The sequence below is a fragment of the Streptomyces sp. NPDC029014 genome, assembly GCF_055564695.1.
In genome coordinates this window covers 1-56,506 of the sequence record NZ_JBVHVT010000057.1, presented here as the reverse complement: position 1 = coordinate 56,506, position 56,506 = coordinate 1, and the positions used below count along the sequence as shown (strand labels likewise).

Here is a 56,506-nt window from a genome sequence, read left to right as displayed (position 1 = left end):
CGGCGCCGACGTTCACTGACAGGGGCCCGCGTGGGCCCCGGCGCTCGCCTCGGCGGGGCCCCTGATGCGGCACCGGCCGGAGTCCTGGCCCAGCACCGCCAACGGCACCGTCCCGGCGCCGCCAGCCGGACCACCGTCGCCCCGAACGCCCCTGCCGTCAGGGTGGCCAGCTCGTCGGCGTCCGCATCGGTGAACCAGCCGGACAACCGGTCCTCCCCCTCGGCCTCGTCGGCGAGGACCAGGTGCGGGTCATCGAGCCGGAACCGGAACGTACGACACTCAGCTCCGACCACGACCAGCGAGGCCGCCGGCGCGGCCACAGGCACCTCGATCTTGTCGTGGGCAAGCGACCACTCGACCACCGCCAGCCGGTCGAACTGCGGATGCACGTCCGTACCGCCGAACGGGGCGGGGAAGTCCAGGTGCCGGCGGCGCCAGCACGCCACCGCGGCCCGGCCCACCCGAGCCATCCGCGCCACCTCCGCCAACAGCACCCAGCCCCGGCCCGGAACAACCGGGTTCAGGGCCGCGAGCGGCGACCGGCTTCCCGGACGGGCCGCGCCCACCGCCCGCCAGTCCACCGAGGGCCGGACGACGGGGAGCAGGGCGACGTCCTCGGCGCTGTTCAGCGGGACGGTCGTGACGCCGCCTTGCCGCTTGTAGTCGATCTCCACTGATCCGACGGGGGACAGCCATCCGAGGCGGCCGGCGATCTGGTCGAAGTCGACTCGGCGGACGCCGAGGCGGCGGGCGGCCTGGTCGCAGACCTCGATCTCGTGGTCGTGGTGGGGCATGTGCCGGATGCGAACATGGCGGCCTGATTGGCCTGCCATCCAGGCGCCCAGGTAGTCCCTTCCGCGCCAGCGCACCCCGTGGCTGCTCAGCTTTCCTCGGGCAGGCGCACTCGTGCGTGCTGGTCCTACTCGGGGTGCGGCTGGACGGCACCAAGGAGTTGATCGCGCTGGCTGAGGAGCTGCGGGAGAGCACCGCGTCGTGGGCCGACCTGCTGCGTGAATGCCGCCGTCGGAGGATGCGCGACCCGGAGCTGGTCGTGGGTGACGGCTCGCGATGGGCCTGTGGAAGGCGCTCGCCGAGATCTTCCCCGGCGCCCGCCACCAACGGTGCTGGGTTCACAAAGCCCGCAATGTCTCGAACGTCCTGCCGAAGTCCAGCACAGCCGGGCGCCACGAAGGCGATGCAGGAGATCTACAACGCTGAGGACCGCGAACACGCCGAGCAGGCGATCGAGGCGTTCGCCAAGACCCCCGGCGCGAAGTTCCCCAAGGCCATTGTGAAGATCACCGAAGACCAGGAAGAACTGCTGGCGTTCTACGACTTCCCGGCCGAGCACTGGATCCACCTGCAGACCACGAACCCGATCAAGTCGACCTTCTCCACCGTCTCTCCGCACGAAGGTCACCCGCGGCGCCGGCAGTCCGGCCGCCGCCCTCGCGATGGTGTTCAAGCCCGCCGAGTCCGCCCAGGCCCGCTGGCGCGCGATCACCGGCGCCCACCTCGTCCCGCTGGTCCGCGCCGAGGCCCGCTTCGGACGCGGTCAGCTCGTAGAACGCCCCCGAAAACCCCGCAGCATGCACGTGTTCAGCTGACACACTGAGGCGAGGCCGAACCGCAGAACCGCACAGAGGACCCAGACGCCCCATGGTGAACCCACTCGACGCTCCCGACGCGGTGGAAGCCGCAGCTGAAGCGCTCGAGGAGCTGCTCGACGACTGCAACCATGTGTCGTCCATAGAGCTGCTCCATGTAGTCCCAGTGGCTGGGACGGCACCCGGTCATGACTGGATGAAGGGTGTCGCTCAAGCCGTGTACGACGCGGGGGCCAGTGGACACCAGGTAGGAACGGGGGTCCACCCGTTCGAGTCACCGTACGCCTGGCGGGACATCCTCCGCCGAGAGGTGACCGACGGGTACATGCAGCCCGCCAAGAAGTGGCCAGACGCCAACGTGCGCACGCCGGTTGAGATCCGGCAGGCAGGCGAACTCGCCGATGGCGTCGCCGACCTCATCGAAGCACATCTGGGGCCCGTCCGAGCCTGCGCCGACGTCTACGGCCCGACGGGCTACATATGGTGGCGGGACTTGCTGCTGGTCACCAGCGACTGGGCCACCATCCTGCATCTCGAGATCTACGACTGACCGAACACGCCCCCGTCCACTGCGCCGCCGCCTCAGCGACCTTCGTCTTCCCCGCCCCCGTCCGCGACGCCGTCAACGCCGCCTTGATCGACGCCCTGCACCTGGCGCTACGGCAGCGCCGCCCTGGTGTCGGCGTACGAGCCGAAGTGGATAGTCGCGTACGGATCCACGTGCAGAGGTGTCAGGTACCCGGTGTTCATGGCCAGGGCCCGATCATGTGCAGGAAGCCTCTTGCGCCTTCGGTCAGCTTCGACACATGCAGAAAGGATGACCAGCCGGATCGGTGAGAACCCGCGCCCTGGTTGCCTCATGAGGTTGGTGGTCAGGCTTGCCCGCGCCCAGGTCCAGCAGCCGCGCCTCGGCGTCGTCCAGATCCACAACGTCAAAGCAGAGGTGCAGTTGCTGGGAACGGTCTGGTCAGGCCAGCACGGAGCCCGGTAGCCATCGAGCCGTTGAAAGCCGAGGAAGAGGCCATCCTCACGGTAAGGGCCGCGAAGTCAGCGTCCGACTGCGGGTGGGGTTCGAGGCCGGTGGCCTGCTGATAGAACGCCGCCAGGGCCAACGGATCAGGGCAGTCGAGTGTGATCGCGGGCCACGCGCCGGCCGCGGGTGACCGCGGCGGCGGGTGGTCACTACCCCTCCGACGTGGCGGCCGGCGCGTTGATGGGCGGCGCGGCCGCGGCCCGGTCGGTACGGCGCCGCGTCTCATGGTGCGCTGCTGGCGATGACCACGCGCGCCGGGGACTGACCGGGGACGTGCCCGGCACGGAGGCGGGGAGCGGGCATTCCTCGTCGGCCCGATCGTGTCCGGGACGTGGGTGGACAGGGAGTCGACGGCCCGGAGAAGGGTGACCCGGCGCTCTCCCGCTCTCCTGAGCACCTACTGGTGCCCGAGGGCGAAGGCCGCCAGGAACCCGGCGACGGTGACCAGACCGGTCAGCAGGTGCACTCGGCTGTAGGCCTCGGGAATCATCGTGTCCGCAATCATCGCGAGGATCGCCCCGCCCGCCACCGCCGTGATCACTGCCATCACCGTCTCGGACGTCCCACCGAGCAGTGCGTAGCCGGCCAACGCCGCCAGTCCGCTGATGACGGCGATGCCGGCCCCCAGGGCGAAGACATAGGTGCGGCTGCGGCCGGCGGCGCGCATGCCGGCGGCGCTGGCCAGCCCCTCGGGCAGGTTGCTGATGAACACCGCCCCCACCGTGGCCGCTCCCAGGTGCCCTCCGCCCAGAAGGCTGGTGCCGATCACCACGGATTCCGGCACCCCGTCCAACAGGGCCCCCAAGGCGATGGCGTTGCCCGATCCGGGCTCCCGGGACTCGGACGGCTGGTGCCGGCCGGAGCGCTTGCGGTGTTGGGCACCGCGCCGCGCAAGGAGGGCGTTCGCCGCCGAGTACGCCCCGGCTCCGCCGATGGCGCCGGCCGCCACCGCTCCCAACCCGGACCGCTCGTACGCCTCGGCGATCAACTCGAATGACACCGCGGCCATCAGCACACCGCTGCCGAACGCCATGACCAGCGCGATCCACCGCGGCGGGACCCGCATGAACGAGCCGACCGCGGCCCCCACCAGCAACGCCGCCCCCGCGAACAGCCCCCACCCACCCGCAACCAGCGCTCCCACCCCGAACCGCCCCTTCCTCACACTGCCGACCGATGCCGCCGCATGTACCCCGTCGAAGGACGTCGACGCCGGCGGCGTGCCGACGGTCAGGAGCCGCCGCACTGTGGTGCGTCCCGTGCCCGAGCGTTCGGACGGATCGGAGCCCACCCGACATCTCGCAATGGTGACGCGGTACGGACCCCTCTCGGACGTGGCGGCCGGCGCGCTGATCGGCGGCGCGGCCGCGCCCCTGGTCTGTACCCGCCCCGTCTCATGGGGCGCTGTCGGTGATGACCATGCCTGCCCGAGGGTGACCGGCAGGTTGCGGGGTATGCGCGCCCCGAGGAGCCCCTGACATGCGGAGGAAGGTGGAGGGTCGATGAGTGTGGTGGGAAGCCGTCCCGGCCACGGCAGTGACGAGTCGGTGGGCGAGCTCGTGAGACGGGCGTCGCAGCAGATCTCGGAACTGGTGCGGGAGGAGATGCAGCTGGCCCGGGCCGAGATGACGCAGAAGGGCAAGCGGTACGGGGTCGGCGGCGGCCTGTTCGGCGGCGCCGTCCTCCTCGGGGTCCTGGCCGCCCAGGCCCTCGTCGCGGCCGCGATCGCGGCGCTCTGGCTGGTCCTGCCCGTGTGGGCGGCGGCCCTGATCATTGGCGCCGTACTGGCGGCCGTGGCCGCGCTGCTGGCCGTGGCCAGCAAGAAACAGGTCGTCCAGGCCGGCAGTCCCGCACCGGACAAGACCATCGACAGCGTCAAGGCCGACATGGCCGAGATCAAGGAGAGGGCACACCGATGAGCCACCAGTCCCAGGACGACGAATCCGCCTCTGTGCCGGCCGCGGAGCAGCTCCGCAACCAGGTCGAGCACACCCGCGTCGAGCTCGGCCAGACCGTGGAGGCGCTGGCGGCCAAGGCCGACGTCAAGGCCCAGGCAAAGGAGAAGACGGCCGAGATCAAGGAGCAGGCCGCCGAACAGATTCGGCACAAGGCGGCCCAGGCAGCGGAGATGATCAAGGACAAGACCCCGGACCCCGTGCTCGACAAGGCGTCCCACGCCGCCGCACAGGTCCGCGACGGCATGACCCACGTCGGCCACCTGGCAGCGGCCAAGGCCCCGGAGCCTGTGCGCGAGAAGGCCGAGGCGGCCGCGAAGACGGCGCGGGCCAACCGCACGCCGCTGTTGGCCGCCGTCGCGGCGCTGGTGGTGTTCCTGCTCGTGCGACGTGGGCGGAGGCGCACATGAAGGCCTCCAAAATCGCGTACCGGCCCGTTGGGCTGGCTCTCGGCGCCCTCAGCGGCCTGCTCGCGGGCGCGGCTTTCAAGCAGGCCTGGAAGGTGTTGGGCCACGACGACGACGCGCCCGATGCCATCGACGAGGACCGCACCTGGCGGGAGGTCCTGATCGCCGCAGCCCTGCAAGGCGCGATCTTCGCCGTCGTCAAGGCCGCCGTCGACAGGGCCGGAGCCGCCACCACCCGACGCCTGACCGGCACCTGGCCAGGCTGACCACCCCGCAGGCAGGTGGTCGTGTGGCAGGACGAGCGCGGGCTTCCCCGTCGGGGAGAGGCGGGATCGGGGTGCCTGTGTGGGACACCAGGTCGGGCGGAGGTGGGGAGGGGGTGGCGTGGCGTCGGCGGATGAGGGCGGAGGCGATCTCTTCGAGGTCGGGGTGGGTGGCGGCGACGGCGCGCAGGACCGCCTCCGCGCCGCCGCGTGGAGCCCACCGGGCACGCCGCCCTCAATCCACCTCGCGGCCGACAGCCGCTGCTGGCCAAACGACACCGGCTGCGGCATGTTGGACCGCCACTCACGATGTCGCAATGCGTGCAACGTCCATGGGCAGCACCGTACGGAGTCCACCGGTTGGGCCTTGAGCGCCTCGCACGGTCCGGGCACAGGGTCCGGAGCCTTCCGCTTCCGCCCCCTGACGTTTCACCCGGCCGGTGGTCCGCCTTGGCCGACCACAGGCGCCAGGCACGCTCGTCGAGGACGTTGCCACGTCGCGGTGCGTCAATGCTCGCAGGACGGCCGGACGCGGAGCAGCTCGGTCCGCAGGACGGGTGTGCCGTCGACCGGTGCCGGGTCCTCCGCGGTCGGCTCGATGCCTCCGGCGGCGACTTTGTCGAGGGTCGTCAGGCCGTCGGCGCCGACCGTGCCGAACACCGTGTAGTTCGGTCGCAGCGCGGAGTCGCCGTAGACGACGAAGAACTGTGAGCCGTTCGTGTTCGGGCCGGCGTTGGCCATCGCCAGCAGGCCGCGCCCGTAGAGGCGGCGTGCGCCGGTCGGGTCGGTGGGTGCGGGCGGCAGGTCCACCGGCAGTTCGTCCTTGTACTTGTATCCGGGCCCGCCCTCACCGGTACCGGTGGGGTCGCCGCACTGCAGGACCTTCAGCGTCGGGTATGCCGTCAGACGGTGGCACACCGTGCGGTCGTAGAACCCATGCCGTGCCAGGTGCAGGAAACTCTGGACCGTGCACGGCGCCTTGGCCCGGTCCAGGTGCAGCGGGAGCGGGCCCTGGCTGGTCGGAACAGCCATGTCAACCGTGCCCCGACTGGGGGTGCGCCGCGGGTCAGGCGGCAGCGGAACAGGGCGTGCCGGCGGCTCGTCCGGGGTGTGGGTGTACTGGCAGGGGCCGTGCGTGGTGCGCGGCGGAGCGCCGTCGGAAGCGGTGGCGACGCTCCCCCCGGACATGACTAACGCCACGGCCGCGAATGCGCTGATCAGTGCTCGTTTCATCTCGCACGCCCTCCCAGTGATCGCCAGGTCTTGGAGCGGTCGCAGTCTAGGGCGTGGGTGTGGTCCGCGGGAGTGGTTAACGGCAGGTGGCTGGCGCGGCCGACCCCGAGGTCCTCGCCCTCCAGCTGACGTCCCTGCTCGACGGAGCCACTGGCGGTGTAGGCGTCACGAACGCATCGGGGCGACCTTCGTCTACGCCGGGATCAACGTCACCACCACGCCCCTGTTCGCCGGTACCCGCGGCGCGCAGCTCGCCAGCCGCGCCACCCTCATCGACTGCGACACCATCCCCGCCCGATGAGGGACCAGCCAGCCCTTCCCCGACCTCACCGCCTTTGGAGGCCTGCCTCGACACGATCACACGGGGCAGAACCGGGACGGATCGGCCGCCGGTACCAGGCGGACCTGATCGGACGGGATCCTAAGTGGGCTGTTCGTTGCGGCGTTCCAGACGGTAATCCTGTCCCCCGTCGTGTTGAAGGAGAGGTACGGGTGGCTGGGGTCAAGCACGCCGCCTTGCTCATTCAGATCGCTGCGGGGCACCGTCGGCTGCAGGCACACCCACCGTGGCCGGGCCCCGTAGTACACGGGCGCAGCCTTGCGCTTCGTGGCCGCCTCCATCGTGTCCTCGGCAGCATCCCTGGCCGACGCGGTGAGCAAGTACGCCCCCAGCACCCCGTAGAACAGCAAGGTCGAAAGCACCGCCATGACGCGCTCGCCCGGGCGCGTCGACGGCCAATGAAGGTGCTTGGCGATACCCCACAGCGCGGGCAGGCCAGGACCAGGCTCAGCAAGCCGATCAGCCTGGCTCCGGAGACCCTCCGCGCCAGAGGGGACACCTCCAGATCATCCAGGGAGAGCATCATCCGGTCCGCGTAAACCCCGTAGCGCTCGACCGCCGCGGGGGGAATGCCCCGGGGGCGGGTCAGTAGCTGATGACGACGACGCCGTCGCTCCCGGGGGCGCTGTCGGGGCCTCCGGCGCCGGCGCCGGCGGACACGGGGCCGGCGCCGCCGGTGCCCGGTGTCCCACCGACGGCGTTGCCGCCGCCGGCCCCGGGGTAGGTGCCGGCGGTGCCGCCCGGACCTCCCGTGGCCGGAACGGCGAGGGCCGGGTTGCCGCCGGATCCTCCCGAGCCGCCCGCGGCCGAGGCTGTGGTCGCGCCGGCCCCGAATCGGCTGGCCCCGGCCCCGCCGCCGCCTCCACCGGCGTCGCCGAGGACGTTCGCGGCGAGCTGGGCAGGCGAGGATGCCGAACCGGCAGCCGTCAGCGGCTACGTCCACGAGGCCAGGATCAGGTCGGCCAGTGCCACTGCGGCGATGCCCACACCTGGTTGGCTCCCTGGTAGCAGCTGTACTGCACGGCTGGGCCGAAGTCCACGAGGCTGTAGTTGAGGATCTCCAGGCACTTTTCGCTGTTCTGGTTGCGCAGCATCATCCGGTTGCTCGGCTGCCCGGGCCCGATGAAGACCTCGACGAGCTCCCACTTCTGGTTGGCTCCGCCGTGGCAGGTGTACTGGGTCACGGTCGCGAAGTCAGCGGTGCTCCAGCCGTACACGTCCAGGCACTTCCCGCTGTTGACGTTGACCAGGTTCTGCCAGTGCCCGCCCGCCGGCTGTATGTACCACTTCTGGTTGTTCCCGCCGTGGCACGTGTACTGGTTGACGTTCGCGAGGTCGGCGGTGCTGGCATACGCCACCTCCAGGCACTTGCCGCTGTTCAGGTTGCCGAAGGTAAAGGTCGTGGTCGCCTCGGCAGGCGTTGCGGCGAGGCATAGGAGGACCGCGGCGGAGATGACTGCGGCAACACGTTTCAGCGAGGGCATTCGAATCACGTTCGGCCTCCGGGACGGCGACGTCGGTGGCGGGTGGTCCCGCTCTCCCGCTCACCAGGTTGGCCTTCGGTGCGAGTCCGATCAATACGAACAAGTTCGTAGCGCCGCAGGAGTTTTGCGCCGAGTGAACTCCTGTGACAGGAGGCCGAGTTCGGTAAGGGCTGCATCGCACATCTCGCCGGGGCCGGCTTTTCACTGGTGGGCTTGCGGCTTCCTCATTGTGGTCCGATGCACCGTGGCGGCGCGCTTCCGTGCCGTCATGAGCGAGCCTTCGCCCAGGGCGAGGACCATCCGGCGTGTGGCATCTGCCCGTCGAAGCGGCTGCCGCGCGAGGCGTTCGTGGTCTATGACCGGCCGTCCTGGGAGTGCCCGTTCGACCCGGCCGACGGCTTCCGCTACACGGCTGATGGCACTCCGCGGCCTGTGTCCACCCGCACAACGTCTTTGGGGCCAGGGCTGACAGGGCGATGCGGTAGCAGATGAGGGTGCAGGCGATGCTGGTGAAGGCGAGGAAGTGGTCGGCCTTGCGTTCGTAGCGGCGATGGAGGCGGCGGCAGCCGGCGAGCCAGGACATCGTCCGTTCGGTGGTCCAGCGGTAACGGCCCAGACGCTGGAATGACTCGATGCCGTTGCGGGCGATGCGGTGGGCGATGCCACGTCCGCGTAACCATCGCCGCAGGTGAACGTAGTCGTAGCCTTTGTCCGCGTGGAGCTTGCCGGGCCTGCGTCGCCTACGCCCGCGGCGCGAGCGGATCGGCGGTATGACGAGGGGCTCGAGGGCCTGGCTGTCGTGCAGGTTTGCGCCCGAAATCCCGATGGACAGGGGCAGACCGGTCCGCTCGGTGATCAAGTACACCACAGCCCCTGCCCCGGCCAGCCAGCTCAATCGACCGCTCACCGGACCATCCTGCGAGGTGCGCCGGTAGCGGACGGGCAGATCGCACGTCTGCGACGCCGCAACCTCGAGCGCAGCTCACCAGTCACGAACTGATTTCCGGCTGTGAGAATTCTGCCGCATACCGATCTGGTGGCTGACGCCTACAGATACACAATGGGTCGGCAGATCATGGGTGAAGTCTTGCGGCACACCTGATACCAGGAAACATACGTTCCGGTCCAGAATTCCCCGCAGGCCCCTGCACTTCCGTCAGGGTCGTCTACGTAGCCTTGGTAGCCGTTGATCTCCGCGAAGAGCACACGGAACCCCTCCCCATTAGCATAGGTGTCGCACGAGTAAACCCGCTTGTTGCCGCCGTTGACCCCTCCATGCCCGCAGATGCTGCGCCCCAAGAAGCCGCAGCCCCCGAGCGCGCGGTCGCTGTCGGCGGCGGCTGTCGGCGCAAGCCACATCCCCACCCCCAGGACGACCGCAAGCATCCCACCCACCCCGGCCCCCCTCTTGCTTCCTCGTATCCGCATGACTCTCTCCCCTACGGTCAGAAGTGGGCGTACCACTACAGTCGCGTGGCCGCAATGAGCCACGCAGGATGCTTCGCAGGCCTCAACGTTCAGCGCGATTTTTGCACGGGGATCTCTCGGGTGAAATCAGCAGAACGGGCCATCCCTTCAGGTGTATTTCGGCCGCTCCGTAACGCACCCGGTATCTTGTTACACGTTTCCTCCCAGCGTCGTGATGCCAGTCCTGCGATCAGACGCCGGGTGCTTCACCCGCCTGGGACGACCGATCCAGCGGTGAAGCGCGACTGCTCCCCGGTCTGGGCCCCCGCCGCTCTGCCGTCTCGCACGCGCACCCGGGGCGGACTGTGACCGACGCCGCCCCGCCGACGCGGCCCCGGCCGGGTGGGCAAGCCGGGTACGGGGGCGGCTTGCCCAGGCTCCCCTTGGGCTTGCCCAGCGTGCGTCGCGGTCAGCTGCGGCGGCGGAGGAAGCCGCGGCTGGGTCTGCACGGCTCCTGGCCGCGGCTGCCCCTGGTCGTCCTCCGGGGGCGGCGGCACGGTGGCTTGGAGGCGAGCGGCTTGTTCGCGGGCGACGTCGTCGGCGTGGCAGGTGCCGCACACGGTCAGGTCCCCAGCCGTCCACGCGCCGCCGCGCGCGGTGGCCTCCTCCCAGCGCTCGTCGGTGGACTTCTGCCCGCACCGGTTGCACACAGGGCGCTGCGCCTCCCGCTCAGCGGCACGGCGCCGTTCCTCCTGGGCGTCGGCGCGGCCGGCCTGGTCGCGGCAGAGGGCGTCACCGTCGGGGGTTGTCGAGCGCGGCCGTCAGCGCCTGCTCGCCCGTCTGTCCCAGCCGCCGCCAGACCGCCGCGCCTGCACCCTCCTTCTGGAGCTACTCCAGGGTGGTGTAGACGACGGGCACCGCCTGAGCGTAGTCGAGGGCGGTGGTCCCCCGGTGGTAGGTCTCGTACCGGCGCGGCACCCAGTAGCGACGGCCGGACTCACCTCGCCCGGCACAGCAGTGATCATGGAGTGCCAGCACCACGCTCTGGCGGTAATCGTTGGGCGGAACATAAAGCAAAGCGCACTCCAGCACCCTTCTGGACCCGCTGGCCGAGAACACGGCGATCGCCGCGTGCGCTCTCGCCGACGCCACAGGCCCCGATCGGTGGCGTACCGACGCCATCGAGGACGCGGCGACCGCTCTGGAGGTGCTCGCTGGGGCGCTGTCCGAGCTCGGCCCAGAAGCAGCTGAGCTCTTCGAAGTCATCCCGGCGCACGACAGAGGGCGTTCCGAGGAGGACGGCTCCTGAAAAACGGGTAGGGAGGTGCCGGGGGTGGGCGCATGCTGGCGGGAATCCTGGTGTTCGGCTGGGTGTGGTGGGCGATCGCGACGCTGCCGCGCAACACGGCCGCGCGCAGGGCCTGGAACACGGGCGTCCTCGGCGCGTCGGTGTTCCTTGTCCTGGTGGCCGGGGCGTACGGCGCGCAGGTCGCCGCGCCCATCGGCCACGACGGGCCCTCGCCTGCGGTGGTCTACATGCTCCAGACCGCGGCCGTCGTCACCCCGGGCGCCGTTGCCGCTCTGGTCCGAGCCGGCAGGCTGGCCCGTGAGCAGCCGGGTGAGGACCGAACGCATAGGGGAAACGGGGCAGATGCCGGGCAGGTGACCGGGCCCGGCCGGAACGTTCCCGTGGCCGTCGAGTTCTTCGCGGCCCCGGACGACCGGGCCGCCGAAACGGGGCCGCCACGAGGGAAGGCGTTTCCCGCGCTGGAGTGCACGGGCTTCGATCCCGGCGAGGCGGTAGGGGACTGGGAGTTTCTCCTCACCGGGGAGACAGCCTCGGAGCTGCGGTCCCTCAGGCCGACGGAGAACAGCGGTTCCACTGTGTTCGAGGTTCCCGACGGGCTGTGCGAGGCGCTGGCGCAGGCGAACCGGCGCCGGCTCGTCGAGGTCGCTGCCGCTTGGGCCGGGCTCGCAGCGGGCCGGGACGAGCACCTTCCCGTCGAAACAGCGGTCGAGACGCTGACGGAGCTCGCCGACCTGGCTCACACGGCAGCGGGTCTTCGGCAGCGGCTGTACTGCTGGTACTTCGTACCCTGACCCCCTTGGCACGCCAGCTCCAGGAGGAGGGCCAGGCCATCGACCCCGAGGACCTGGCCCCCATCTCGCCTTACCTGACACATCCGCCGCTTCGGCGACTACTCCACCCACGAACTCGGTCTTGAGCCCGAGGCGTACGACCGGCACCTGGACGTCGACTTCAGCCCGCTCCGCGGCGACGACTCGCCCGCCCCAGACGGCTACGGCCAAGCCGCCTGATCAGGCGAGCCGGCGACAGCTCGGCTGGGAGCTCACGGGCCAGAAAGCGGGGCCATTTCGTGGAGCCGGCCTGCACGAAGCTAGTTGGATTCGACCCGTCCGAGCGGGTTGGAACCGGCCGTCAACGCGTCGCGGGCTGCCTGCCAGGCGGGGTCCCCGGGGTAGAGCTCGCTGCGCAGGTAGGCCCAGGTCAGCCGGGCGAGGGCGGCGACCCGTTCGGGGTTCTCGTCCGTGGTCTCGGCGACGTCGTATCCGGAGACTCCGCCGAGCCCGTGTTCCGCGTCGAACAGGGTGAGCAGGGACTTGGGGCCCGAGGCGAGGGTGCAGGGGTCGGTGTGCCAGTCCGGACCCTGGACGGTCAGGAAGGCGGAGTCGTCCTTGTCGCCGGCGACGACGAGCGCGGGCGTGTTCATCTGGGAAAAGTCGGTGGTCAGGAAGAAGGAGTAGTTCTCCACCGTGAACTGGGTGAGGGCGTCGCCGCCTCGGCCAGGGGCGGCCAGCAGCCCTCCTGCCTTGATGCGGGGGTCGGCCAGGTTCACTTCGGTTCCGTCGCTCGGATCAGTGAGCCGGGCGCCAAGGAGCAGGCTCGCGGTGTGCCCTCCCAAGGAGCAGGCTCGCGGTGTGCCCTCCCATCGAGTGTCCGGCCACGGCGACCTCGTGCCGGTCCAGGCGCCCGGCGAGCTGCGGAACCGTGGTCTCGACGACGTCGAGCTGGTCGAGGATGTGCTTCATGTCCTCGGCCCGTGAGCGCCGGTGCGGGGTCGCGCCGGAGGCGTGGGGATCCAGGTTCAGCGTCCTTGAGTCCAGGTGGGTGGGCTGGATCACGACGAAGCCGTGCGCAGCCCAGAAGTTGGCGAGGGGCGCGTAGCCCTTCAGCGAGGAGAGGTTGTTCGAGAAGCCGAGACCGTGCGAGAGGAGGATGACCGGCAGTTCGCCCCTGTCACCGGGCCGACGCGGTGCGCAATCAGCAGACGCTGCTCGACGCCGCCGCCGAGGTGTTCGTGACCTCCGGCGTCGACGCGCCGATCCGCCGGATCGCGGCCCGAGCGGGCGTCGGGACAGGGAGCATCTACCGCCACCAGGTCGAGGCGTGCGCCGAGGCCGGCCCGAACCTACTGGCCGAGGCCGGCTCACCGATGGAAGCACTCCGCCAGTGGATCGACCTCTTCGTCGACTTCCTGGTCACCAAGCACGGACTCGCAGGCGCGCTGCAGTCGGACAGCAGCGGCTTCGACGCACTCCACACCTACCTCCTCGACCGCCTGGTCCCCGTCTGCACGCAACTCCTCAGCGCCGCGGTCGACGCCGGCGAAATCCGGCCCAGGACGCACGCCTACGAACTGATGCGCGGGATCGGCAACCTCTGCATCGGACACGACAGCGACCCCCGCTACGACCCCCGCCGATTGATCGAACTACTCCTCCAGGGACTACGACAACCGCAGTCACCCTGATGCCGACTGCACGCGATCCCCTTCGAACCCATAGGCCCCACCCGCGCCCCTGTGGGCGCACTTGCCGAACGGGCCAGAACGAAGCGTCCCGGAACATGTATGCGAACGGGGTCTGGACGCGGGCTGGAAGCGGCTGGCCGAACGCCTCACGGAGGCCGGGCCGACGGCGCGGGTCAGCATCGACGCCGGTGCTCACCGGCGGGTGGTCTCTGGCTGGTCGGGCGCGGCCTCGCCGCCGTCGCCGCAGGCGGGGCCGCAGCCCCACTCGGCGACCACGGTGCCGGTCTCGCGGTAGTGGGCGAGGGCCCGCTCGTTGACGGTGCCGTGGGCGTCGGTGAACCAGATGGCCAGGAGCGCGTCCGCAGCTTCCTGGGCGGCGACCCGATCGATCGGACCATAGCCGTTGTTCTCGACGTGGCGGATGGGCTGGCCGGCGGTCTCTCGGCACAGCGCCGCGCACGCGGGCGTGCCGAGCAGCTCGTGCCAGGCTGCCTCCACGGCCGGGGAGAACATCTCGGCATGGACTGGCCGCCCTTGAGGCGGCCGCTCTTGAGGCGCTGGCCGGTGATGTGAGGAACCGGCGCAGCTCTACTTCGGTGGTGTTCATGATGGTGCCCCTCTCGGTGTCGAGTGGTGCTCGGTCGGCCCGGTGGGCCGGCCGGGTTCTGTACGGCGCTGGGCACCCGGGGATCCTCAAGGCTCGTCTGGGTGTGCGGCGGGTCACAGGGCCTGGGCGGGCCGGCGACTGGCTCAGTGAGTCGGTCCAGGCGCTCGTAGAAGGCATGGAGGAGGGATCACGGGTCTGCGCGCAGCGGACCGTGCCGTTGGGGGGTGGCGGACAGGTCCCGGTCGGACTCGGCGAGGGCGCAGGCTGGGTGATCGGCGGGGAGCCGGTCGGCGCCGTGGCGGACGTCGACGGCGACCGCGTGGAGGGCTCCGGTCAGCTGCAGCACGATCCGCGGGGAGCTCGGGCGATAAGTGGAATTGGTCTCGCCGGCCGTTCCGGCGCGGGGGCGGCGTCTTCCCCCTAGCCTCGAACCGGCAGCTGGGGCCTTGACGGGCGCCGCTTCTCCCTCGCGTACGGACGCCGGAATGGAGCGCGCGCCCGGCGATCTCTTTGCGGGCGCATCACTCAACATGCCAAGATGATCATGACGTTGTTTCTCACACGGGGGGTTCGATGGGGGACGAAGACATACGGGGCCAGTTCTGCCGTCTGGGTCTGACCCGGATACAGGCGGAGATCTACCTCTCTCTGCTCGGTGAGGGCCCCTGCGAGACGGAAGACCTGGCGCTGAGGATGGGTCGCCATCGGCGCGGTCACGAGATCGGTCACCTCCTCTTCGAGTGCCGGGCTCTCGACAGTGACCTGGCACAACTGCGCAAGCTGGGCCTCATCACCACCACGGGAACGGACGGTGGCGAGCACGTGCCCATCGAGCCGTCGATCGCACTGAAGGCCATGGCACACAGCCGGTCGGCCGAGGTGCACCGGGCCCATCTGGCGGCCACGCAGGCCTATCGCGACTACCGACGTTCCGTGACCCCGCAGGGGACGGAGGATCTGATCGAAGTGGTCAAGGGCCCGCATGTCGCAGAACGCATCTGGAACCTCGAGGAGGCAGTCGAGTTCGAGGTCCTACGCTTCGACTCCCCGCCGTACCACACGCACGGCACGGCCAATCCGATCGAGATCGAGAAACTCGGTATCGGCGTCGAGTACCGGGTCGTCTACTCCAAGTCCGCGGTCCAGAACACGGCCTACTACAACGCCAACATCCAGCCCTGCATTGCCGCGGGAGAGCAGGCCAGGGTCCTGCCCACGGTCCCCGTCAAACTGACCATCTACGACCAGCGACTGGCCATCGTCTCGATGTCGTTCGTCGAGTCCGAGGTCAAGGACTATTTGCTGATGGTCCATCCATCCAGTCTGCTGTCGGCGCTGACGGGCCTCTTCGAGACTTCATGGCGCGCCGCGTTGCCCATGCACCTCAACGACCGCGTCCCGTGTGGCCTGCAACCGATCCACCGGCGCATCCTGCAGCTGCTGGCCACCGGAATCACGGACGAGACCATCGCCGAACTCCTCGGCGTCAGCCGCCGCACGCTGTCTCGCCACATCGAGGCGATGAATACCCGCGCTGGCTCGGTGACGCGGTTCCAGATGGCCCTCTACGCGGCGCGCAACGGCTGGATCTGACGCACCGCAGACCTCCGCACACCAGTACGCAAGTTTGCCCATGCGAATATCCCTGGGTTGTGACGGCCTCCACCTGCCACGCCCCCGCAGGTGAAGGCCGCCGTGTACGGGAGATGCGCCTGAACGCTTTGCCAAGGTCCCGGCGTAGTGCCGTGGCGGCACGGCAAGCGGAATTGGTGTTCACGCCACCCTCCTGGCTGCGCTGCGGAACCCACGTCTGCGCCGGTCGTCGGCGGGGGCGGGTGGCTCGACCACGGCAGGCACTGCCCGTACCCGCAGCAAGGGCCTCTTCATGAGCGCAGGAAGTGCCGGATGCCGGATGTAGAGGTTCGCCACCGCGGACGGTGATCGTGGCCCTGGCCGGTGGCCCAGAGCCTCTTACGGTCCCATGCCTAACAAGCTCGTGTGTGGTAGTAGCCGTTGTCGTACCGAGAGGTTCGCTTGGCGGTCGAACGAGGGTTCCCAGTCGGGTGTCAGTGGCACCACGTATGGTCGGCCACGCCGGTTGTTGATGGAGATGCAGGGGTGCGCGATGGCGTGGGTGGGGAATGCACGGTTGACGGCAGGGCCGGAGGAGGCAGGGTTCCTGGACTCGGTCTTCGTGCCCGGCGCACGTCTTGGGGTGCGTGCCGACGACCCTCTGACCTTTGTCGAGGTGGTCGAGGTGGAGGAAGTCACCACGATCCGTGTCCCGAGCGGTCGGTTGATCGTCGACTCTCCATGGTCCGAGGAGCATGGGCGCGAGATTGTGGCCCGCATTCCCCCGGGCACGTACCGCGTCGAGGCTGCTTGGACGGAGGCGCCGTACGAACATGGCGGCGAGTACTTCGACGGACGGGAATGTGCCGCCACCCGCTTGCGCGTCAGTGACGACCCGGTGGTCGTCTGGGAGGCGGGTGTAGGGGTCAACGACGACATCGGGGATGCAGGCGTCGCGACAGCTGGGTTCAACTCCGACAGCGATGCCACGGGAGCCATCGCCGACGCCGAGGCCTGGGAAGCGCTGACAGCGCCATTCCACCACTTCCGACGTGCCACAGCCTCGTGGGGAACGACGCCCGCCCCGGACCGAGACACCGAGGACCTGTGCGACGGCTGGTTCGAGAAGAGCAGCAACGAGGGGTTCAAGGCCGACCTCATCGCGTTCGACGTCCCCGAAGGAGGGGCCCCGGTCTGGATCGGGCGTACTCGGACCGGCACCGTGGCCTCGATCATCGTGCCAGGCCAAATGGCCACGACCCCCCTGGCCTGACCTCGGCGTTTATAGCCGTTGCCGCACCGAGAGATTCGCTTGGCGATCGAACAAACGTTCCCGGTCGGGCGGCCTTCCGGTGGCACGGGCGTAAAGGCAGAGCCTCCTGCACAGCTCGCCTGTTGCCACCAAGACCGTCTTCCGGTCCAGCCCCGTCTCCCGGGGCCACCTCCGACAGGCTGATCGCCCCGACCTCCAACAGGCCACGGAAACGTCGCAGTTCCAACCAACGTTGCGGATCCAAGACCACTGCCGGCCGCCTCCCGCCGCCTCTCACCGACCAAGCAGCAGAGTGCCGAGCAGCACGTCTCACCGCATCAAGCACTGTCCCCTTTTCATCCGTGCGCGGTTGGGGACGTTCACGTGTACGCCGACACCGTAGCCCGGAGAGCGTCATGCGCTGCGAGGTGTGCACCTGGCTGCTACGCGATGCCCGTCGTCACATCACAATGTTGTGCTGGCTGGCGCTTTACGCCACCGGCGGCGGTTTCCGGGTAACCGTAAAGCGCGCCCTTATCGGTCTTGATCCTGTCGCCAGCGTGGAGGCCGTCTTCGTTTCGGATCCAGTGCCTGCCGTCGGCATCGTAGAACTGGATCTCATAGGGCGTCTCGTCTTCCGAATCGCGTACAAGGAGATCGAATTCTCGGAGGTCCTTGGCGAAGGAGCCTGGGGGAAAGGTCAGGCGGGTACACGGTGGCAACGCGTCAAATCCGATGACGACGATCTCTCGTTTGGTGAAGTTGCTCCGGGTTGACTCATTGAAGACCAGGTCGACACCGGTGACCGGATCGAGTGAGCGGTTCACGACAACCAATGCATCGCGGCCACCGATATTCTCGTTCCAGAAGCCGATCCGGCCTGCCTGGGACCGGCGATTCTGCTCCAAATGCTGGAGGGCGGCGTTCACGCTGAACCAGGTGACGATTCCCGTGAACACCAGGCCCAGCGCCGCGGCAATGGCCGACACCATGGTCCCCCACGATGACAGCCAGGCAGCCCTATGCGCGACGTGCTCGCTACCGTGCGGTTCACTCATCACGGTGGACCGGCTGATCCAGCGGATAGGCCCAAGGGGTGGCCGCGTACCTTCTCCGTCCATGCATGTTGTCCATCATCACCGGTCAGAGCACTCTACGCAGAGTCTCAGGACGGGGTCGGCAATGCGTTCTCCCGCTTCGGCGGCGAGGCCGGCTGCTTCGCGGGCGAGGGCGGTGACGACCTGTTGCTGCTGGTGGGAGAGCGTGCGCAGCTGGGCGCTGTCGAGGCCGCGGTGCGCGTGCCACAGCTCGCCGCCAAGCGTGATCAGGGATTCGGCCTCTTGGGGGTGGGTGCGGGAAAGGAGGTTCGCCGCCCACACGGCGAGAGTCGGTTTCCGAAGTGCTGCGATGCGATGCGCGGCGGCGGCGTCCTTGTCCCGGCGGGCCTGGGCCGCGTACGCGTCGCGGGCCGCGATGAACTCCGCCGGCCGCAACCCGTACAGCTCCGCGATCACCGCGTCCACATCCATGACCCCACCATGCGCCCGCCGGGGTTCGTTACACGGTCAGGCACGCTGCGGACCATCGCCGCCGCCTACACCGCATGCCCGCCCACGCCGTAGGAAGCCGCTCAAGCCCAGCTCGGGCCGCTTCGCAGCTGCCACGCCCTGGACCGCTCACCCCTGGGGCCGCAGCCGGGCCCGCCCCGAGCCGGGGCACGTCCTCGGCCGTGACGTCCAGGCGCAGGCGCTTGAAGCGCAGCGGGCGCCGGAAGATTCCGCCGCGGTCCACGGCCCGGTCTGCGCTGACCTCCGCCACCACCTGCGGGTGGACCAGACTCCAAGACGTAGCGGCTCTCCCACGCCGGGCCGGAACAGGCACTCGCCTCACGCACCGGATCCCGGTGCGCACCCCTCCCGGTACACCTCGTCCGCGGTGCGGGATGCGGCGATCAGGTAGAAGCACTGCCGTCGGCGTTCCAGGCGTGGCACCGGGCACCATTGTGAACACCCACCCCGCTGACCAGGCAAGTCTCACCCGACAACTGATCCTCACTACCTGTCCAATCCGAACAGGACTCCATCCCCAACTCAACAGCCCGCAGAACCTGGAGGCCCCGCTATACCGCCCAGGCCGTGGACACCGAAAGGAGAATCGCCCTGAACAGCGGCGCGAAAGCTCCCAATGTGTGAGCCCGGCCGCATTGAGGTCGACCGGGCTCGGTAGTCACACCTTGTACGGAGGCGAAGGGCGGCGGCTACCAACTCTGCCACGTCGGGGCGGGGTAGCGGGGTGCGCGCCGCTTGCGGGCTTCGAGCCCGAGAAATGTGGCTCCCGAGGCGAGGGTCGCGAGGAACGACATCAACATGGCCAACGGCAGCAGGACGCTGGCGGGTTCCCCCAGGCCCAGCCACAGCGCCGCCGTACCCATCGCCAGGACCACCAGCCACGAAACCCTCGCCGTGAGCGACAGCTTGCCGCTGACCGCGACGAAGGCGTACCCGACGAGCAGGCCCGGCGCGACGGCCACTATCAGGCCCAGGAACAAGAAGACGAGCAAGGCGATGATCATGTCGTACCGACCTCCGGATCTCATGGCCAACTCGCGCCGAAGACAGGCCGATCTACGTCCCCCGCTTTGGCAGGCCCTTCCAAACGCCATGCTGTCAGATTTTCTGAACACGTTCAACGCGGCTCGTGGACGGTGTCCACGAAGGCGCGGCCGGGTGGTCTCGCCGGCCTTCGGCCAGAAGAACCCGTACTCGACGGGAGGGCGTCGCTGAAGGGGACCCAGGCGATGTCGGGGCGACCGTAGTAGCGCTCCGCACACTCGCTCGTGCGGGGAGACACCCTTGCCGACGCCCATGAGGTTCACCTTCGCCGCCGGCCTGCGGACCTCTCGCAAACAGACCTCACCGACGGCGCCGGGGCGCTACAAGTAGAGCTGGCCCAGACGACGGGGAAGGGGGAAGACGATGGAGGTCTTGCAGTGGGGGGTGCGGGCGCTGATCGTCGTGGCGGTACTCGTCGGCTGGCACCGCTACCGCTACCCGGGGGGCTGGGGTCCCGCCTTCAGCCGCATCTACGCACCCGAACGCAGGGAACTGGCACAAGCCCGCCGGCGCCTCACAGCCCGGGCCGTTCGGGCATGGTTCCAGCGGACCGCCGTCCAACTCCGCCTCAGCTCCGCCCAGGTCGCCCACCGTCGCCGCGTCACCGCAGCGGAACAGGCCCTGCGCAAAGCCCAGAGTCCTGGCAGCGGTCCGGTGGTGGGCAATCTCGGCACCCTGATCCTGCACCAGCACACGCTCTCGATCGGTGAGGATGAGGAGCTGCCACTGGCCGGCCTCACCGTGCGGATCCATCACGGCTCCAAAAGCCACCACCTGATCGTGACCGAGCCAGACGGGCACGTCTATCACGTTCCGCTGTCGCAAAGCGAGCACGAGGAAAACGCTGTGCACGCCTTCGTCACGCTCATCACGAACGCCGCACGCCTTGACGCGGTCTTCCAGGCAAGCCTGGAAGACCGCGTGAAGGCAGCCCAGGCAGCACTGGCCGAAGCTGAAGCCGACACCACACAGGAAGACGCCGTCCGCACCGAGCTCCACGACATAACACAACAGCACCAGCTCGACCCGGAGCAGGCAGCCGCACTCGCCAGACTCAAAGCAGCCCGCCAGAAGTGGAAAGACGTCACAGGTCGACTCCCCGCAAGGTGATCGGGCAGCCGCCATTCGCATATTGATCAGAAACTCAAAGGGTTCTCTCCGAGGCTGTAACGAATGTGCGGGCCGTGGAAATAACCGCGGACGATGTGCGGCTGGCGCTGACGGCGGTGGAAGAACCGTCGTGCTCGCTGGCGAGTTGGGCCCTGGGTGCGGGCTTTGCTGCTCGCGGGAAGGCTCCGTTTGAGGTCGGATCCTCCGCAGCAGCAGCATGAGCTGGGTGACGTCGTTGCGTTCCCGCCGGCCAGGGAGACGGCCAGTGGGATGCCCTGGCCGTCGACGATCAGGTGGTCCTACGAGCCGAACACGATCGGCTTGTCCAGCACGGTGCCGGCCATCGGGGCGGCGGGCTGCACGGCACCGGCCGCGTCGGCCACCGCCGGCGCCACGGGCGCGGCCAGCAGGGCGGCCAGGCCGAGGACCAGCGCGGCCAGCCGGCGCGGGGTGCGCGGGGGTGCTGTCAGCTTGACCACCGAACTCATCGTGCGGGAGGCGGCGGGATCCGGGAACCGCGCCGGAACCCCCGCTGTCTGCCAGTTCGTCCGCCGACAACGCCGCGGCGGCCGGCAGACCTTGGTGGCCGCGCACCTCCCGAGGACCCATGTCGCCACGCCACAGGAGAGCGACAAGCACAAGGCCTTGAAGGAACGGATCGCGCGGACGGCGTCCCGTCACGGGCTCGACGTACAGGTCGGGGCCAGATCTTCCGACCGCCGGATCGTCACCGTCGTTTGGGTGTCCGGGCCGGCGGCCCGTGTGGGGTGGGAAGCCCAGTACTCCCCGATCAGCGCGAGCACCGTCCATCGGCGCTCCGCCAACGCACGCGCGGCTTAGCTGCGCCTCGCCCGCCCGCGCCTGGCGCGAGTTCAGGAATCTCCCGACGAAGGCTGCTCACCAGCGCGTGCGCCGAAACCCACCCCCACCCACCCGTCCGACCGCCCGGCTCGAAGAACCAGCGGGCCGCCACGAGGTGGGCAGAGACCTGGGGCTTTGCAATCCCTCGCAGACCTCCGCTACCTGTATGCCGGGGCAGTCTGGCAGACAAGGCGCATCCAGCCCGTGGCCTCCGCGGATATGCGTCGAGCTCAGGCGGGGTGGCTCTGCTCCCATGCTTCGCGCACTTCTCGGGTGAGTCGGCCCCGCGGGGGGATTTGGAAGCCGTTTGTGCGGGCCCAGTCTCGGATGGTCTCCGTGTCGATTGATTCCCTGGAAGGGGTCTGTCGGATCTCGTAGAACAGGTGTACCGCGGGAACGAACTCGACAGGTTGGTCCAGCAGGCCGTCGGGGAACTGTGGGACGTCAGTTGTTCCGCTGAGGACTGAGGTCAGGAAGGCGGTGAGGGCTCCGTCATACGTGAACCATAGGGGGCCTCGTGCTTCGTTGACCGCGATGCGCCAGGTGTCGGGTGAGTCCTCGGGTTCGGTGATCCAGAACAGGTACTCGCCGTTGTCGGTGGATCCGATAACGAACAGGTGGCGGGGGTCGTAGGGAACGGGGTAGGTGCCGTCGTCGTAGTCGTCCTGCAGGTATGCACGGACACGAGAAGGCGTTGGACCGGTCAGGCTGGAGTACGGCGTCACGCCATGCGGATGATGGATTCCGATGTAGTCGCCAAAGCGGCCCGGCCCATAAGTCGAGGCGAGCAGCTTGTAGTCGTCGGGCAGCTGCATGCCGAGTTGGGTTTCCACAGGGTTCCAGTCGATGGGATCGGGCTTGGTACGCGGCGGAGGGCAGAGACGGATCAGGGCGCTCAGGTTGGTCACTGTCTTCCTTGTTGGCGGCGACGCAGTTGGTCGGCGGCGACGCAGTTGGTCGGCGTGATGGGGGTTGTCCAGGTCCTTGCCGAGATAGAAGCCGTCCGCTCCGTGGGCCTCCAGCTGGATCCACTTGGGTACGGAATCCGCTGAATCACTCGTGTGTTCATGGCGAGACCACCCAGAGACGAGCCGCCCTGGGTACGGTTAGGGCGAGGTTCTTCCCGCGGCTCGTGCCCGGTTCCCGGCAGCCCGATGGGGCAGCCCCCTCGCCGACCCCGGTCACCCGATGGCAGGGTAGGCCATTGCATCCGTTCCCTTGAGTGCCAGGCCGACGTACTCGTTGACCGCGTAGGGCGCGACGCCGGGGGGCGTGGGGAGGTCTTCGCCGGTGCGGGCGTCCAGTGCCAGTGGGCCGCCGCCGTCGGTTCTGCCGTAGATCCGTCCGTGCCACACGGCGGTCACCGTGGGCGCGATCCGGTTGGCGGCCTTGTCCGGCAGTGTCCACCGGAGCTCACCGTTGGAGGTGTCGAAGGCCCATACCGAAAGGCCCTGCCAGTTCCGGAAGCAGACGAGGGTACTGATGCCGTCGAACTCGCAGTCGGCGGGACCAATGTCCGGGAGTTCCTTTTGGACCACTCCGGTCTTCGGGTCGACCAGCCGATGGAATTCGACACCCGCCCTGCTTCGCCCGCCGACGTTGACGAGTTGGGGTCCTCCCGTGCCCACGCCCGGATACTCGCTGTCCTCCCCACGCCAGCGCTGCTCTCCCGTGTACAGGTCGTATCCGGCAGCAGCTTCGTACTGACTGTCGATCGCGTCCTTCGTGATGCCCACCAATGCGCCGTTCACGATCTTCTTCGCCTCGAACAAGTCGCGTGTCCACAGCACCCGCCGGTCCACCAGGTCGATGGCGTAGGTGGTACGGCCAGCGGGCTTGAAGGCGCCGACCGTCACAAGGGCCACACGGCCCGAGCTCCCGGCGACGCGAACGCTCAACGGGTTCGGTGCGTCCTTCGCCCATTCGGGGATGTTCAACGGAAGCCGCCATGCGACCTGTGCGCTGGCGGCATTCACCGCGGTGAACTCCACGAAGACCCGCTCGGCGTGCGTCCCCGCCGCGGGCTGCTTGACGAGGAACGCGGCAAGAGCCAGTGGGGAGGAGCCTTCCGCAATGGACACCGGGTGGTCGAACGTGAAGAAGCCGTTGCTGTCCTGCGGATCCGTCACCGGTGTCGCTTCTGGGGTGATGGCGGTTACCGCACCGTTGGTGGTGTCGACGGCCAGCAGGCTCTCCTGGGTCGCCACGTAGACCCTGTCCTTGTAGAGCTCCACCGGATTCCTCAGCAGTCCCAGGTCTTTGCCCTTGGGGGTGAGGAGCCCGGCGGTGACAGCTTTGGGCATCGGCACGCCGGCCTTGGCGTCGAATTTCGCCGGCGGGTCAAACACCGCGCGCGCAGGCTTCGCGGACGTGTCCGTCGATCCGTCGGGCTGCGGGCTGCAGGCCACGACGGATCCCATCAGGAGCAGCGCGCAAGATGCCCAACGGTTGATGGCACGGCTCACGTTCACGAAATTCTCTTCCCTTCCATCACCGGATGATCACCCTACGCTCGGAGTGAGGGATCGCCGCATCCACAATCGGCCGGTTCAGACCACGATGCGCCGGACAACGGTGGATCGGGCCCAGCTGGTCTTGGCCAGCGCGCCGTCATCGACGAGCATCTATAACGGCTGGCGCAGGAAAACCGGTCAGCCCCCACTCGACCCACCGCAGATAGGTGCCCTCGACGGCCGACTTCAGGATCTTGGTGCTTCGGGCAGAACCGGGAGATGCCGTTCTCGAACACCATCTCCCCGTCGTCCTTCACCAGTTCCTTTGCCGCCAGCCACTGCGTCGGCGACATCCCCTCCATCTCCGTTCTCGCCCGGCAGCCCGAAGTACCGCTTCATCGCGTGCGCGGCCGTCGCCGTGCCCTGCCCGTCGAAGGGGAACGACGTGCCCAACACCATCGCGTCGACGTACCCCAGCCACCAGTACTGAGCGCGGAATCGGCCTGCCTACCCCTCATCGGCCTCCTGGGCAGCGGCTTCGTTGGCGCGGTCGATCTCGGCCATGTGCTCCTCCGCCCAGGTCCGCAGCCCCGCAAGCGCGGCTTCCAGGGACAGCCCGAGTCCGGTGAGTCGGTAGAAGACCCGCGGCGGCACGGTGGGTTCGACGCGGCGCGCCACCAGCCCGTCGCGGGTCAGGCTTCGCAGCGTCACGGACAGCATCTTCTGCGACACACCGGGCATCCGGCGTCTCAGCTCCGCGAAGCGCACCTCGTCCGGTGCGGCATCGGCGAGCGTCTTGACGGCCATGGACGTCCACTTCGTACCGATGCGGTCCAGCAACTGCCGCGTCGGGCAATGGGGATCGAACAGATCGCCGTGTACCCCGTGACCGGCGGCCCGGGCTCCTCGGGTGGTCACCTGTGGCTCACCACCTTCCCTGAAAGTGCCGTCTAGGAAGCGGTTGGTCAGTTACCTATCGTTCTGTGGTCACCAATGGTAACCACTCAGGAGGAGCCGTCATGACCGTCACCACCGCACACCACCTGCGCCGCATCGCGACGAACGGCGTCCAACTCAACGTCGCAATCGCCGGGGACGGACCTGCGGTTCTCCTGCTGCACGGCTTCCCGCACACCTGGCAACTCTGGAGCGGCATCATGGGCCGACTGGCCGGGCAGTACCGGGTCATCGCCCCGGACCTTCGAGGCTTCGGTGCCAGTGCACGCACCGTCGAGGGTAGCGACGCAGGCACCCTCGCCGCCGACGCCGAAGGGCTGCTCGACGCACTCGGCGAGCCCTCGGCAGCGGTGGTCGGCATCGACGCGGGCGCTGCCCCCGCCGTCCTGCTCGCGCTGCGCCGACCCGGCCTCGTCCGGCGGCTGGTGGTGATGGAGGCACTGCTCGGCCGCCTGCCCGGAGCAGAGGACGTCGTCGCGGGCGGTGCCCCGTGGTGGTTCGGCTTCCACGCCGTCCCCGGCCTCGCCGAGACGGTCCTGGCCGGCAACGAGGCCCCGTACGTCGACTGGTTCCTCGACTCGGGGACGCTCGGGCGAGGAGTACCCGCCGATATCCGTGCGGCCTTCGTCCACGCGTACAGCAGGGGTGAGGCCCTGCGCTGCGCGTTCTCCTATTACCGGGCCCTGCCCACCAGCGCGCAGCAGATCCAGGACGCAGTCGCGACGGCTCGGCTGACCATGCCCACTATGGCCATCGGCTCTCACCCCGTCGGCACCGGGCTCGAACGCCAACTCCGGCCCATCGCCGATGACCTGGTCGGACACCATCTCCAGGACTGCGGCCACATCATCCCCCTGGACCGCCCCGACGCGTTGCTCGCGCTCCTTGCTCCCTTCCTCGCCGCCGATCTGCCGAAGTGACCGGAGCAGGGCCGAAAATCACGGTCGGGAGTTCGGGCTTCGACCGGGCACCTGGTATCTGGCCGTGGGGTGGCACCACGGGAACGCAGCAACCGCGCTCATCGCCCGAACACAGGACCATAAGCGTTCCCTGGATCCCCGTGAGGGGGATCCTTGGAAGCAAACGACCGGTGTTGCTTCTCGCCCCACGTAACCCAGTTCTCAACGACCGGGGAGGACTGGCAGGCGTCACACCGGCGACAAGCCGGTGTCGCCCGGCCGAACAGGTGCGGCCCGCGCCCCCGCTTCCGGGCGGGCTTTATGGCGCGGTGGTCACCGTCGCGGTGTGGCCGTTGTCCTCGAAGGTCCGGATCCGGTCTCCCGAGACGTTCGCGATCCCCACCCGGTCCAGCCGTACGGTGGTGTCGGTTTCCCCCGCGATGGCCGCGACGCCGTTCGCGCCGCCCCGGATGGTGTCCTTGACCGCGGTGAACGTGCCGTCTTGGAAGGCGATCCCGAAGTAGCCGCTGTCGCGGATCGTGTTGTGGCTGGTCTCCACCGTACCGAAGGCGTAGATGCCGAGCTGGTTGCCGACGAGCCTGTTCCTGGTGACGGCGACCCCCGTGTTGGCCAGGATGCCGGCGTGTTGGATGTCGCTGAAGAAGTCGGTGCCGCAGCCCGGATCCGGCTCGCGGCAGGAGTTGTCACTGACGAGGTTCTGCTCGGCCCTGCCGGTGGCCTCGACGAACTCGATGCCGTCCGTGGAGATGCTCTTCTGGCCGGTGACGACGTTACGGAGCACAGTGGCGTTCGACTCCGCGCCGAGCGCGACGATGCCCGAGCCCTGGTAGTCCGTGATCCTGGAGTCCCGGACGTCCGCCGACCCCGCGCCGGAGGGGAAGTCGCCGATGAGGACGGCGTTGGCGCTGTGGAAGCACGGGGCCATGGGGGTGTCCTTGATGTGGGACACCGCCGTATGGCTCAGGTCCAGGTGTGCTCCGTCCCGGACCCGGATGCCGGCTCCGAGCGCGCCCTCGTCGCAGGTACCGGAGCCCGGCCCGCTCACGGAGAGCCGGGAGATCTTCACACGCGCCGCGTTGTCGAGGTAGACGATCGAGTTGAGGCCGTCGGGGCCCGTCACCAGCTGCTCGGGGGCGAGGATGGTGCTCTTCCCGGCCCCCGCGCCCGTGAGGGTGAGGTTCTTGTGGATCGTCACCTGCTCGCGGTAGACACCGGCGCGGAGGGTGATGCGGCCCCCGGGCTGCGCGGCGTCGACGGCGGACTGGACGGTCGGGTAGGCGGCCGAGGGGACCACCAGTGCGTCCGGCTGCGGCACGGCGGACGAGGATGCGGGGGCGAGGGAGCCGAGGGCCACCGTGGCGAGCAGCGTGCCGAGGGCCGCCGCGCCGCGTGTGCGGAGAGGGTGCATGGGTTTCTCCTCCCGGAGGGAACGGCTGGCCGCGCGTGGCCGCCCGACGCCGTGGGACAGGGCCACCCGAACACAGGGTGGGCGCGGTTGACGCGGGCCGTGCCGTGGGGGTCGGCTGTCCGGACCAACAGGACCACACGCCGAGCCACGGGGCGCCCCGGGCGGCGTACGAGGTGCAGGGCCGGCCCTGCCCACGCTGCGCCTGGATGGCGCCCAGCGGTCCGATCGGTGTCACACGGACGGCTCCCACTCCTCAGGGCCGCACCAGCCCGATCGTTGGCAATGAAGACGTCGCGACCGTCTTCGCCTGCGGCGACGACCGGGCTCCGGGATCCGGCACGACGGACGGCCCGACCTCGCGGACCTCTACGACCGGTGCCTCGCGGCGGTGCGGGACGGCAGCTGAGGCTTACGCTGACGCCCCTGCCGCCCCCCGGGTCGCCTCACCCGGGGAGGCCCTCGCACGGTGGGGTGCCGGGAGTGCCGGAGGGCAGCAGCGCGCGCTCGGCCGGGGTGTAGTCCCGGCCCGCCGCGGCGCAGAGGCTCCTCATCATCTCCCGCGGCCGCAGGTCCAGGTCCTGGTACCAGCCGTCACCGGCGATGAGCAGCCGCTCTCCGCGCAACGTGAAGCCGAGGTCGGACGGCACCGGGTGACTGGCGAGCAGCAGTCCGCTGCCGAGGTCCCAGAACTGCATCTCGTAGTCCCGTCCGAAGGTGATGAGCGTGTCGTTCGCCCCGAAGCCGACCAGCTCGACGACGTCGGCGCCGCCTGCGGCGAGCACGCGGCCGGCGGGGGCGCCGCCCGGCACCTCCCATTGGCGCAGGAATCCGTCCGTATGGGCCGTCACCAGCCGGTTGCCGTCGGGGCTGAACTGCAGCGGGGCGGGATCCGAGGCCGCGAAGCGGGTTTTGAGGGTGGCCCCCACGGCGAAGGCGCGCAGGCGGGTACGGGTCCGTATGTTCCAGATCTCCACGGTGCCGACGGCGGTCCCGCCGCCCGTCACGGCGATCTCGTTCGGGTGCCCGGGGCGGGCGCGCAACTGCCCGTAGGCGGCGAACGGGTCCGTCTTCTCCGCCTCGCCCTTGGGGACCGTCCGGACCGGTGGCCCGGCCTGCCGGCCGGTGGCGGCGTCGACCAGGATCAGCCGGCCGTCCCGCGTGAGGACCGCGAGCTCGCTGCCGCCGACGGGCTCGATCGCCTCCACGCCCCGCCTGCCGGGCTCGTCGGCGCCCGCCTCCCACACCAGGTCCACGCGGTGGGTCGGATCGGCCGCCCGGTACGCCACCGGGGCCGCGTCCCGGCCCCGCTCCAGGACCACCCACTGGGAGTCCGCGGTCCAGATCGGCGGGGACGGATTCCCGATGGTGGCGTCCCGGGGCACCTTCCGGGCCGTTCCGCTGGCCATCGTGATCACCTCCCGGGACTTCTCGTCGATCCGCGCGACCAGCGTCCCGTCCGGGGAGAGCGCGCCGTTGGCCCCGTCGGTGGGCTGGCCGACCCGGTCCACCCTTTCCACCGGCGCGGCCCCGGCCATCAGCAGCGAGTCCGCCGCCGGGACGAGGACGGTGACGCGGCCGTCGTCGGCGGGTATGACGGTGAGCGGCGTGTCGTTCCCGAGGACCGGTGTGCGGGTGCGGTACGCCTTGCCGGTGCGCAGGGCCATCAGGGTGAGCTCCACGTAGCCCTTGCCACGGGTGGGGGCCTGCGTGAAGACGGCGTATTCACGGGTCGTGTCCATCCGGTCGTCCAAGGTGCTCACGCCCTGCGAGGGGGTGGGGAGCGTCGTCCCCGGACCGGGCGCGGCGGTGGCCGGGAAAACCTGCGTGGCGAACTCCCGTGACGGGTCCGAGCGTCTCTCCTCGGCGATCAGTTCTCCCCCGCCGGCGATCACCGTGAGGTCCCGTCCCTGCTCGAAGGCATGGACCTGGCGGCCCGTCAGCAGATCCCGGATCACCGTCTGTCCGGTCTTCGGAGGGTCGTACTGCGCGGTGAACACCACCTGGCCGGAGTCGGCGGTGAAGGCGACGTCCCGGGGATCCCCGGGCACCAGGTCGCGGGGCGTGTCAAGGCGCTGCCCGGTGGACAGCTCCCAGGCGGAGAGCGCGGCGTAGCGGTCGAATTCGCCCCGGGCACCGGTGGCGTCGTAGAAACGGAGCATCCGCAGCAGCCGGCGCCCGTCGCCGCTGAAGTCGAGGGTGGCTCCGTTCACTTTCCGGCCCTGCGCGTCCTGGGACGGCAGGGCGCGGGGCGGCCCGTCGACGGTGAGGTCCCACACCCACACGCTGCCATCCGACCCGGCCAGGGCGTAGCTGCGGCCGTCGGGGCTGAGGGCGCTGTAGTTGGCGTCGGCCACGGCTGCGGGGACGTTCCGCAGCTCCCGGTGCCGCGGCTGGTTCTCCCGCAGGCCGGTGACCACGGTGAAGGTCTGCTTCCCGGTGGGGCCGGAGGTGCGCACCACGCTGGTGCGGCCGTCCGGGGTGGTCCGCATGCCGAGGAACCGGCCGGACCACAAGCCGGTGTGACTGGCCGTGAGCCGCTGGCCGCGGGGATACTGGCGCAGCAGCGCCCCGTACGCCTCCGCGGTGTCGCCGGTGCGCCAGGCGGCCATCGCGAACTGGAGGGACAGCGAGAGCTCGCCGGCCTCGTGGCGGTGCGAGAGGTCGGCGAGCACCCGAGAGGCGCTGGTGCGCAGTTGGGCCTCGACCGCCGCGCCGCGCCGCTGGACGGCCACTGCCAGGCCGGCCGCGAGCAGGGTGAGGACGGTCAGGCAGGCGGCCACCGTTCGCCAGCGGCGGGCGCCGCGCCGCAGGTGGCGCTCGCTCTGGCGGATGTACGCGCGCTCGCCGTCGGGAATGTCCTCGGGCCGCCGCTCCAGCCAGTCCGAGGCGGTGGCGAGGATGCCGCCGCGCAGCAGCGCGCCGGGTTCACGGCCCTGGCCCTGCCAGCGCTGGAGGTCCCGGCGCAGCTGCTCCTGCCAGTGGCGGAAGTCCCGGGACTCGGCCAGCCAGCGGCCGAGCCGGGGCCACAGGGTGGCAAGGGCCTCGTGGGCGAGTTCGACGGTCTCCGCGCCGTCGGGGCCCCGGCCGAGGACGAGCAGCTTGGTGGGGCCGAGCCGGTGGGCGAGGTCCCGCAGGGCGGGGTCGAGGTCCGCCGTGGGGGCGGGGCGGCGCGTGAACCCGCCGCCGTCGGCCGGACGTACGGTCTGGGCGAACAGCCGCCGCGCGAGGTACTCCTCGCCCTCGGCCAGGCGCGTGCTCAGGGCCTCCTCGGCGTAGCCGACCAGGGCTCCCGCCACGCCGCCGAGCCGGTCGTAGACGGCGTGCGTGAGCATCGACCGGTCCCGCTGCTCCCAGAGCCGGGTCAGGGCGAACTCCACCAGCGGCATGCGGCCGGGTTCGTCCGCCGCGTCGGCGACGATCCGTTCGGGCAGGCCGGCCTCGAACCAGAGGCCGGGGACGGTCTCGACGGGGGCGGTGACGGCCTGGTGCAGCCCGGCGGCGGAGAGCGGGGCCAGGAACCGCGTGGCGCCGCCACTGAGCAGGTCGGCGGTATCGGAGGTGACCAGGGCGTCGAGGGACTCGGGCCGGGCGGTCGCCACGACGCGGAGCACTTGGCCGATGGGGGAAGACCGGACGGCGGGCGCACCGGAGCCGGGCGGCGGGGCGGCGCCGGAAACCGGCGGCAGGCCGGAAGGGGGCGGCTGGTCCGATACCAGGGCCACGAGGAGCCGCAGCAGGGTCCGGGCGTCGTCGGGGCGGGCCCCGGCGTACTCCTCCAGTTGATCGACGAAGAGTACGTGCCCTCCTGGTCCGGCGTGCGCGAGCAGTCGGGCCCGCAACGCGCCCGCCGAGTCCTCGGACAGCAGCCCGGCGAGGTCGACGGCCGCCCGGAGCCCGCCGACCTCGCCGAGCCCGGGTTCCAGCACCGGCACGAGCGCCCGGGCCAGCGCAGCGGCCGGGGCCGCCCCGGGCAGGGCCCGCAGCTCGGAGACCGTCAGCCCGTCAGCCATCAGCCGGGGCAGCAGGCCGGCCCGCACCAGCGAGGACTTGCCGGAGCCGGAGGGGCCGACGACCAGCGTCAGCGGATGGCCGGCGACGGCCTCGCGCAGCTGCCGCGTCTCCTCGGCGCGGCCGTGGAACAGGTCGGCGTCGGCCTCGGTGAAGGCGGCCAGGCCCCGGAACGGGCAGCGGGGCCGCAGCACCCGCTCGTCCATGAGCGACGCCGAGGGGATCAGGTAGGCGGTGGTGGCGCCGGCGGCACGCTCGGCGGCCACCGTCATGCCGACGACCCCGCGCTGTTCGTCGTCCCAAACGGGGGAACCGCTGAACCCCGGGGAGATCCGGGGCTCCCCGGCCGCCGTCTCCATCTGCAGCCAGCCGGCGCCCTGCGGGCCGCGGAGCGTGCCGAGCGTCCAGACGCCGTGGGGAGCCTGGGCGGGGAACCCGATGGTGCGGAACGGGTGTTCCCACACTCGAGTGCCGTCCACCAGCGGTACCGGCCGGCTGCCCTCGACGGGGCGGTCCAGGCGGAGCAGGGCGACGTCACCGGTGTCGTCGTCGTTGATCCGGCGCCAGGCGACGACGACGGCGCGGGCGATGCGCAGCGCGCCGGTGTCCTGGTCGCGGAGCATCGGGAAGTCCAGACGTACGGGGGCGTCGGGGGCCGCGTCGGGGGTCTCGGACAGTCCGGCCGCGGCGGCGACGACGTGGGCGCAGGTGGACACGACATCGGCGTCGACGAGGAACCCTGCCCCCACCACGTCGCCGTCGCCGTCGCGGATCCGCACGACGGCCCGGGCGAGCACGTCGTCGTCGTGGACGGCGGTCACCGTCGGCCCCCCTCCGCCGGAAGGCCACCACCTTACGTCAACTCACCTATCCGTCAGCCTTGTTCAGGCCACGGGGACGGAGTTCCCGAAGGGCGTCGGCCCCCTCGCCCCTGACCGCCCCAACGGGTCGCCGCGGCACGATCAGGGCCGGGAAACCGGCGGCGGAAAGCAGCCCCGACTCGCCCGGAAAAACCCGGCCGGGGGTCTCCGGCGGGGTCGTAAGCGCGCTCCGGGGCCCTCCCGCACCCCCGGAGCCGGCGGCCGCGCACACCGTCGTCGCCGCTCTCAGCCGGCACGCGGGCGCGAGCTGGATGCCGAGGCCGGAGGAAGCTGGTCGGATCACAACATGGTGCTGAGACATCAGGTCGCGCCTGTACCTCGCGCAGGTTGAAACGCCGATGCCTGGAAGGGCGAGCGCCTGCGCCGGGAACGACCGGTCCGGCCGGCAGGGTTGCATCGACCGAGGGACCGGCGCCGCACGGGCGCGTTGAGGATCCGGATCCGGGTACCGCCGCCGGGCGACGCGTGCAGGTCGTAGCCGCCTTCGCGCCCCGCCGGCGCGTTCTTCGACTCCTCGGAGCACCGGCACGCAACACACACCCGGTTGACCCCGGCCGTTCCACGTCCGACCCGGGGCCCGGGGCCCTGGACCGGACCGGACCGGACCGCCAGCATTCTCCCCCTGGAGCGGACGCCCGCCCCGCACACCGGCCGTCGCTACCCGGAGACCGACATCGTGACGAGGTCGGTCGTGGGGCGAAGCACCGGTGCCGGGATCTCGGCCAGTGTCGGGTAGTCGGTGTAGCCCGTGGCCCCGCCCACGTACATGGTGTACTCCTCCCGGATCCGGTTCAGGGGCGCGCCGGTGCGCAGCCGTTCGACGAGGTCGGGGTTGGCGAGGAAGGCACGCCCCAGCGCGATCAGGTCGGCTCCGGCGCCCAACAGCCGTTCCCCGGCGGCCCGTCCGCCGTCTTCGGGTAGCGGTGCCGGCCAGCCCAGGGCCGGGTTGGCCATCAGGGTGCCGGGCCAGTCGTCCCGGATCCGCGCGAAGAGGGGATCCGAAGGGTCGGCGAACTCCACGTGGAGGTAGGCGAGTTCCAGGTCGGACAGGCCGGCGAGGAGGGCTCGGTAGAGGCTGGCCGTCTCCTCGCCTTCGTCGATGCCGTTGACGGTGTTCGCCGGCGAGATGCGCAGGCCCACGCGCTCGGGGCCGATCGCCTCGGCGACGGCGCGGACGACCTCGACCGCGAACCGGACGCGGTGGGCCACCGGACCGCCGTAGGCGTCGGTGCGGCGGTTGGTGTTGGCCGCCATGAACTGGTGGAGGAGCATGCCGTTGGCCCCGTGCACCTCCACGCCGGCGAAGCCCGCCTCGACGGCGTTGCGGGCGGCCCGTGCGAAGTCGGCCACCGTGGACCGGATGTCCTGGAGGGTCATCTCGCGCGGCACGGCCGGCGCCACGCGCCCGCCGTGGGAATGGATGGTCTCCGGGAGCGGGACAGGCGACGGGGCGACCGGCACCAGTCCGCTGGTACGCGGGTGGCCGACCCTGCCGCCGTGCTGGAGCTGGAGGAACATCGTGCCGCCGGCCTCGGCCACCGCCCTGGTGACCCGCCGCCAGCCGACCACGTGCGCCGGGTCGTGGATCGCGGGGATGTCCGGGTAGGTCTGTCCCTCAGGGTTCGGGGTGGTGCCCTCCGCGATGATCAGGCCGGCCGAGGCGCGCTGGGCGTAGTACGTGGCCATCAGGGCGCCGGGGACGCCGTCGGCTCCGGCCCGATTACGGGTGAGCGGAGCCATGACCAGGCGGTTGGGCAGATGGAGCGGGCCGAGCGGGGCGGGCTGGAACAGGCGGGGAGTCAGGGTCGTCTCTGTCATGGCCGTACCGTAGGAACTGACACGGATGTCAGGTTCAAGGGCGCCGCACGGCGGGCACGGCCGGACGGCACGACAGGCGGGGTGGGGACATGCGGATCGGGGAGCTGGCGGAGCGCACGGGCGTGAGCGAGCGGTCGCTGCGCTACTACGAGCAGCAGGGTCTGCTCACCGCCGAGCGGACGCCCGGCGGGCACCGCGACTTCGGGGCGTGGGCGGTGGACAGGGTGATCCGCATCCAGGCGTTGTTCGCTGCGGGGCTGCCCAGCTCGAAGATCGCGGAGCTCCTGCCGTGCATGCGTGACGCGGACGGAGGGCCGTCGGAACGGGCGACCGGCAGACTCGTCACCGAACTGCAGCACGAGCGGGAGCGCATCGACCGGATGATCATGGACCTGGTCCGATCCCGGGACACCTTGGACGAGGCGATAGAGCTGGCGTCGCAGCCGCCCGCCCTCCGCGGATCCCGTACGGCAGCTTGATCCGCACCCCGTGCCGGTGGCGACCGCTGCGGCGACGGCCGCGACGGTCCGGTCCACGCGGCGGGCCGCCTCCTGGTGGGCCCGGTCGCCGCGTACGCGACAACGCTCAGCCGCAAGGCTCCGGCCGAGCGTTGTCGTGTGTCCGTCCTGCCAAGCCCCTCCCCTCCCGCGCCTTCGGCCGCTCACTCGCGACGTGCTGACTTCGACGGGGCGCAGCGCCCCCGCGATGGGCCGGAGCACTGGCGTGGTGCGTCCGGTGGTCACCGGCGGGCGATCTGCGGCTGGTCGGGCGCGGCGTCGTCGCCATCACCACCGGCGGGGCCGCAGTCCCACGCGGCGACCACGGTGCCGGTCCCGCGGTAGCGGCCACGGCCAACTCGTCGACGGCACCGTGGGCGTCGGTGAACAGATGTCGGGCAGTGGGCCGTACGCAGCGCAGGGGATATCTCCACGCCCCCCGGTTGATCGACCGGGCGCCGTCGACGCATACGGGGCCAGCGAGCCGGATCGCAGGGGCGGCTGCAGCACAGCCTGCTGTCCGGCCAGTTGCCCTCGCCGCGGGCACGCCGGTGCCCGGCTCTGAACGCCGGGGACAGGCGCCAGGCCTGGCCGCCGGGTCTCGAGAACCGACGGGACGGGAGTGCCGGGGCACGTGCAGCAGGGCGTGTCGTGGGGAGGACATGGGGCCCCGCGGAGCCGGCAGTAGAGGGCGGCGGGCCGGCGCGGACAGGCCGGCGGTCGGGCCGGGAACCGCGGGGCAGGGTCCTGCGTCCCGGACTTTCATGATCGTTTTTCTCGTGTTGGTGCTGTTGGTGGGGCTCGGCTGCCTGGTGGCACTCGCCGTGCACATAGCGGCCGCCGTGCGGCTGCGTTCGGCCGCACCCCTTCTGCATGCCTGGGTGTTCGTCCAGGTCGCCGTCACCGCGCTGTTCTGCGCGGGTCTCGCGTTTCTGTCCGGACACATGACCGGCTTCGACCCCACCGATCCCTGGTCGGTCTGCAACGGCCGGGTGAGCCGGATGTTCCGGGACCCGTCGGTGCCCGAGAGCCGGCTCGTCACCCGGTCGGTGCTCCCGGTGTCGGTGGTGTGCGAGCAGTACCCGGGGGACCCGGACGCCACTGAGCAGGTGCCGGGCTGGGTCAACCCCGTCGTCTTCGCCGGCGGCGGCCTCGCGCTGGGGTTCGCGGGCCTGGCCCCGTTCGCCGGGGTGCTGCGCCGCCGGCTGTGCCGGCCGGGGCCGACCTGACCGAGCGGCCGGACAGGCCGGGGGGGCGGGCCGGCAGGCGCCGCGAGCCCGGCGTGATCCGCAGGGGTTCTCCCGCGCTCACCACCGCGTCCTTGCGGTCCTCCTCGTCAGCCCCCCGCCCGGGGGTTTCGGGGCTGACCGCCGCCGGTGCGACGATCAGCCTCGGCGCGGTACCGGTGACGTCGGCAGCGACCTCACCTCAGCTACATGTCCCTACCGGAGGCGTGGGGACGCGGCTACGCCGTCCGGGCATGCGCGGCGGTGCTCGGCCGGTTCACCGACGGGTTTCCCGGCGAGCCGGTGGTGCTCTCCACCCAGGCCGCCAACGACCGCTCGGTACGTGTCGCGGCGAAGCCGGGGTTCACCGAAGTGGAGCGGTTCGAGGAGTGACGGAGCCGAGCAGTTCGGAAAACGGGGGTCCGGCACGCGCCTTCTCGAGTCCGTTCCCGCCCCGCGACCGTCTGCTGGTCCGGTCGAGCAGGGCGGCAGGGGGTGTGATCCAGTGCGCCGTCGCTGCCAGCGCGCTCTGGATCGGCATACTGGCCGTCTCCCGCATCGTTCTTCGGCAGAGCCCATCGGCTCCGGCCACGAGGACGGCCGATTTGGGTGGTGTTCTCCCTCATGTCGTTCTTCATTACGCCCGGACCGGTGAGCATCGGCGTGCGGCACGTCAACGGCGCGCGCTCCCCGGCTGCAGTCACCAGCGTCCGGCGGCCATCGTGACCGCCGGCACCGGAACGGTGCCCCAGGACCAACCAGAGGACTGGCCCTCGTTCCGCCGGATCATCTGGACCGCGCTGCGTGTCGTCGGCTCGGGGGCCGTACTGGTGGCCCTGTACTACGTGGTACCCCTGGACCGCTCCTCGATGGGTTCCGCCATCGCCATGCTGCTCACCGGTCTGGTGGGGTTCGCCGTTCTGGTTGCCGTTCAGTTCACCTCGGTCCTCCGGTCTCGGTACCCGTGGCTGCGGGCCATCGAGGCGCTGGCCGTCAGCGTCCCGTTCTTCGTGTTGCTGTTCGCCGCCACCTACGTCGTCATGGCGGCGCAGTCTCCCGGCAGCTTCGGCAGACGTCTTTCCCATACCAACGGGATCTACTTCGCCGTCAGCGTGTTCTCCACCGTCGGTTTCGGTGACTTCACGGCCAGAACCGAGGTGGCCCAGCTGGCTGTCACCGGGCAGATGCTCTCCGACCTGGCCGTCTTCGGACTGGCCATCAAGGTCATCGTCAATGCGGCTCGCCAGGGCCGACAGCGCAAGAGCACCATGGCAACCGCTGCGCGCGAGGGCGAAGCGAAAGACCGCCCTCGACCGGACTGACCTGTCGAGCAGGGCCTCCTTCAGGCGGCGCCGGCGCCGGACGTGCAATCGCTCGGCCTGTCCGTTCTCTTCCAGCAGGGCGGAGAAGACTCCGGCGTCCCGTCAAACCCGGCAGCGGCCGCGGACGGTGGCCCAGCGGCCGACCTCGGCAGGCATCTCCTCGCACTGGACGCGGGAACGAACCACCACATCACCCCCTCGAACTGCTCACGCAGCCGGTCGGGGTACGGACCTGGCCTCCCGATCGGCAGGTAGGGCTCAAGGAACTTCCATTGATCGGCGGCGAGTTGCCTGGGCGTCCTACCAATCTCCTGCCGGGTCCGTCCCAAAAAGAGGTGAGATCAGGACCCAGCAGCTGATCAGAACATCACGCACGCCCCAAGAGCCCGGCGCATCGTGCTGCGATCGCTCGTCCCGCCGCTGCCCCTCGCCCGGGTCACCGCCGGGCGTGATCTGGCGGTTCAAGACGGGCGGGCAGTGGCGGGAGATGTCGACGGAGTTCGGCGCCTGGTCGACCGTCCACAACCGCTTCCGGCAGTGGCGTGACGCCGGCGTCTTCGAGGGTCTGCCGGAGGGCCTGATCACGGAAGCCGCGAAGCGGGGTGAGGTGGACCTGTTCCTGGTCAGCATCGACTCCACCACCGCCCGAGCCCACCACGACGCGGCCGGGATGTACCTCGACGAGGACGTCGTCACCGCCTGGAGAAAAGCTGCGGCCGAGGAGGAGAAGGCCAGGTCAAAGCGGGCGGCCTCGAAGAGCAGAACGGGCAAGAGGCCGAAAGTGATCCCGCGCTGGAAGAACGACGACGCATCCGGCGTCGGCGGAAACTCCGGCTGAAGGCCGCCCTCCTCGGACGTTCCAGAGGGGGGAGACCAGCAAGGTCCACCTCGCCGCCGACCGCAAGTGCCGTCCGCTGGCGTTCGTCCTGACCACAGGCCAGGCGGCGGACAGCCCGCAGTTCATCCCCGTCCTGGAGAAGGCACGGGTACGCGGGCCCGTCGGCCGACCCCGCATCCGGCCGGACGCGGTCGCCGGGGACAAGGCGTCCTCGTCCCGCGGAAACCGCGCCCACCTGCGTAAACGCCGTGTCAAGGCGGTCATCCCGGAGAAGAAGGACCAGGCCGCCAACCGGAAGAAGAAGGGCTCCAGAGGTGGCCGACCCGTCAGCCACGACGCCGATCTCTACGAGGAGCGGAACACCGTCGAACGCCTGGTCAACAAGCTCACAGCATGGCGAGGCATCGCCACCCGGTACGACAAGACTCCCGACAGCTACCTCGCCGGTCTCCACCTGCGCGCCTCGATGATCTGTCAAGGACCTCGCCAGGACCACCCGGTGATCACGACTCGAAATGCCCCCAGGTGACGCGCTGAGGTGCCGGACGCCAAGGGCGGGCAGGAGTGGAGTCAACGGTCAACCAGCCGTGGAGGCGGGGCATCGCCCGTGGATTCCGCGTCGGTGCCGACCGGGCCGCGGGGGAGCATCCGGTCCAACCACTTCGGCAGCCACCAGTTGGTCCGGCCGAGGAGTGTCATGGTCGCCGGTACCAGCACCATGCGTACGACCGTGGCGTCGATGAAGATCGCGGTGGCCAGGCCGATCCCGAACATCTTGGTGGAGGGGTCATCGGCGACGGCGAAGGACAGGAAGACCGCCACCATGATGAGGGCGGCCGAGGTGATGATCCGGGCTGTGCGCGAGACGCCCTCAACGATCGCCGTGCCGTTGTCGCCGGTGCGCAGGTACTCCTCGCGTACGCGGGAGAGGAGGAACACCTCGTAGTCCATCGACAGGCCGAACAGGATGGCGAAGAGGAACATCGGGATGAACGACACGATCGGAACCGTCGCTTCCAGCCCGATGAGTGCGCCTCCCCAGCCCCACTGGAAGACCGCGACCATGATGCCGTAGGCCGCGCCGATGCTCAGCAGATTCAGCAGTACCGCCTTGAGCGGTACGACGACCGAGCGGAAGACCAGCATCAGCAGCAGGAACGACATCGCCAGCACGGCGGCGACCAACACCGGCAGACGTTCGCTGGTGCGTCGGCCCACATCGGACAGGCTCGCGGCGGCCCCGCCGACGTGCGCCCTGGCCGGGCCGTGCCCGATCGCCGCGGGCAGCACCTCGGCGCGCAGCCGGGCGATGGTGTCGGCCGTGGCCTCGTCCTGAGGGCTGGTGGTCGGGAACACCACGAGGGTCGCGACGCCGGTGGCCCGATCGATGCGCGCCGGTGCGACGGCTGCGATCCCCGGATCCGCCGCGACCCCCGCGACGAGACGGTCCACCACTCCCGGATCACCGGCGGGGTCCGCGGCGATGACGAGGGGACCGTTGGTGCCCGGGCCGAACCCCTCGGCAACGAGTTCGTAGGCCCGGCGTTCAGTACGGCTCTGCGGCAAAGAGCCGTCGTCGGGCAGGCCGACGCGCAGGCCCAGCACGGGCAGCGTCGCCGTCAGCAGCAGCGCCACGGCGCCGACCGCGTACAGCACCGGGTGCCGGCCGACGTGCCCGACCCAGCGCCCCCACCCGGCGGCGGGGACGGCGCCCGCCGCCGTGTCCCGCCGTCGGCCGAGGCGGCCCGACCGCCCGGCCCGAAGTGCCCGGACGATCCGGCCGGCCCGGCCCAGCCGCGGGCCGGCCGCGCCCAGGAAGGCCGGCAGTAGCGTCACCGACGCGAGCACCATGGTCAGGACGACGATCGAGACTGCCAGGCCGCCCACCGTCATGAACGGCACGTTCGCGACCGCCAGGCCGAGGATCGATACGACGACGGTGCCGCCGGCGAAGACCACGGGCCGCCCCGCCGTGGCCACCGCCCGTCCGGCTGCCTCGCGTGGATCGAGCCCGCGCGCGAGGTACTCCCGGTGCCTGGCGAGCACGAACAGCGCGTAGTCGATGCCCACTCCGAGTCCGACCATGCTGCCCAGGACCGGTGCGAAGGTGGGGACGTCCGTCACCCCCGCCAGTACCGTCATCGTGGCAACGCCGACGGTCAGCCCGAAGACGGCCATGCCGATCGGGAGCGCGGCGGCGACGAGCGAACCGAACGCCAGGAACAGGATCGCGGCCGCGGTGAGGAGGCCGATCAACTCGCTTGCGCCGCCGTCGGGGTCGGAGAAGGCGTAGAAGAGGCTCCCGCCCATCTCGATCCGCAGGGGCAGCTCGGCGCGCAGCCGGTCGCCGAGATCGACGAGGGCGTCGAGGTCCTCGGCCGACAGTCGGCTCTGGTCGGGGTACTGCACCCGGACGACCGCGATCCGTCCGTCGGCCGAGACGAGTCCGCCGCGCACGGCGGTGTCCCGGCCTGCGTCGAGTGCCCGCGCCGGGTCGCTCGTGCCGAGCACGTGCGGCAGCCGCTGCACCTCGGCCCGCAGCCGCGTGAGAGCGGTGCGCGCGCCGCCGTCGTCGTCGAAGAACGTCGCACCGTCGTCGAGGGGGGTGACGACCACTTGGGCGGTCATCCCCTCCTGCCCCGTGCCGGCCCGCTCGATCAGTTCCGCGGCCCGTTGGGAGTCCAGTCCCGGAGCGGTCATCGAGTCCGCGGTCCGCCCGCCGAAGGCGAGGGCGGCGAGGACGCCGAGCGTGGCGGCGATCAGCCATGCCGCGATCACCCGCCAGGGATGGCGCGCGGCGCTTGTGCCCAGGCGCAACAGGGCTTTCGAGAGCATCGGGTCCTCCAACCACCTCGTCGGCCGTCCTTGTACGGCCGCCGATGCCGAGGCTCGTCGCCACGGCGCTCCGCGGCATCGGCCCGCGGGCCGCGAATCCGTCGGCCCCCGGGCGGAGTGACGACCCGTCCTTTCGGCCGATGCGCGGCACGCCGCAGTCCCTAAGCTGAGAACCGTGCTCCGAGACGACCTGCGAACCCTGTGGACCGAACCCCGGCCGCCCGACGCGCCCGCCCGGGTGCGGCGGGACTGGGCGCTGCTCGCCGCGGGCCTTGCCGGTGTGGCGCTGGAGGCCACCCTGCGCGAGAACGTCGTGTGGCGGCCGGTGGCGGTGGTGTTCGCCGTATGGCTGTGCCTGCTGCCCCTGTGGCGCCGGACCCGCCCGCTGGCGGTGGTCACGCTGGCGTTCGGCTCGGTGATCCTGCTTCCGGTGGCCTCGCTCGTCGCCGCACTGCGCGAGCCCGTCGGCCTGTACACCGGCGCGGTCGTGCTCGTGCTGGTGTACGCGCTGCCCCGGTGGGGATCGGGACGCGAGATCGTGCTGGGCGGCGCGGTGATCCTCGCGGTCGGCGCGCTGTGTGTCGTCACGGACCAGACCCCGGTCGTCGAAAAGGTCGTGGGCTTCGTCTTCCTGCTGCTGCCCGGCGTGGTCGGGGCAGCCGTGCGGTTCCGGGTGACCGCTCGCGAGCGGCAGTTGGAGCAGGTGCGCTCCCGCGAGCGCGAGCAGCTCGCCCGGGAACTGCACGACACGGTGGCCCACCACGTGTCGGCCATGGTGATCATCGCCCAGGCGGGCCGGGTGCTCGCGGGCACCGACCCGTCCGCCGCCGTCGAGGCGCTGGAGGGGGTCGAGGAGGAAGGGGTGCGCACGCTGGAGAAAATGCGCGCCATGGTCGCCGCGCTGCGCGACCGCGGGGTCGGGGCCGAGCTGGCGCCGCCTGCCGGTGTCGCGGATCTGGAGCGCCTGGTGCGCACCCCGGGTGGTCGCCTCAGGGTCGACCTGGGGCTCGACGGCGAACTGGACGCGCTGCCCCCGGCCGTGGACGCGGCCGTCTACCGGATCGTGCAGGAGTCGGTGACCAACGCGCTGCGCCATGCGGTCGACGCGACCGAGCTCGTCGTCCGGGTCGCCGCGGAACGGCACGCGGTACGGGTGAGCGTGCGGGACAACGGCCGGCGCACCAGCCGGGGTCGCGACGGATACGGACTTACCGGACTGCGCGAGCGCGCGACCCTGCTCGGCGGCACACTACGAGCCGGCCCGGGTACCGACCGGGGCTGGCATGTCGACGCCGAACTGCCGAGAGAGCGGAGCGAGAGCGGTGTCCATTCGCGTCCTCGTCGCTGACGACCAGACGATCATCCGCACCGGGTTGCGGATCATGCTGAACGCCCAGCCCGGCATCGAGGTGGTCGGCGAGGCCGCCGACGGGCGGGAAGCGGTGCGTCTGGCCCGCGAACTGCGCCCCGACGTCTGCCTGTTCGACATCCGCATGCCCGCACTCGACGGGCTCGAGGCCACCCGGCTGGTCGCTGGCCCGGGCGTCGCCGACCCGCTGGCCGTGGTCGTCATCACCACGTTCGACCTCGACGAGTACGTCTACGGCGCGCTGCGTGCCGGCGCCCGCGGATTCCTCCTCAAGGACACGGGACCGGACCTTCTGGCCCAGGCCGTACGGTCGGCATCCGACGGTGAGGCGCTCATCGCGCCCAGCGTCACCATCCGTCTGCTGCAGGCATTCGCGGACCTGCCCGCCGGCCGGCCCGTGGCCCAGCCGGTCTCCCCCGTCACCGCCCGCGAGGAGCAGGTGCTCCTCGCCGTCGCTCGCGGGCTGACCAATACCGAGATCGCCGATGCACTGCACATCAGCCTCAGCACGGTGAAGACGCATCTGGCCAGCCTGATGGCCAAACTCGGCGCCCGCAACCGGGTCGAGATCGCGATGTGGGCCTACGAGACGCGCCGTATCCTCCCGGGAACCTGAGCCGGGGCGCCGGGCCATGTCGCATGGGTCCCCGCCCGGACATCAGTGCACCGGTCGGCTCACGTCGGCTCCACGTGCCGCACCCGCCCCCGAGCGTCGACTCGATACGCGCCCTGGAAGGGTTCAACGGCCCGCAAGAGGTTCTGCGGAAGGCAGGGGGATTCGGCGCGGATGGCCCGAAGTCCTCGACATGCTGGCGGCTGCCACGCTGGACCTCTTCCTGGGCCGCAACGCCGTGATGATCGAAGGGATCTTCAAGGAACGCCGCGGAGTCGTCAGCGACCGCCACCACTTCCAGGAGATCCTGGTCAACAGCAACGACCTGACCCACCTCTTCCTGCGGGTCGACGACACCGACGAAGTGAGACCGGATCGAACCACTGGCGCCGGCGATCCGGTCCGCCTGGCGTGGACCCGTAGTCCGTCGTACGCCTCCACCCGAAGGCCAGGGGGTGACGTACTGTCGAAGGTCTCTGGACCTCGTACGGACGGCTTGCATCTGTGAGTAGACCCATCAGCACCGACCCGACCGGAAGCCGGCCGATATCCCGGCCGGCTCCCGACCGGGTCGACGGCCCGTGCCCGAGCCCTCTCACAGCTCCGCGCGGAGTACTTGATCTGCGCGGAGCTGCCGGGCGGGATGTACGGCTCTCGTACCCGTTCGACGCGGCGGTCGTGGTCTGCGGGCTTCCCGGGAGTGGGAAGAGCACCCTGCTGCGTGCCTGGTCCGGTTCCGCCTGTGTGGTCGATCCCCGCGTCACACGCTCGTCGTTCGAGGCGTGGATGCCGGCATGGCTTCCCTATGCGCTCTACCGGCCAGCGGCACGGCTGAAACACATGAGCTGGTTGCGTGACGAGCTGCGCTGCGGCGGTCCCCTGCTGATCCACGACTGCGGAAGCAGGAGCTGGATGCGCTGGTGGCTGGCCCGCACCGCACGCGGGGCCGGACGTCCCCTGCACATGGTGGTTCTGGACGTCGGTCCTGAAGAGGCCCTGTCGGGTCAGCGAGCTCGTCGGCGGATGGCGTCGCAACGGGTGTTCGCCCTTCACCAACGGGGGCTGGCGAGGCTCTTGGGGCAGCTCGATCGTGGTGATCTGGCCAGGGTCCCCGGGACCAGCTCCGTGGTGGTGTTCGACCGTGGGCAGCGGGATCGCATCACGACGGTGAAGTTCGGGCTCCCTCCAACCTGAGCGGGTACGGCTGCGAGCCGACCCGATCAGGGGGCGGGCGTCTGGCCGCGGTTGCTGTCGGGGGGAGGTCAGGCGGCCTCGCCGATCTCGCAGGACGCGCAATCTGGGAGTACGGACCCGAGCGGCGAGACGGCCGATGCCGGGGCTGGCGTCCAGAGGGGGCATGTCTCTCTCACGTCATTCAGTCGCGGATGGCGAGTTCCTGGGCCATTTCCGCGCAGCGCACTCGGGCCGGGGAGAAGTCGTGGGGCAGCTTGGTGACTGCCTCGAAGGCGCTCATGCCGCCGTCCTTGGCATCCGGCTCCGGTGTGTCTCCGGCGCCCGCGGGGTGAACGGTGTCCAGAGCGTCGAGGAGGACTGCTTCCTCCTCCGCGATCCCGGACTCTTCGATCACCGTCAGCAGCTTCTCCTCGAAGGCGTGGCGCTGGGCGGCCGTCTCGGCGACACGCGGGTCGTCGACGGCGACGGTGTCGTCGAGTGCTTCCTCACCGGCGTCCACGCGGTCGGACTCGGCCCGAAGTTCGGGATGGGTGGCCAGCGCGATGAACCGGGATGCCTGCACGGTCGCGCCGAGTGGACCGAAGACCCGCTCGGTGACGAGCAGGGCGTCCAGGTCCGCGTGACGCAGCGAGCCTTCGGGAAGGTTCTTCAGACGGCTGGTGACTGCCTCGGAGAGCAGGCCCATCCGGCTGCCCTCGGCACGCATCCGCTGCACGCGGGCCCGCTGGCGGGCAAGCTCCGCCTCCCGGGCGGCGAGGGCCTCCTCCAACCGGGCCAAGGTGGCCTCTACGCGGTCCCCTTCACTTTCAACGGTCCCGGTCCCGGTCCCTGTACCGGCCACGGTGGTGGTGAAGGCGTCACGGATGTCGTCCAGGGCGATTCCCGCGTCGGCCATCTTCCTGATCCACAGCAGCCGGACCACGTCCTGGAAGCCGTAGCGGCGGCGGCCGTCGCCGCCCCGTCCGGGCTCGGGGATCAAGCCCCTATCGTGGTAATGCCGGATCGCCCGCGGAGTGGTGCCCACCAGGGCCGCCACGTCACCGATCTTGGCCTGACGCGACACGAAGAAGGACATGGGCATCAGTGAAGGACCTTTCACAGACGAACTGAGGACAGCTCCACCTGATCACATCACGCTACGGCAGGTGCAAACCTGCGCCTGCATCTGCACCTGCACGTTGAGCCGTCCCGAGCAGCACCAGCCAAGCCCTCCCCCGCCCGCGCCGGACTTCAGGCCTGCGATTCGACCGCGGCTCCCCCCAGTGCTCTGCGGAAAGCCGGCCGTCGCCGAACGGTGGGCATCGGGCGCTCCACGCCGCCGCACCGCGACCCGCTCGTTCGCGCGTGGGAGTTGGGTTCCGCCCGATCTGGTGATCGGGCGGAACCCTGGGGTGGGTGGTGTCCGACGTCGGGACGTGGTGTAGCCGTTCAGGTCGGCGGAGCCCGTGTTGGTGTAGGACGTCACGCGGCCGTCAACGACGGGAGCATGCGGCGTGCCCCCTGCTGGCTGCCGCCGGCGCGGCGCTGTCGCCGGCATTCGACGTCTCGGTGGCTGCGTGCGGCCTGCTCGTCAGGGGACGGTCAGCGCCTCGACGAGCCGAGCGAACCCGGTGCGCTGTCGGTGGGCCCCGGTGTCGCCGACGCTCGGCGTGCCAGCACCGGGCCCGAACACCGCTTCGCCGAGCACAGCCCGCACGCACTACGGTTCCGGATTCCGGCAGCGGCGGACATGGGCGGCCGCCCGACGCTGCAACGCTGCGAACGGCAGTCGGCCCGCCCGCGACATCCTGCCCCTCTCCCTTCGGGGAAGGACGGCGCTGTGTCGTGTGGGCGCAAACCGCAGGTGCGGTGAAGGCGTTCCCTCGCAGGAGCCTACGGCCGGGGCCGGGGCCCGGCTTCCCGTGGCGACCGGCGGTGGCACACGCACTGCTGGGTGAGGCTGGGCGGGCCGCGCTCGGCCGCATGCGCCCCCGGCTGGCAGCAGTCGAGGACGGGGCCTGCGCGCATCAGACGTGCCGGTGACTGTGGCGGTTGCCGGTGACGGCGCGGTAGAGGGCGAGGACGAGGACGGACCCGATGATCGCGGTGATCCAGGTGGACAGTTCGAAGAAGCCGTCGACGGATTCCACCCCGAAGATCACCTTGCCCAGCCAGCCACCGAGGAGACCACCGGCAATACCGATCAGCATGGTGATGACGAGCCCGCCGGGGTCCTTGCCCGGCAGGAGTGACTTGGCGACGGCTCCGGCGATGAGTCCGATGATGATCCAAGCGATGAGACCCATGATGTTCCCCTCTGTCGATGGTGCAACTTCGCTGTACGTGTGGGCAACGGAGTACGCGTCAGACGCGGGTTGTAGCTCCGGCCCAGCCCGTGTGCACGCCGGTCGGTCGGTCAGAAACGGCCCAGTGGCGCGTCGCCCCAGTAGCCACCGACCGAGCGGTGGTAGTCGGGGTCACCGAGGTGCTTGTCCCGGACGAATTCGGGCGAGTTCTTGACCTGCTCCTTGGTCCGGTCGACGTAGATCTTCCGCTCCGTCGTGTCGATGCGGAGGATCGTGCCGGCAGGCAGGAGCACTTCCTTCCCGAAGATCCACGGTCCTGTGTCGACGACGATCCACGAGGCGTCCGTCTCGCTGGAGTGCTTGTCGACGTGGCCGATGCTGCCGTCGACGGCCTCCACCGCGTAGCCCACCAGGTCTGTGCCTTCGAGGCGGCCAACGGTGAGGCGGTAGGCCCATATGTTGCCGGTCATGATGTTCCTTTCTTGGCGGTCCGTCAGGGTGTCCGATGGTGAGGCTGCTGGTTCAGTCGTGCCTCGGGTCTGCCGGGCCGGGCGCCCCTTTGCCAGGCTGTGGATGAGGACGCCCAACGCAAAGGTGAGGACTAGCAGGTACAGCCAGCGGGACCGGGCGGGACCGTGCTGGCGGCGAGTTCGGACGTCAGGTTGACTGTCATGGAGCGCGCTTGCCCCATCTCAGCAAAATGACTCACCTTTCTTGCCGGAACGTGGCTCGCTCGACAAGGAGCGCATGGACGAGGGGCCGACGGCCGGTCAGCAAGTGGTGAACCACCTGATGCCCCGGGCGGGACCGGGTCCGCCCCGACGGTCCGGTTCTCGGCCAGGCGTTCAGGCCGTCGGAAGTGATCGCGTCCCTCGACACGTGGAAGACCACCGGCCATGCGCTGGACGCTGCAGTACCCGGGTCCCACCAGACCGCCCAGGTGCCATCCGATGGTCAGCCACAACGCCGGGACCGCTTCCGGAGCGTGCCGCCAACCAGCGGGCCGTGGCATGCCCGGCGGTGCGGACGACGAACAGGTTCCCCCAGGCCGCCGATCGAAGATGATCTCGGCGCAGCGCACACCGCCCGGTCCCGCGGCGTCGGGTACCCCGGCGCGGGGGTCATGCTGCTGCTCCCGCCTCGACCGACCGAGGGGGACTCGGCGTGCGGCCCTTCCTCCGTGTCGGCAGGCGCAGCCGATGGCCGCGGACCGTAACGGATCTCGTGATCGTCGATGTGAACCGCGCCTACCTGGAGGTCCCGGGCGCCGGCGTCGACGTCGTCCGCCTGCCATGCACGGCACACGTTCTCGACCACCGGACTGCGGTGCATCGCCGGCGTACTCGCCAGCTCCCGGCGATGTTCTCACACGCACGTCAGCCCCCGTCCGGCCCTTCCGGGTCCGTACGGGGGCTGCCAGGCCTGCCGCTACTTCAGCAGGGTGCGGAACTCCTCGAAGTCGAGGACCCCGTCGTGGTTCACGTCGGCCGTCATGGCCTTCTTGACCTCTTCAGCGAGGTGTCCCTGGGCGCCTTCGGCCTTGAACCCCTCCGCCAGTTCGACGATGTTGATCCGCCCGTCGCCGTCCGTGTCGATCTCGTCGAACAGCGCCCTGAGCTCGGCCTCGTTCATGACATACCCCTCTCGCGTTCACAGGCCCCGAAGGCCCACATGCCCCACCACCCTGCCACACCATCGACACCACGCTGACGGCCGCGCCTTCGGACGGGACCGCCTCGCCCGACGCCCGCCAGCACCCCCGGGCCACCGCACGGACGCCGGAGCGGATCGAGCAACTGACCGAGGCCGGCGTGAAGGGGGCATAGCAGTGAGGGCACCATCCGAGTGATCGAAGGCCAACAGGATCGTCCAGCGCCCGCGCGCCCCGGGCGCGCGGGCGGTGCGTCAGGGGATCCAGGCCCGCCAGACGTCCTCGTGCCGCTCCACCCAGGTGCGGGCGGCCGCTTGCGGGCTGAGTTTGCGCTCGGCGATCAGCAGCGCCACCTCGCTCTGGTCCTCGGCGGTCCACCGGAACCGCTTCAGGAACTCGGCGGCCTGTCCGCCGTTCTCGGCGAAGCGGGCATTGAGGTACTTCTTCAGGGGGGTGTGCGGGTAGGCGCACGCCACCTTCTCCGGGTCGGCGTCGCAGCCCTCCTTGTGTTCGGGCAGTTTCACCTCCGTCATCGGGACGGTCTCGAACAGCCACTGCGGTACGTACCAGTACGTCAGGAACGGCTTGCGCTCCTTCGCGAACTGCTTGATCTGGGTGATCTGGGCGGCCTCGGAGCCCGCGAACACCACCTCGTAGTCCAGGCCCAGGTTCTTCACCAGGGCCTTGTCGTTGGTGACGTAGGAGGGACTGCCGTCGAGCAGTTGGCCCTTGCCCCGGCTCTCCGGGGTGCGCATCCGGTCGGCGTATCGGTCGAGGTTCTTCCAGTCCGTGACGTCGGGGTGCTCCTCGGCGAAGTACTCGGGCACGAACCAGCCGATGTGGCCGGTGAGGCCGTTCTCCCCGCCGGAGACGACGGTCTTCTTGTCCTCCACGTACCGCTTCTCCTGCTCGGGATGGCCCCAGTCCTCCAGGAGGGCGTCGATGCGCCCCTGGCTGAGGGCGTCCCAGGCGGGGACCTCGTCGACCTGGACGGTGTCGACGCGGTAGCCGAGTTCGTGCTCCAGCAGGTAGCCGGCGACGGCCGTGTTGGCCTGGGCGCCGACCCAGGACTGCACGGACAGGGTGACCGACTTGGCGCCCTGCGCGGCGGCGTACGGGGACGCCTGCGCGGTCATGTCGGCCGCGCCGCAGCCGGTGGCCAGCAGCAGGCCGGCCGCGGCTGCGACCGCGGTGACCGCCGTACGGCGGGCGGGGGAACGGGGATGGTGGACGGTCATGCCTTCGACTCCTTCGCCGGCTGGGTGATGCGGTCGAGCAGCAGCCCGAGGCAGACGATCGCCGCGCCCGCGACCAGTCCGGTGGCCAGGTCGCCCCGGGCGAGGCCGAACACGACGTCGTATCCGAGGGCGCCACCGCCGACCAGTCCGCCGATGATGACGACGGCGAGGACGAGCACCACGGCCTGGTTGACCGCGAGCAGCAGGGACGGGAGGGCCAGCGGCAGCTGGACCTGGCGCAGCAGCTGGGCCGGGGTGGCACCCAGTGAGCGGGCCGACTCCACGGCGGCCGGACTGACCTCGCGCAGTCCCTGGGCGGTGATGCGAACCACGGCGGGCAGTGCGTAGATGACGGCGGCCGCGGCGGCCGGCGCACGGCCCACGCCGAACAGGGCGACGACCGGAATCAGGTAGACGAACTGTGGCAGGGTCTGGCAGACGTCGAGCACGGGCCGCAGCAGCCGTTCGGCACGGGCGCTTCGGGCGGCGCCGATGCCGATGGCGAAACCGAGCAGCAGGGTGACCGTCAGCGCGGCGAGGACCTGGGACAGGGTGTCCATGGAGGCGTCCCAGACGCCGAGGACGCCCACGGCCGCGAGGGCGGTGACGGCGCTGACGGCGGTGCGCCAGGTACCGGTGCCCAGGGCTGCGGCGGCCACCAGCAGCAGCACCGACCACCAGGGCAGCCCCTGGAGTGCCGCGCGCAGCGGGTCCAGGACCCAGCCGGTGAACGCGGCGGCCCAGTCGGCGGTGCCGCCCACGACGGGCACGCCGGAGTGGAGGTGGCCGGTCGTCCAGGCGACGGCCCGGTTGACGGGTTCGGCGACGGACGCGGTCCAGGTGTCGGGCCACTGCGCCGTGCCGAGCATCCGGCCGGCTACCGAGACGGCGACGGCGGCCAGCACGGTGAGCAGGAGCCCGTACCAGCCGTTGAAGACCTGCCGCAGGAGGGGGCGGTCGGCTGGAGGGGGGCCGGCGCCCAGGCGTTCCCCGGCGGCGTGCGCGGTGCGGTCGAGGACGATGGCGAGCAGCACGATGGGGATGCCGGCGGCGAGGGCGGCGCCGACGTCGACGGAGGCGAGGGCCTGGTAGACGCGGTCGCCGAGGCCGCCGGCGCCGATCACCGAGGCGATCACGGCCATGGAGAGGGCCATCATGACGGCCTGGTTGACGCCGAGCATGATCTGGCGGCGGGCCAGGGGCAGCCGGGCCGTCAGCAGGCGCTGCCGGCCGGTCGCGCCGAGGGAGGCGGCGGCCTCCAGGACGCCGCCGTCCGCTGCGCGCAGACCGAGCGCGGTGAGCCGGGCCATCGGCGGCGCCGCGTAGACGATCGTGGCGAGGACGGCGGTCGGCACGCCGATCCCGAAGACCAGGACGACGGGGAGCAGGTAGGCGAACGCCGGGAGGATCTGCATGGTCTGCAGGACCGGGGCGAGGAGCCGTCCGGTGCGCGGGGACAGTCCGGCGGCCAGTCCGAGCAGGCCGCCGGTGAGGACGGACGCGGCCACCGCGACCACCATCAGGGCGAGGGTCTGCATGGTGGGGATCCACATGCCGAGCAGACCGCACACGGCGAAGGCGGTGACGGACACGGCGGCCTGGCGGACACCGGCGAGGCGCCAGGCGAGCAGGCCGGCGAGGGCGAGGACGCCGGTCCAGCCCGCGGCGAGCAGCACCAGGTAGACGGCCCGTACGGAGATCACCACGGCGTTGCTGATGTGCCCGAAGAAGTAGAGGAACGCGGGGTGGGTGTCGCGGTTGTCGATGATCCAGTCGCCGGCAGAGCCGAGCGGGCCGGAGAAGTCGACGTCGAGTGCCGTGGGCCAGGCGGCGCCGGGGAACAGCAGCCCGAGGGTGACCAGGACCGCCGCGGCGGCGGCGAAGGGCAGGAGGCGGCGCCGGACGTGCCGGGTGAACGGGGCGCGTGCGCCGGCCGAGCGGCTGCCGGGGCGGGCCGGGGTGCCGCTTCCGGCGGAGGCGCCCGCGGTCCGGGTGTCCCCCGTGCCGGACAGCACGGCCCTGGCACTGGTCAGGGTGCCGGTGGCGGTGGCGGTGCCGGTGGCGGGGCGGGCGCCGGGCGGGGGCGTCGGGTTGCCGTTGCCGGGACGGGCGGTGCCGCGCGTCCGGCCGGCGGGGGTGCTGGTATGGCCGGCGGTACTCATGCGATCGCCTCCCCCCGGCCGGTTGCGGGGTGCGATACGCCGGCCACCACCGCGAGGAGCGCGGGGTCGTCGACGACGCCCAGGCAGCGCCCGTCGTCGACCACGCGGGCGCTGCCGCCGCTGCGCGCGACGGCCTCGATGGCGTCGGCGACGGTGGCCGACGGGGCGAGGGCCGGCCCGTGGCCCGGATCGCCGGGACCGGCGGGGCGCATCGCGCTGCGGACGGTGAGGACCCGTTCGCGCGGGACGTCGCGGACGAATGCGCGGACGTAGTCGTCGGCGGGCGAGGCGACGATCTCCTCGGGTGTGCCGATCTGCACGATCCGTCCGTCCCTCATCAGGGCGATGCGGTCGCCGAGGCGGAGGGCCTCGTCGAGGTCGTGGGTGATGAAGACCATGGTGCGGCCGTCCTCGTGGTGCAGGCGCTCGACCTCCTCCTGCATCTCGCGGCGGATCAGCGGGTCGAGGGCGCTGAACGGTTCGTCGAAGAGCAGCACTTCGGGGTCGCAGGCGAGGGCGCGGGCGAGGCCGACGCGCTGCTGCTGGCCGCCGGAGAGCTGGTCGGGGCGGCGCTCGCCGAGGCCGTGCAGGGCCACCTTGTCCAGGAGTTCGCCGGCGCGGACCCGGCGCTCGGTGCGGCCCATCCCCTGGATCTCCAGCCCGTAGGCGATGTTGTCCAGGACCGTGCGGTGCGGGAGCAGGCCGAAGTGCTGGAAGACCATGGCGACGCGGTGCCGCCGCAGCTCGCGGAGCCCGTTGCGGTCCATGGCGAGGACGTCTTCGCCGTCCATCGACAGGTGGCCGGCGGTCGGCTCGATGAGCCGGGTCAGGCAGCGGACCAGGGTGGACTTGCCTGAGCCGGACAGCCCCATGACGACGAACACCTCTCCCTTGCGCACGTCGAAGCCGACGTCGCGGAGGGCGGCCGTGCAGCCGGTACGGGCACGGAGGTCGGCCGGCGGCAGGGCCGCCTCGGCCGAGCCGGGGATACGGGCGGCGGCCGCGGCCGGGCCGAACACCTTCCACAGGCCGCGGACGGAGAACACCGGGGGGCGTTCGGCGGGCGCGTCGGCGGGCGGGGACTGCGGGAGATGTCCTGGGGCGTGCCCCGGGTCGTGTTGCGCGCGGGGCTGCGGGAGGTGCTCCGTGCCGGGTGCGCCGCCCTGGGCGGGGACGGTGTGCGCGTCCGGGTTCTCCGCGTGCGTCGCGTGTTCCGGGGTGCGGCTCATCAGGCACCACCCCCCAGCAGTTCGGCGGCCTTCTCGCCGACCATGAGCACTCCGATCATCGGGTTGACGGCGGGCATCGTGGGGAACACGGACGCGTCGGCGATGCGCAGGCCGTCCAGGCCTCGGACCCTGAGCTCCGGGTCGACCACCGCGTCCGGATCGTCGGCGGCGCCCATCCGGCAGGTGCCCGCCGGGTGGTAGACGGTGTGCGCGACGGACCGGGCGTAGGCGCTCAGTTCCTCGTCGCCGGTGATCTCCGGACCCGGGCAGACCTCCCGCCGCAGCCAGCCGGCGAGCGGCTCGGTGCGGGCGACCTCGCGGGCGATCCGGATGCCGTCGACCAGGGTCCGGGCATCGTGATCGTCTTCGTCGGTGAAGTACCGGAAGTCCAGGGCCGGTTTGACCGTCGGGTCGGCACTGGTGAGGTAGAGCCGGCCGCGGCTGCGCGGCTTGGGGATGTTCGGGGTCATCGACACGCCGTGCGCGGGGCGTGCGTAGCCGTGCCGCTCGGGGTTGTCGGTGAAGGGCACCTGGTAGAAGTGGAACATCAGGTCCGGGCCGGCGGAGTCCGGGTTCCGGCGCACGAACAGGCCGGCGTCGCTGTCCATCGCGGAGTTGTCCGGGATGGGTCCCTCCGTCTCCCAGACGATGACCGACTCGGGGTGGTCGAGGAGGTTCTCGCCGACGCCGGGCAGGTCGTGGACGACGGGGATGCCGAGCCCGGACAGTTGTTCGCCCGGTCCGATGCCGGAGAGCAGCAGCAGCCGCGGGGTGTCCACGGCGCCCGCGCAGAGGATGACCTCACGGCGGGCGGTGAGCAGGGCCTCGCTGCCGTCCGCGCCGCGGACGTGCACGCCGCGCGCCCGGCTGCCGTCAAGTTCCAGCCGGTACGCCCAGGTCTCCAGCAGGATCGTGAGGTTGTCGCGGGTGTCCATGACGGGGTGGAGGTAGGCGACGGAGGCGGAGGACCGCTTGTTGGTCTCCGGATGGTAGGCCAGGTCGAAGAAGCCGACGCCCTCGTGGAACGGCTTCTCGTTGAAGCCCTCGATCACGGGTACGCCGAGCGCGGTGCGGGCGGAGGCGACGAAGTCGCGGGCGATGGCGTTCCGGTCCTCGTCGGCGACCGGGACGATGTGGTTGAGCAGCTTGTCGAAGTACGGGTCCATGGCGGAGGCGTGCCAGCCGTCGGCGCCCGCATCGGCCCACTCGTCCCAGTCGGAGGGCAGCGGCCGGAACGAGATCAGCGTGTTGTGCGAGGAGCAGCCGCCGAGGACACGGGCCCGGCTGTGCCGGATGTGGGAGTTGCCGCGGGGTTGCTCGGTGGTCGGGTAGTCGTAGTCGAGTTCGCCGCCGAGCAGCTCCGTCCATCGGCGCAGGGTCAGCACGTCGGGGCGGTCGACGTCGCTGGGGCCGCCCTCGACGACGGCGACCGAGATGTCGGGGTCCTCGGTGAGCCGGGAGGCGATGACGGAGCCGGCGGTGCCGCCGCCGACGATCACGTAGTCGTACGCGTGCGTGGTGTGGGGGTGGGTGTTCACGATGTGCGGTTCCTCTCCTGGGCTCGTCCACTCATCCCGCGAACCAGCGCACGGGGCGCGGGGCGAGGTTCTGGTAGACGTGCTTGGTCTCGCGGTACTCGGCCAGTCCCGCCGGCCCGAGCTCGCGGCCGGTGCCGGACTTGCCGAAGCCGCCCCATTCCGCCTGGGGCAGGTAGGGGTGGAAGTCGTTGATCCAGACGGTGCCGTGGCGCAGCCGTGCGGCGAGCCTGCGGGCGCGCCCGGGGTCCGCGGTCCACACGGCGCCGGCCAGGCCGAACTCGGTGTCGTTGGCGAGGCTGACGGCCTGGTCCTCGGTGCGGAACACCTCGACGGTGAGGACCGGTCCGAAGACCTCCTCGCGGACCACCCGCATCCCGCGGTGGCATCCGTCGAGGACGGTCGGCCGGTAGAAGTAGCCGTCGGCGAGGGCCGGTTCGCCGGGGCGTCGACCGCCGGCCCGGAGGACGGCCCCCTCGACCAGGGCGGACGCGACGTACTCCTCGGTGCGGGCGCGCTGCGCCTCGGACACCAGGGGGCCGCACTCGACACCGGGGTCGGTGCCGCGACCGAGGCGGATCAGGTCCGCGCGGCGGGCGAGTTCGGTGACGAACTCCTCGCGTACGTCCTCCTCGACGATCAGCCGGGAGCCGGCCGAGCAGACCTGGCCGCTGTGGATGAAGGCGGCGTTGAGGGCCTGGTCGACGGCGGTGTCGAAGCCTTCCTCGGTGGCGAGGGCGTCCGCGAAGACGATGTTGGGGTTCTTGCCGCCCAGTTCGAGGGCCGTCCGCTTCACCGTGTCGGCGGCGGCGCGGGCGACCGAGGTGCCGCTGGTCAGGCCGCCGGTGAAGGACACCAGGTCGACGGCCGGGTGTGCGGCGAGCCGGGCGCCGACCGGGTCGCCGGGGCCGGTGACGAGGTTGGCCACGCCGTCGGGCAGTCCGGCCTCGGCGAGCAGCTCGATCAGCACGACGCTGCTCAGCGGGGTGACCTCGCTGGGCTTGAGCACGAGGGTGTTGCCGGCGGCGAGCGCCGGGGCGACCTTCCATGCGGCCTGCAGCAGCGGGTAGTTCCAGGGGGTGATGAGGGCGCACACGCCGAGCGGTTCGTGGACGACGACGCTGTGCACGTCCTCCGAGCCGGCGTCCACGACGCGGCCTGCGGTGCCGTCGGCGACGAGGGAGGAGTAGTACTCGAACGCGGCGGCGACGCACTCGACGTCGATCAGGGCCTCCTGGACGGTCTTGCCGGTGTCCCGGCTCTCCAGCAGGGCGATCCTCGCCTTGTCGCGGCGCAGCAGGACGGCGGTCCGGCGGAGCAGGCCGGCGCGGACCCCGGTGGGGGCCCGGGACCACGTGCCGGCGTCGAAGGCGTCGCGGGCTGCGGCGACCGCCGCGTCGGTGTCGGCGGTGCCGGCTTCGGAGACCACGGCCAGCACCGTGGCGTCGGCGGGGTCGAGGACCTCGCGGGTGGCCCCCGAGATGGCGGACCTCCAGGTTCCGGCAATGTGGATCGTCTGCTGTTCCGACACGGCTCTTCGTACCTCCGGTGGTGCTGTACCGCGGGGTGACCGCGGAGTTTCTGGCATGACGCCGCGGGTGCCCCGACGCGGCCGGAGCATGCGCCTGGAGTAACTGAAAGTGACGGAGGTCACGGATGGTGCTGGTGTTCCGCGGGCTGTTCCACGGCGCTGACGCCCTCGCCCGAGGCCCGGGCAAACCGCCCGCTCGGGGGCCGTTCCCTTCGGCCGGTGGGAGGTCTTGCCCGGCGTGCCATCGGCTGACCACTGGTCGGCGCGGGTGCCGGGTGCGAGGGCGAGGAGGGCGCTGTCGACGGCCTCGGTCAGCGCCGGGTGGATCCGGTCCGGGGACCCGGCGAGGGTGGCGGCGTCGATGCCGAGGTCATGGCCTGGACGAGGGGCTGGATCAGAGTGGGGAGCCGGGTCCCCATGAGGTGGGCGCCCAGCAGGCGGCCCGTTGCGGGCTCGGTGAGGACCTTCTGGGTGGGCCTGGCTGCCGTACTCTTCGTCCCGGGCTTCCTGGCGTCGGTCATGGTGACCTCGACCCTCTATCGGCCGTTGCGGTGTGCGACGTACGGGGAACAGTGCGCCGAGGCACCGCCCGGGTGGGTGTTCCTCCGGAGCGTCGGCCTCGGTGCCGTGATGTTCGTGGTCGCCCTGGCGGCGCCGGTCCTGCGGGTACGGCAGGTCGCGCTTGCCGCGCAGCTCCTTGCGGAATGCTGCACGGCGCTGCTGGTGGTCCTCAGTCACGCATGAGCGGGTGTGCCGATCGAACGTTTACGGTCCCCGTCCTCGCCGGCCTGTCCTCGCCGGCCCCGGAACCGACCGCATCGCGGTGCAGGGTGACCTGGCAGTGCCAGCCCACCTGGCCACACTGCTCGACGGCCCGGATCCTGTGTTCGTACGGGCGTGGGGGGGGGGGGGGGGGGGAAAAAACACACACCAGGCCCCCCCCCCCCCCCCCCCCCCCCCCCCCCCCCAGGGCTCTATGACCGCAACCCGTCGGGATAGCACGCTCTCTTCGACCGCTTC

General features: G+C 70.8%; 46 protein-coding genes and 8 pseudogenes (1 of these 54 cut by a window edge). 22 read left to right on the top strand and 32 right to left on the bottom strand.

What is annotated here, in order from left to right; translation table 11 throughout:
- A pseudogene (locus tag ACZ4VL_RS27665) lies at positions 1-920 on the bottom strand (Mu transposase C-terminal domain-containing protein) (its annotated part extends 61 nt beyond the left edge of the window); the annotation flags it as partial.
- Between ACZ4VL_RS27665 and ACZ4VL_RS27660 the strand changes: the two are divergent.
- Both ACZ4VL_RS27660 and ACZ4VL_RS27655 read left to right on the top strand, forming a co-directional pair.
- Positions 890-1,607, top strand: a pseudogene (locus tag ACZ4VL_RS27660) (IS256 family transposase); the annotation flags it as partial. The pseudogenes ACZ4VL_RS27665 and ACZ4VL_RS27660 sit on opposite strands and share 31 nt — an antisense overlap.
- Before the next feature lie 52 nt (positions 1,608-1,659).
- Positions 1,660-2,157 carry a hypothetical protein gene (locus ACZ4VL_RS27655; RefSeq protein ID WP_468205001.1) on the top strand — a complete coding sequence of 166 codons (498 nt, stop codon included), beginning with the start codon at positions 1,660-1,662 and terminating at the stop codon, positions 2,155-2,157.
- A gap of 243 nt (positions 2,158-2,400) precedes the next feature.
- Here ACZ4VL_RS27655 and ACZ4VL_RS27650 read toward each other — a convergent pair.
- Both ACZ4VL_RS27650 and ACZ4VL_RS27645 read right to left on the bottom strand, forming a co-directional pair.
- Positions 2,401-2,866, bottom strand: a pseudogene (locus tag ACZ4VL_RS27650) (VOC family protein).
- A 171-nt stretch (positions 2,867-3,037) separates the two neighbouring features.
- Positions 3,038-3,784, bottom strand: a complete 747-nt coding sequence (locus tag ACZ4VL_RS27645; RefSeq protein WP_468204999.1) for a ZIP family metal transporter — start codon at positions 3,782-3,784, stop codon at positions 3,038-3,040.
- A 358-nt stretch (positions 3,785-4,142) separates the two neighbouring features.
- Here ACZ4VL_RS27645 and ACZ4VL_RS27640 point away from each other — a divergent pair, with 358 nt between their 5' ends.
- From ACZ4VL_RS27640 to ACZ4VL_RS27630, 3 genes are read left to right on the top strand one after another with little or no spacing between them, the layout of a single operon-like run.
- Positions 4,143-4,559: a phage holin family protein gene (locus ACZ4VL_RS27640; RefSeq protein ID WP_468204997.1), complete on the top strand. Its 417-nt coding sequence runs from the start codon at positions 4,143-4,145 to the stop codon at positions 4,557-4,559.
- Complete coding sequence (locus ACZ4VL_RS27635; protein ID WP_468204996.1) at positions 4,556-5,005, top strand: DUF3618 domain-containing protein; 450 nt, start codon at positions 4,556-4,558, stop codon at positions 5,003-5,005. Before ACZ4VL_RS27640 ends, ACZ4VL_RS27635 begins: the two co-directional genes overlap by 4 nt.
- Positions 5,002-5,268, top strand: coding sequence for a DUF4235 domain-containing protein (locus ACZ4VL_RS27630; protein WP_468204994.1), 267 nt, complete (start codon positions 5,002-5,004; stop codon positions 5,266-5,268). The genes ACZ4VL_RS27635 and ACZ4VL_RS27630 overlap by 4 nt, the downstream gene beginning before the upstream one ends.
- Before the next feature lie 504 nt (positions 5,269-5,772).
- On the opposite strand, the gene ACZ4VL_RS27625 is transcribed toward ACZ4VL_RS27630, so the two are convergent.
- The 5 genes and pseudogenes from ACZ4VL_RS27625 to ACZ4VL_RS27605 all read right to left on the bottom strand — a co-directional run bounded on the left by ACZ4VL_RS27625 (position 5,773) and on the right by ACZ4VL_RS27605 (position 10,770).
- Positions 5,773-6,297 (bottom strand): peptidylprolyl isomerase, encoded by a 525-nt coding sequence (locus ACZ4VL_RS27625; protein ID WP_468204992.1) that lies wholly within the window; start codon positions 6,295-6,297, stop codon positions 5,773-5,775.
- Positions 6,298-6,855: 558 nt separating this feature from the next.
- Positions 6,856-7,206 (bottom strand): hypothetical protein, encoded by a 351-nt coding sequence (locus ACZ4VL_RS27620; RefSeq protein WP_468204990.1) that lies wholly within the window; start codon positions 7,204-7,206, stop codon positions 6,856-6,858.
- Positions 7,207-7,791: 585 nt separating this feature from the next.
- Positions 7,792-8,322, bottom strand: a complete 531-nt coding sequence (locus ACZ4VL_RS27615) for an RICIN domain-containing protein (RefSeq protein ID WP_468204988.1) — start codon at positions 8,320-8,322, stop codon at positions 7,792-7,794.
- A 478-nt stretch (positions 8,323-8,800) separates the two neighbouring features.
- Positions 8,801-9,172: pseudogene (locus tag ACZ4VL_RS27610) on the bottom strand (transposase); the annotation flags it as partial.
- 1,445 nt (positions 9,173-10,617) lie between these two features.
- On the bottom strand, positions 10,618-10,770 hold the full coding sequence (locus ACZ4VL_RS27605; RefSeq protein ID WP_468204986.1) for a hypothetical protein: 153 nt from the start codon (positions 10,768-10,770) through the stop codon (positions 10,618-10,620).
- Between the two features lie 300 nt (positions 10,771-11,070).
- Here ACZ4VL_RS27605 and ACZ4VL_RS27600 point away from each other — a divergent pair, with 300 nt between their 5' ends.
- Positions 11,071-11,829, top strand: coding sequence for a hypothetical protein (locus ACZ4VL_RS27600; RefSeq protein WP_468204984.1), 759 nt, complete (start codon positions 11,071-11,073; stop codon positions 11,827-11,829).
- 299 nt (positions 11,830-12,128) lie between these two features.
- Here the strand turns inward: ACZ4VL_RS27600 and ACZ4VL_RS27595 are convergent.
- Positions 12,129-12,981, bottom strand: a pseudogene (locus ACZ4VL_RS27595) (alpha/beta hydrolase family protein); the annotation flags it as partial.
- Positions 12,982-13,004: 23 nt separating this feature from the next.
- On the opposite strand from ACZ4VL_RS27595, the gene ACZ4VL_RS27590 reads away from it, so the two are divergent.
- Positions 13,005-13,502 carry a TetR/AcrR family transcriptional regulator gene (locus ACZ4VL_RS27590; protein ID WP_468204982.1) on the top strand — a complete coding sequence of 166 codons (498 nt, stop codon included), beginning with the start codon at positions 13,005-13,007 and terminating at the stop codon, positions 13,500-13,502.
- 192 nt (positions 13,503-13,694) lie between these two features.
- On the opposite strand, the gene ACZ4VL_RS27585 is transcribed toward ACZ4VL_RS27590, so the two are convergent.
- Positions 13,695-14,015, bottom strand: coding sequence for a hypothetical protein (locus tag ACZ4VL_RS27585; RefSeq protein ID WP_468204981.1), 321 nt, complete (start codon positions 14,013-14,015; stop codon positions 13,695-13,697).
- 281 nt (positions 14,016-14,296) lie between these two features.
- Positions 14,297-14,455 carry a hypothetical protein gene (locus ACZ4VL_RS27580; protein WP_468204980.1) on the bottom strand — a complete coding sequence of 53 codons (159 nt, stop codon included), beginning with the start codon at positions 14,453-14,455 and terminating at the stop codon, positions 14,297-14,299.
- A gap of 227 nt (positions 14,456-14,682) precedes the next feature.
- Here ACZ4VL_RS27580 and ACZ4VL_RS27575 point away from each other — a divergent pair, with 227 nt between their 5' ends.
- Together ACZ4VL_RS27575 and ACZ4VL_RS27570 are read left to right on the top strand one after the other, a co-directional pair.
- Complete coding sequence (locus tag ACZ4VL_RS27575; RefSeq protein ID WP_468204978.1) at positions 14,683-15,702, top strand: helix-turn-helix domain-containing protein; 1,020 nt, start codon at positions 14,683-14,685, stop codon at positions 15,700-15,702.
- 511 nt (positions 15,703-16,213) lie between these two features.
- The gene (locus ACZ4VL_RS27570) at positions 16,214-16,954 is read left to right on the top strand and encodes a DUF4241 domain-containing protein (RefSeq protein ID WP_468204976.1); all 741 of its coding nucleotides are present in this window, start codon (positions 16,214-16,216) and stop codon (positions 16,952-16,954) included.
- A 422-nt stretch (positions 16,955-17,376) separates the two neighbouring features.
- On the opposite strand, the gene ACZ4VL_RS27565 is transcribed toward ACZ4VL_RS27570, so the two are convergent.
- The 3 genes from ACZ4VL_RS27565 to ACZ4VL_RS27555 form a co-directional block, all read right to left on the bottom strand.
- A complete protein-coding gene (locus ACZ4VL_RS27565) occupies positions 17,377-17,925 on the bottom strand; it encodes a hypothetical protein (protein ID WP_468204974.1) in 549 nt (182 codons plus the stop codon).
- 144 nt (positions 17,926-18,069) lie between these two features.
- Positions 18,070-18,462, bottom strand: coding sequence for a hypothetical protein (locus ACZ4VL_RS27560; RefSeq protein WP_468204972.1), 393 nt, complete (start codon positions 18,460-18,462; stop codon positions 18,070-18,072).
- A 728-nt stretch (positions 18,463-19,190) separates the two neighbouring features.
- Positions 19,191-19,505: a hypothetical protein gene (locus tag ACZ4VL_RS27555; RefSeq protein ID WP_468204970.1), complete on the bottom strand. Its 315-nt coding sequence runs from the start codon at positions 19,503-19,505 to the stop codon at positions 19,191-19,193.
- A 403-nt stretch (positions 19,506-19,908) separates the two neighbouring features.
- Between ACZ4VL_RS27555 and ACZ4VL_RS27550 the strand changes: the two genes are divergently transcribed.
- On the top strand, positions 19,909-20,655 hold the full coding sequence (locus ACZ4VL_RS27550) for a hypothetical protein (protein WP_468204968.1): 747 nt from the start codon (positions 19,909-19,911) through the stop codon (positions 20,653-20,655).
- 299 nt (positions 20,656-20,954) lie between these two features.
- Here ACZ4VL_RS27550 and ACZ4VL_RS27545 read toward each other — a convergent pair whose 3' ends face one another.
- On the bottom strand, positions 20,955-21,134 hold the full coding sequence (locus ACZ4VL_RS27545; RefSeq protein ID WP_468204966.1) for a hypothetical protein: 180 nt from the start codon (positions 21,132-21,134) through the stop codon (positions 20,955-20,957).
- Here ACZ4VL_RS27545 and ACZ4VL_RS27540 point away from each other — a divergent pair.
- Positions 21,127-21,495, top strand: a complete 369-nt coding sequence (locus tag ACZ4VL_RS27540; RefSeq protein ID WP_468204964.1) for a hypothetical protein — start codon at positions 21,127-21,129, stop codon at positions 21,493-21,495. The two genes, ACZ4VL_RS27545 and ACZ4VL_RS27540, sit on opposite strands and share 8 nt — an antisense overlap.
- A 251-nt stretch (positions 21,496-21,746) precedes the next feature.
- On the opposite strand, the gene ACZ4VL_RS27535 is transcribed toward ACZ4VL_RS27540, so the two are convergent.
- From ACZ4VL_RS27535 to ACZ4VL_RS27525, 3 genes are all read right to left on the bottom strand, one after another.
- The gene (locus ACZ4VL_RS27535; RefSeq protein WP_468204962.1) at positions 21,747-22,424 is read right to left on the bottom strand and encodes an Lsr2 family DNA-binding protein; all 678 of its coding nucleotides are present in this window, start codon (positions 22,422-22,424) and stop codon (positions 21,747-21,749) included.
- A gap of 273 nt (positions 22,425-22,697) precedes the next feature.
- Positions 22,698-23,987 carry an outer membrane protein assembly factor BamB family protein gene (locus ACZ4VL_RS27530; protein WP_468204961.1) on the bottom strand — a complete coding sequence of 430 codons (1,290 nt, stop codon included), beginning with the start codon at positions 23,985-23,987 and terminating at the stop codon, positions 22,698-22,700.
- A 489-nt stretch (positions 23,988-24,476) separates the two neighbouring features.
- Positions 24,477-24,887, bottom strand: coding sequence for a winged helix-turn-helix transcriptional regulator (locus tag ACZ4VL_RS27525; protein ID WP_468204959.1), 411 nt, complete (start codon positions 24,885-24,887; stop codon positions 24,477-24,479).
- Between the two features lie 101 nt (positions 24,888-24,988).
- Here ACZ4VL_RS27525 and ACZ4VL_RS27520 point away from each other — a divergent pair, with 101 nt between their 5' ends.
- Positions 24,989-25,846: an alpha/beta fold hydrolase gene (locus tag ACZ4VL_RS27520; protein WP_468204957.1), complete on the top strand. Its 858-nt coding sequence runs from the start codon at positions 24,989-24,991 to the stop codon at positions 25,844-25,846.
- Positions 25,847-26,144: 298 nt separating this feature from the next.
- On the opposite strand, the gene ACZ4VL_RS27515 is transcribed toward ACZ4VL_RS27520, so the two are convergent.
- The 3 genes from ACZ4VL_RS27515 to ACZ4VL_RS27505 all read right to left on the bottom strand — a co-directional run bounded on the left by ACZ4VL_RS27515 (position 26,145) and on the right by ACZ4VL_RS27505 (position 33,961).
- Entirely contained in the window at positions 26,145-27,254 is a 1,110-nt protein-coding gene (locus tag ACZ4VL_RS27515) for a right-handed parallel beta-helix repeat-containing protein (protein WP_468204955.1), read from the bottom strand.
- 443 nt (positions 27,255-27,697) lie between these two features.
- Entirely contained in the window at positions 27,698-32,083 is a 4,386-nt protein-coding gene (locus ACZ4VL_RS27510; RefSeq protein WP_468204953.1) for an nSTAND1 domain-containing NTPase, read from the bottom strand.
- Between the two features lie 717 nt (positions 32,084-32,800).
- Positions 32,801-33,961 (bottom strand): alkene reductase, encoded by a 1,161-nt coding sequence (locus ACZ4VL_RS27505; RefSeq protein ID WP_468204951.1) that lies wholly within the window; start codon positions 33,959-33,961, stop codon positions 32,801-32,803.
- Positions 33,962-34,050: 89 nt separating this feature from the next.
- On the opposite strand from ACZ4VL_RS27505, the gene ACZ4VL_RS27500 reads away from it, so the two are divergent.
- The 4 genes and pseudogenes from ACZ4VL_RS27500 (at position 34,051) to ACZ4VL_RS27485 (ending at position 37,006) form a co-directional block, all read left to right on the top strand.
- Positions 34,051-34,440 carry a MerR family transcriptional regulator gene (locus ACZ4VL_RS27500; protein ID WP_468204949.1) on the top strand — a complete coding sequence of 130 codons (390 nt, stop codon included), beginning with the start codon at positions 34,051-34,053 and terminating at the stop codon, positions 34,438-34,440.
- A gap of 797 nt (positions 34,441-35,237) precedes the next feature.
- The gene (locus ACZ4VL_RS27495; protein WP_468204947.1) at positions 35,238-35,687 is read left to right on the top strand and encodes a hypothetical protein; all 450 of its coding nucleotides are present in this window, start codon (positions 35,238-35,240) and stop codon (positions 35,685-35,687) included.
- A gap of 198 nt (positions 35,688-35,885) precedes the next feature.
- A pseudogene (locus ACZ4VL_RS27490) lies at positions 35,886-36,077 on the top strand (GNAT family N-acetyltransferase); the annotation flags it as partial.
- A gap of 329 nt (positions 36,078-36,406) precedes the next feature.
- Positions 36,407-37,006, top strand: coding sequence for a potassium channel family protein (locus tag ACZ4VL_RS27485; protein WP_468204945.1), 600 nt, complete (start codon positions 36,407-36,409; stop codon positions 37,004-37,006).
- 105 nt (positions 37,007-37,111) lie between these two features.
- On the opposite strand, the pseudogene ACZ4VL_RS27480 reads toward ACZ4VL_RS27485, so the two are convergent.
- Positions 37,112-37,314, bottom strand: a pseudogene (locus tag ACZ4VL_RS27480) (transposase); the annotation flags it as partial.
- Positions 37,315-37,451: 137 nt separating this feature from the next.
- Here ACZ4VL_RS27480 and ACZ4VL_RS27475 point away from each other — a divergent pair.
- Positions 37,452-38,373: pseudogene (locus ACZ4VL_RS27475) on the top strand (IS5 family transposase); the annotation flags it as partial.
- A gap of 41 nt (positions 38,374-38,414) precedes the next feature.
- Here ACZ4VL_RS27475 and ACZ4VL_RS27470 read toward each other — a convergent pair.
- A complete protein-coding gene (locus ACZ4VL_RS27470) occupies positions 38,415-40,679 on the bottom strand; it encodes an MMPL family transporter (RefSeq protein WP_468204943.1) in 2,265 nt (754 codons plus the stop codon).
- A 175-nt stretch (positions 40,680-40,854) separates the two neighbouring features.
- On the opposite strand from ACZ4VL_RS27470, the gene ACZ4VL_RS27465 reads away from it, so the two are divergent.
- The 4 genes from ACZ4VL_RS27465 to ACZ4VL_RS27450 all read left to right on the top strand — a co-directional run bounded on the left by ACZ4VL_RS27465 (position 40,855) and on the right by ACZ4VL_RS27450 (position 43,855).
- The gene (locus tag ACZ4VL_RS27465) at positions 40,855-42,027 is read left to right on the top strand and encodes a sensor histidine kinase (protein ID WP_468204941.1); all 1,173 of its coding nucleotides are present in this window, start codon (positions 40,855-40,857) and stop codon (positions 42,025-42,027) included.
- A complete protein-coding gene (locus ACZ4VL_RS27460; RefSeq protein WP_468204939.1) occupies positions 42,002-42,664 on the top strand; it encodes a response regulator in 663 nt (220 codons plus the stop codon). The genes ACZ4VL_RS27465 and ACZ4VL_RS27460 overlap by 26 nt, the downstream gene beginning before the upstream one ends.
- 190 nt (positions 42,665-42,854) lie before the next feature.
- Positions 42,855-43,169: a hypothetical protein gene (locus ACZ4VL_RS27455; RefSeq protein WP_468204937.1), complete on the top strand. Its 315-nt coding sequence runs from the start codon at positions 42,855-42,857 to the stop codon at positions 43,167-43,169.
- Positions 43,166-43,855, top strand: a complete 690-nt coding sequence (locus ACZ4VL_RS27450; RefSeq protein ID WP_468204935.1) for an AAA family ATPase — start codon at positions 43,166-43,168, stop codon at positions 43,853-43,855. The genes ACZ4VL_RS27455 and ACZ4VL_RS27450 overlap by 4 nt, the downstream gene beginning before the upstream one ends.
- Positions 43,856-44,036: 181 nt before the next feature.
- Here ACZ4VL_RS27450 and ACZ4VL_RS27445 read toward each other — a convergent pair whose 3' ends face one another.
- The 9 genes from ACZ4VL_RS27445 to ACZ4VL_RS27405 all read right to left on the bottom strand — a co-directional run bounded on the left by ACZ4VL_RS27445 (position 44,037) and on the right by ACZ4VL_RS27405 (position 55,486).
- Entirely contained in the window at positions 44,037-44,936 is a 900-nt protein-coding gene (locus tag ACZ4VL_RS27445) for a MerR family transcriptional regulator (RefSeq protein ID WP_468204934.1), read from the bottom strand.
- 925 nt (positions 44,937-45,861) lie between these two features.
- Positions 45,862-46,140 carry a GlsB/YeaQ/YmgE family stress response membrane protein gene (locus ACZ4VL_RS27440; protein ID WP_468204932.1) on the bottom strand — a complete coding sequence of 93 codons (279 nt, stop codon included), beginning with the start codon at positions 46,138-46,140 and terminating at the stop codon, positions 45,862-45,864.
- A 110-nt stretch (positions 46,141-46,250) separates the two neighbouring features.
- The gene (locus ACZ4VL_RS27435) at positions 46,251-46,610 is read right to left on the bottom strand and encodes a PRC-barrel domain-containing protein (protein ID WP_468204930.1); all 360 of its coding nucleotides are present in this window, start codon (positions 46,608-46,610) and stop codon (positions 46,251-46,253) included.
- A gap of 958 nt (positions 46,611-47,568) precedes the next feature.
- Positions 47,569-47,772, bottom strand: coding sequence for an EF-hand domain-containing protein (locus tag ACZ4VL_RS27430; protein ID WP_179174961.1), 204 nt, complete (start codon positions 47,770-47,772; stop codon positions 47,569-47,571).
- A 273-nt stretch (positions 47,773-48,045) separates the two neighbouring features.
- Positions 48,046-49,029: an ABC transporter substrate-binding protein gene (locus ACZ4VL_RS27425; RefSeq protein WP_468204928.1), complete on the bottom strand. Its 984-nt coding sequence runs from the start codon at positions 49,027-49,029 to the stop codon at positions 48,046-48,048.
- Entirely contained in the window at positions 49,026-51,191 is a 2,166-nt protein-coding gene (locus ACZ4VL_RS27420; protein ID WP_468204926.1) for an ABC transporter permease, read from the bottom strand. The genes ACZ4VL_RS27425 and ACZ4VL_RS27420 overlap by 4 nt, the downstream gene beginning before the upstream one ends.
- On the bottom strand, positions 51,188-52,420 hold the full coding sequence (locus ACZ4VL_RS27415; protein WP_468204924.1) for a quaternary amine ABC transporter ATP-binding protein: 1,233 nt from the start codon (positions 52,418-52,420) through the stop codon (positions 51,188-51,190). Before ACZ4VL_RS27415 ends, ACZ4VL_RS27420 begins: the two co-directional genes overlap by 4 nt.
- Complete coding sequence (locus ACZ4VL_RS27410) at positions 52,420-53,958, bottom strand: GMC family oxidoreductase (RefSeq protein WP_468204922.1); 1,539 nt, start codon at positions 53,956-53,958, stop codon at positions 52,420-52,422. The genes ACZ4VL_RS27415 and ACZ4VL_RS27410 overlap by 1 nt, the downstream gene beginning before the upstream one ends.
- Positions 53,959-53,989: 31 nt before the next feature.
- Positions 53,990-55,486 (bottom strand): aldehyde dehydrogenase family protein, encoded by a 1,497-nt coding sequence (locus ACZ4VL_RS27405; protein ID WP_468204920.1) that lies wholly within the window; start codon positions 55,484-55,486, stop codon positions 53,990-53,992.
- Between the two features lie 471 nt (positions 55,487-55,957).
- On the opposite strand from ACZ4VL_RS27405, the gene ACZ4VL_RS27400 reads away from it, so the two are divergent.
- Positions 55,958-56,230 carry a hypothetical protein gene (locus ACZ4VL_RS27400; RefSeq protein ID WP_468204918.1) on the top strand — a complete coding sequence of 91 codons (273 nt, stop codon included), beginning with the start codon at positions 55,958-55,960 and terminating at the stop codon, positions 56,228-56,230.
- Positions 56,231-56,506: the final 276 nt, after the last annotated feature.

Coding starts and splice junctions, on each gene's coding strand:
- ACZ4VL_RS27655 (WP_468205001.1), top strand. CDS start 1,660: ATGGTGAACCCACTCGACGCTCCCGACGCGGTGGAAGCCGCAGCTGAA.
- ACZ4VL_RS27640 (WP_468204997.1), top strand. CDS start 4,143: ATGAGTGTGGTGGGAAGCCGTCCCGGCCACGGCAGTGACGAGTCGGTG.
- ACZ4VL_RS27635 (WP_468204996.1), top strand. CDS start 4,556: ATGAGCCACCAGTCCCAGGACGACGAATCCGCCTCTGTGCCGGCCGCG.
- ACZ4VL_RS27630 (WP_468204994.1), top strand. CDS start 5,002: ATGAAGGCCTCCAAAATCGCGTACCGGCCCGTTGGGCTGGCTCTCGGC.
- ACZ4VL_RS27625 (WP_468204992.1), bottom strand. CDS start 6,297: ATGGCTGTTCCGACCAGCCAGGGCCCGCTCCCGCTGCACCTGGACCGG.
- ACZ4VL_RS27620 (WP_468204990.1), bottom strand. CDS start 7,206: ATGGCGGTGCTTTCGACCTTGCTGTTCTACGGGGTGCTGGGGGCGTAC.
- ACZ4VL_RS27615 (WP_468204988.1), bottom strand. CDS start 8,322: ATGCCCTCGCTGAAACGTGTTGCCGCAGTCATCTCCGCCGCGGTCCTC.
- ACZ4VL_RS27600 (WP_468204984.1), top strand. CDS start 11,071: ATGCTGGCGGGAATCCTGGTGTTCGGCTGGGTGTGGTGGGCGATCGCG.
- ACZ4VL_RS27585 (WP_468204981.1), bottom strand. CDS start 14,015: ATGTTCTCCCCGGCCGTGGAGGCAGCCTGGCACGAGCTGCTCGGCACG.
- ACZ4VL_RS27575 (WP_468204978.1), top strand. CDS start 14,683: ATGGGGGACGAAGACATACGGGGCCAGTTCTGCCGTCTGGGTCTGACC.
- ACZ4VL_RS27570 (WP_468204976.1), top strand. CDS start 16,214: ATGGAGATGCAGGGGTGCGCGATGGCGTGGGTGGGGAATGCACGGTTG.
- ACZ4VL_RS27565 (WP_468204974.1), bottom strand. CDS start 17,925: ATGGTGTCGGCCATTGCCGCGGCGCTGGGCCTGGTGTTCACGGGAATC.
- ACZ4VL_RS27560 (WP_468204972.1), bottom strand. CDS start 18,462: ATGGATGTGGACGCGGTGATCGCGGAGCTGTACGGGTTGCGGCCGGCG.
- ACZ4VL_RS27555 (WP_468204970.1), bottom strand. CDS start 19,505: ATGATCATCGCCTTGCTCGTCTTCTTGTTCCTGGGCCTGATAGTGGCC.
- ACZ4VL_RS27550 (WP_468204968.1), top strand. CDS start 19,909: ATGGAGGTCTTGCAGTGGGGGGTGCGGGCGCTGATCGTCGTGGCGGTA.
- ACZ4VL_RS27520 (WP_468204957.1), top strand. CDS start 24,989: ATGACCGTCACCACCGCACACCACCTGCGCCGCATCGCGACGAACGGC.
- ACZ4VL_RS27515 (WP_468204955.1), bottom strand. CDS start 27,254: ATGCACCCTCTCCGCACACGCGGCGCGGCGGCCCTCGGCACGCTGCTC.
- ACZ4VL_RS27505 (WP_468204951.1), bottom strand. CDS start 33,961: ATGACAGAGACGACCCTGACTCCCCGCCTGTTCCAGCCCGCCCCGCTC.
- ACZ4VL_RS27500 (WP_468204949.1), top strand. CDS start 34,051: ATGCGGATCGGGGAGCTGGCGGAGCGCACGGGCGTGAGCGAGCGGTCG.
- ACZ4VL_RS27470 (WP_468204943.1), bottom strand. CDS start 40,679: ATGCTCTCGAAAGCCCTGTTGCGCCTGGGCACAAGCGCCGCGCGCCAT.
- ACZ4VL_RS27455 (WP_468204937.1), top strand. CDS start 42,855: ATGCTGGCGGCTGCCACGCTGGACCTCTTCCTGGGCCGCAACGCCGTG.
- ACZ4VL_RS27445 (WP_468204934.1), bottom strand. CDS start 44,936: ATGCCCATGTCCTTCTTCGTGTCGCGTCAGGCCAAGATCGGTGACGTG.
- ACZ4VL_RS27440 (WP_468204932.1), bottom strand. CDS start 46,140: ATGGGTCTCATCGCTTGGATCATCATCGGACTCATCGCCGGAGCCGTC.
- ACZ4VL_RS27435 (WP_468204930.1), bottom strand. CDS start 46,610: ATGACCGGCAACATATGGGCCTACCGCCTCACCGTTGGCCGCCTCGAA.
- ACZ4VL_RS27430 (WP_179174961.1), bottom strand. CDS start 47,772: ATGAACGAGGCCGAGCTCAGGGCGCTGTTCGACGAGATCGACACGGAC.
- ACZ4VL_RS27425 (WP_468204928.1), bottom strand. CDS start 49,029: ATGACCGTCCACCATCCCCGTTCCCCCGCCCGCCGTACGGCGGTCACC.
- ACZ4VL_RS27420 (WP_468204926.1), bottom strand. CDS start 51,191: ATGAGTACCGCCGGCCATACCAGCACCCCCGCCGGCCGGACGCGCGGC.
- ACZ4VL_RS27415 (WP_468204924.1), bottom strand. CDS start 52,420: ATGAGCCGCACCCCGGAACACGCGACGCACGCGGAGAACCCGGACGCG.